Source organism: Mycobacterium sp. ACS4331 (assembly GCF_001667265.1).
Classification (GTDB): Bacteria; Actinomycetota; Actinomycetes; order Mycobacteriales; family Mycobacteriaceae; genus Mycobacterium.
The window spans coordinates 1-56,678 of record NZ_LZHW01000093.1 but is presented as its reverse complement, the minus strand read 5'-3'; the positions used below and the strand labels follow the sequence as shown (position 1 = coordinate 56,678).

Here is a 56,678-nt window from a genome sequence, read left to right as displayed (position 1 = left end):
CAGCTGATGGCCCTGGTGCTCAACCTGCTGCCCGTCCCCGGCCTCGACGGCTACGGCGCGCTGGAGCCGCACCTGAAGCCCGAGACCCAGCGCGCGCTCGACGGGTTCAAGCAGTGGGGCTTCCTGATCGTCGTTGTCCTGCTGATCGCCCCGCCGCTGAATCGGCTGTTCTTCGGCGCCGTCGGCGAGGTCTTCGAGTGGTCCGGCGTCAACGAGCAGTTCGCCTGGATGGGCAGCCAGCTCACCCGGTTCTGGTCGGCCTGGTTATGACTCTTGCGATATATGCATCAATACGCATAGATTGCCGGTATGGGCGCCGGCCACGATCACAGCCACACTGACTCTCGGGTCAGCCGCATGGTCATCGCCGCCGCGATTCTGGCGGCGTTCTTCGTGCTGGAACTGACCACGGCACTGCTGATCAATTCGATCGCGCTGCTCGCCGACGCGGGCCACATGCTCACCGACCTGGTCGCGATGTTCATGGGGCTGACCGCGGTGCTGCTGGCCCGGCACGGTTCGGCCTCGGCGGCCCGCACCTACGGATGGCACCGCGCCGAGGTGTTCACCGCCGTCGCCAACGCCGCACTGCTGCTGGGCGTGGCCGCCTTCATCCTCTTCGAGGCCTTCGAACGCCTCGGCAACGCACCCGAGGTGCCCGGCGTTCCGATGATCGTCGTCGCCCTTGCGGGTCTGGTCGCCAACGCGCTCGTGGTGGTGCTGCTGCGCTCCCACGCCGAGAAGAGCCTCGCCGTCAAGGGCGCCTACATGGAGGTCGTGGCCGACACCGTCGGCAGCATCGGCGTCCTGATCGCCGGCATCGTCACCGTGACGACGGGATGGCCCTACGCCGACGTCGTCGTCGCAGTCCTGGTCGCGCTCTGGGTGCTCCCGCGCGCGATCGCCCTTGCGCGTGCGGCGCTGCGGATCCTCTCGGAGTCCTCACCGACCCACATCGACGTCGAGGAACTGCGGACCGCGCTGCGGGCCGTGCCCGGGGTCACCGATGTGCACGACCTGCACGTGTGGACGCTGGTGCCCGGCCGCGATATGGCCACAGCCCACCTGACCAGCAGCGGCGACTCGGCTCAGGTGCTGCTCGAGGCCCGCGCCGTCCTGGCCGCACGCGGACTCGAGCACGCGACCGTGCAGGTCGAACCGCCCGGAGTCGGCGACGACTGCGGCACCGGGAAGGACTGCTGAGTCCGACCCGTCAGCTCAGCCCGAGTTCGGCACGCGCCGACGGATCGCAGTCGTCGAGCAGGTCGAGGCAGCGCGCGTACTCCTCGGTCTCGCCGATGTTCTCGGCGGCCCGGGCCAACGCGGCGACGCAGCGCAGGAAGCCGCGATTGGGCTCGTGCGCATACGGAACCGGACCGAAACCCTTCCAGCCGTTGCGCCGCAACTGGTCGAGACCTCGGTGGTACCCCGTGCGGGCGTAGGCGTAGGCCGTCACGGCCTTGTCGTCCGCGAGAGCCTCCTCGGCCAGCGTCGCCCACGCGACCGAGGCCGACGGATGGGCCGCCGCCACGATCGCGGGCTTCTCGCCGGCGTCCAATTCGGCTTCGGCTTCGCTGTCGCCAGGCAGCAGCACCGGGTCCGGTCCCAGGAGATCACCCATCCGCGTCATGGCGACCATTCTGCCGCTCCTCCCCCGAGCCGCCACACCACCCCCACGCCCGTCGATGCGAGGCGGCATCGTCGCGGCGCTAGGCTTGCGCTCGGACTACTCAGCCCGCCGCACGAAGTGGAGGACCGCAGCACCGATGTCGAATCCACCTGAGCCCGATCAGGACGGGCCTGCGCCCTCTGATCCGGACACCGCGCGCGAGCACGCGCAGTCGGAGAACGCCGAGACCGAGATCATCTCCGCACAGCAGGATCCCGACACCGACGCAAACCCGCTGCCCACCGTGGACCCCGATGAGCGCCGGTTCACCGCACCGTCGGGGATGGACGCGGGCTCGACCCAGGTGATCGACACCACCCCGGACCCCGAGACCGAGGTCTTCACCGCCCTCGGCGACACCTCGCAGGGATCCGATCACGCACCAAAAATCGCTGCGCCGCAAGCGATCCCGCCGCGCCCCGGCGCCCCTAAGCCGCCGCGGAACCGCCGCAGCTGGGGCTGGGTGCTCGCGCTCATCCTGGTGATCGCAGCCCTCGCGGCCGTCGCGGTGCTGGGCACGGTGCTGCTCACCCGCAACACCTCGATCGGGGTGTCGCAGGAGGATCGGGTCAAGGACACGATCATGAAGTACGACACCGCGATCGAGAAGGGCGACCTGGTCATGCTGCGCGGGATCACCTGCGGGCAGACGGCGGAGAGCTACAACAACTACGACCAGAGGCAGTGGGATGAGATCCACCGCCGGGTCGCCGACGCGGGCCAGTACCCCGTGATCGCCAGCGTGGATCAGGTCGTGATCAACGGCGAACACGCCGAGGCCAACGTCACCACGTTCATGGAGTCCGACCCCAGCACACGCTCGACCCGCAGCCTCGACCTGCAGTTCCGCGACGACCAGTGGAAGATCTGCCAGGACGCCGGCAACTGAGTTCGCGCCGAACGCGGCATCACTCGACGCCGAACTCCTGAGCCAGCAGCCGCATCAGCCGGACGCCACCGATGCTGTTGGCCGAGTCGTCGAGCGCTGGGCCGTAAGACATGGGAGAGAGTCGTCGGGGACACTCCCGCAGCCGCTCGCCACGGGTCAACGATAGCGAAGTGTGCCCCGGCCGATATCCCAGGAAGGTGACGGATATGCACCGGCACGGTCCGGTTTTCCGTGCATATCCGTCACGTTCGAGTCGGTGTCAGCCCGCTGAGACGGAACGGCCCGCGCTGTGCAGGTCGTTGCAGGCCTCGATGACACGCTCGGTCATGCCGGCCTCGGCCTTCTTGAGGTAGCTGCGCGGGTCGTAAACCTTCTTGTTGCCGACCTCGCCGTCAACCTTGAGCACACCGTCGTAGTTGGAGAACATGTGTCCGGCCACCGGGCGGGTGAAGGCGTACTGCGTGTCGGTGTCGACGTTCATCTTCACCACGCCATAGCGCAGCGAATCCTCGATCTCGGACTTCAGCGAGCCCGAACCTCCGTGGAAGACGAAGTCGAACGGCTGGGCGCTGTCGGCCAGACCCAGCTTGGCGGCGGCGACCTTCTGACCCTGCGCCAGGATCTCCGGCTTGAGCTTCACGTTGCCCGGCTTGTACACCCCGTGCACGTTGCCGAACGTCGCGGCCAGCAGGTACTTGCCGTTCTCGCCGGCGCCGAGGGCGTCGATGGTCTTCTCGAAGTCCTCGGGGCTGGTGTACAGCTTCTCGTTGATCTCGGCCTCGACGCCGTCCTCTTCACCACCGACCACGCCGATCTCGATCTCCAGGATGATCTTGGCTTCGGTCGACAGCTTCAACAGTTCCTGGGCGATCTGCAGGTTCTCGTCGATCGGCACCGCCGAGCCGTCCCACATGTGCGACTGGAACAGCGGATTCTGCCCCTTGGCCACACGCTCGGCCGAGATGGCCAGCAGCGGGCGGACGAAACCGTCCAGCTTGTCCTTGGGGCAGTGATCGGTGTGCAGCGCGACGGTGATGTCGTACTTGGCGGCGATGACATGGGCGAACTCCGCCAGTGCCACCGCACCCGTCACCATGTCCTTGACACCCAGACCGGAGCCGAATTCCGCCCCGCCGGTGGAGAACTGGATGATGCCGTCGCTGCCGGCGTCAGCGAAGCCCTTGATGGCCGCGTTGATGGTCTCCGAGGACGTGCAGTTGATCGCCGGGAACGCGAACGAGTGCTCCTTGGCGCGGCCCAGCATCTCGGCATAGACCTCAGGCGTGGCGATGGGCATGGGGACTTTCTCCTTCAGCGTTAAAGCCTGCAGCGGTTGTCCCTGGCAGTATCGCAGGAACCTTTTCTGTATGACCGACCGGAGTCCATGGCTGCTCAGACCGTGAGCACCATGCGGTAGCGCGCCGCACCCGAATCCATCGCCGCGTACGCCTCGGCGGCCTCGGCCAGCGGGCGCTCCTGCACCACGGCCCGCACCCCGGACTGCACCGCGAACGCCATGGTCTCCTCGACGTCGCGGGCCGTGCCCGAGGGATGCCCCGACACCGACAGGCCCGGACCGATCAGGTCCAACGGGCTGATCGGCAGCGGTTCGGGTGTGACGCCGATGATGACCAACTCGCCCTGCGGAGCCAGACCGCCCACGGTCTGACCCATGGCCGCCGAACTGGCCGCCGTCGCGAGCACCACCACGGCCCCGCCGAGTTTCTGCAGTTCGGCCGCCACGTCACTGGACGTGGAGTCGATGTAGTGGTGCGCGCCCAGTTCCCGCGCGTCGTCGGCCTTACCCGCGCCCCGCGCGATCGCGACGGTCTCGAACCCCATCGCCCGCGACCACTGCACGCCCAGATGCCCCAGACCTCCGATGCCGAGGATCGCCACCAGATCGCCGGACTTGGCGCGTGTGTTGCGCAGGCCGTTGAACGTGGTGACCCCCGCGCAGCCCATCGGCGCGGCTTCGGTGAAGGACAGCCCGTCGGGGATCCGGGCCAGTGCGGTGGCCGGCGTGATCACCGACTCGGCGTACCCGCCGGCGTAGTTGAGGCTGGGCACCTGCAGGTCCACGCACTGCATGAACTGGCCCCGGCGGCAGGGGATGCACCGAGTGCAGTTGCCGCCGAACCAGCCCACCGCGACGCGGTCCCCCACCTCGAAGCCCTCGACTCCGTCCCCGAGCTCGGCAAGCGTGCCCGCGATCTCATGCCCCGGCGTCACGGGCCAGACCAGGCCGGGGAAACCGCCGTTGACGATGCCGTGGTCAGTGCCGCAGACCCCGCATGCGGCCACCGCGATCCGGACGTGGCCCGGTGGCGGCGATTCGGTCTCGACCTGCACCAGGGCCAGCGGTTGACCTGCAGATTCGACGCGCACTGCGGTGTGGGTCGCCATCTGTCGAACCTAACGCCGGTGCACGGCGCGCGGAAGGGCTGCGGCGTCGCGTTTACCGAGACTTATCGCGGCGCCGGTATGTTGGGGCCTCATGACCAGCACCACCCTCGCGCTCATGCCGGATTTCCTGGACCCGATCAACCTGATCGGATACTTCGGCACCTGGGCGCTGCTCGGCCTGCTGCTGGTGGTCTTCATCGAGTCGGGTGTGCTGTTCCCGGTGCTGCCCGGCGATTCGCTGCTGTTCGTCGCGGGAATGCTGGCGGCGGGCACCGCCGCGGCGGCCACTGAGGGCGCCGAGCAGGCGAACTTCCAGCTGTGGCAGCTGCTGGTGTTCATCCCGATCGCGGCCGTGGCGGGCAGTCAGGTCGGCTACTGGATCGGCCGCAACGTCGGCACCGCGATGTTCAAGCCCGAGAACCGCTTCCTCAAGCAGAAGTACCTCGATGAGGCGCACGCGTTCTTCGAACAGCGCGGGCCGTTCGCGATCGTGATCGCCCGCTTCGTGCCGATCGTGCGGACGCTGGCCCCGATCACCGCGGGCGCGGCGCGGATGAACTACGGCGTGTTCACGATCTTCAACATCGTCGGCGCGGTGGTGTGGGGTGTCGGCCTGACGCTGCTGGGCTATTCGCTGGGCCAGTTCGAGATCATCCAGAAGCTGCTCGAGCCGATCTTCATCCTGATCGTCCTCGTGTCCGTCGCACCCATGTTCATCGAGTGGTACAAGCGCAGGCGCGCGGCGAAGAACGCCCCGAACGGCAGCACCGAACCGGCCGCGTAGACCGGTCTGCACACTCAGCTGAGCTTCAGCACCGTCGCGAGCTCGCGCAGTGCGGGCCGCGGGTCATCCGTCGGGGAGTTGCCCAACGCCTGGATGACGACGTGGTCGGCACCGGCGTCGAGGTGCGCCGTCACCGCCTCGGCGGCCTGCTCGGCCGAGCCCATGCCCACCAGGGCACGGGTCAGTCGCTCCGATCCGCCGCGCACCAGATCGGACTCGTCGAAACCCTGCCGAAGCCACGAGTTCCGGTAGTTGGGCAGGCCGCTGTAGACCTCCAGGTGGAGGTGGGCGCGACGCAGCTGGTCCTCGTCGTCACCGCCGATCGCGACGGCCTGCTCGGACACCACCCACTTGTCGGTGCCGAGGATCTCTCGGGTGACGCCGGTGTGCGAGGGGGTCACCAGGTACGGATGCGCACCGTCGGCGTGGCTTCCGGACAGCTCGATCATCTTGGGTCCCAGCGCGGCCAGCAGCCGCGGCGGACGTCCGACTCCGGGTTCGATCTGCTCGGGCAGCGCGGCCATCCGCTCCAGGTAGGTGCGCATGGTCGCCAACGGCTTGTCGTAGGTGCCGCCGAGGGCGCGTTCCACGAGCGGGCCGTGGCTGACACCCAGGCCCAGCACGAAGCGGCCCGGATACAGCGCGGTCAGAGTGCGAGCACCCGCCTCAGCAGCCGAGGCCAGACGCACGTGGATGTTGGCGATGCCGGTGCCGACCACCAGACGCTCGGTGGCCGCCAGGAAGGCGCCGGACTGCGTCAGGCACTCCTTGCCTGCGGTCTCGGGCAGGAACAGCGAGCCGAAGCCCAGGTCCTCGATGTCACGGGCCACCTTCTGCGCCTCGGCCATGGGCCAGGTGTCCGACGCCCACCAGACGCCGATGCGGGAGGGGAAATCGATGCGGCTGCGTTCGGTCACACCTACAGATGCTAGGTGTCGTCGTGGTGGATGCGTCCCGCGGTCTCGGCCAACGACCGGCCGTCGCCGCCCCAGCGCCGCGCGATGATCTCCGCGGCGATCGACACCGCTGTCTCCTCGGGCGTCCGTCCGCCGAGGTCCAGGCCGATCGGACTGCACAGCCGAGACAGTTCGACGTCGGTCAGTCCGGCCTCGCGCAGGCGCTGCACCCGATCCTCGTGCGTACGGCGCGATCCCATCGCGCCCACGTACGCCACGTCGGGCAGGCGCAGCGCGACCTCGAGCAGGGGGACGTCGAATTTGGGATCGTGGGTGAGCACGCAGATCACGGTCCGGGAGTCGACGGCACCGGCGGCCACCTCGGCGGCCAGATAGCGGTGAGGCCAGTCGACGATCACGTCGTCGGCGGTGGGAAACCGTGCCGCCGTGGCGAAGACGGCGCGCGCATCGCACACCGAGACTCGGTACCCCAGAAAGGAACCCTGCGCCGCGACGGCGGCGGCGAAGTCGATCGCGCCGAAGACCAGCATGCGCGGGCGCGGCGCATAACTGGCCACGAACACCTCCATGCCCTCGCCGCGGCGCTGCCCGTCGGGGCCGTAGGTGAGCACCTCGCTGCGCCCGGCCGCGAGCAGCCCACGGGCGTCGTCGGTCAGTGCGGCGTCGGCGCGCGCCGATCCCAGCGAGCCGTCCACGTCATGCGGGCCGACGATGAGCCGACACCCGACCCGGTTCGCGTCGGGGTGGGCGATCACCGTGGCCACTGCAACCGGAACGTGCGCTTCGATGTCGGCGGCGACCTGCTCGAACTGCGGGAAGCTGTGCTGCGACACGGCTTCCACAAAGATGTCGAGGATTCCGCCGCAGGTCAGCCCGACGGCGAACGCGTCGTCGTCGCTGACGCCGTAACGCTGCAGGACGGGCCCGCTGCCCGTGGCCACCTCGGTGGCCAACTCATACACCGCACCCTCGACGCAGCCGCCGGACACCGATCCCGTGACCGTCCCATCGGGAGCCACCAGCATGGCGGCGCCGGCGGGGCGCGGTGCGGACCGAAACGTTCTGACCACGGTGCCGACGCCCGCGGTCCCGCCCGAGCGCCAGACCGCTAGGAGGTCGCTCAGCACGTCGCGCACGATGCCAATCTAACCGCTGCGCGCCCGGCGTCACTGGCGACTGGCCTCCAGCGCACGGATCAGGCTCGCGGCATCCCACGGCCCCTGATGCCGCCGGCCGTTGACGAAGAACGTCGGCACCGAGTTCAGGTCCATCACCTCGGCGTCCTGGACGTCGTCCTCGACGGGATGGCGCACCCGCGGGGACCGCAGATCCTCGTCGAACGTGCGGATGTCACAGCCGATGCTGTCGGCGTAGCGATAGAGGTGCTCCCACTCCAGGTAGTCCTGGAACCGGAACAGTGTGCGACTCATCTCGAAGAACTTGCCCTGCAGCGCGGCGGCCTCACTCGCAAGCGCGGCGTCCATGGCGCGCGGATGCGGGTCGGCCAGCGGCAGATGCCGCCACACGTACAGCAGCTCGTCGCCGAAGTGTGCCCGCACCTCGTCGATGGATCCGGTCGCACGGCTGCAGAACGGGCATTCGAAGTCGCCGTACTCGACCAGCACCAGCGGTGCGTCCGGGTTCCCTCGGATGTGGTCCCGGCTCGGATCGACGGGGCGAACAAGCTTGGCGCCCACGGCTTCCGGTGGACTCATCCGGTCGGTGACCCGCAGGATGACCCACCCCAGCAGGAAGGCCGCGGCCGAGGCCACCAGCACACCGACCCGGGCCTCGTCCTGTTTGACCGGGTCGGCGATCGCCAGGTCGATGATGAACAGCGAGATGGTGAACCCGATGCCCGACAGGGCGGCACCACCGGCCACGCGGCGCAGTGTCAGACCCGGTGCGAGCTGGCCGATGCCGAGAGCACGCACCAGCGCGGTCGCACCCGTGATGCCGATCAGCTTGCCCACGACCAGACCCGCGATGATGCCCCACGTCAGAGACGAGCCCATCGCCGCGCCGATGGTCGCCTGGTCCAGGCGCACACCGGCGTTGGCCAGTGCGAACAGCGGCAGCACCACGAACGACACATACGGTCCGAAGCCCGTCTGGAGGCGCTCGTTGATAGAGATGGACTCGCGCAGCGTGCGCGCGGCGTTCCTGGCGTACTCGGAGTTCGGTGACTGCCGGAACGAGCGGATGACGTCGACGGCCTCCTCGACGCGGCGGCGCTGCGGCCGAAAGACCGGGATCAGCAGGGCCACACCGACTCCGGCCAGCGTCGGGTGCACGCCGCCGAGCAGCAGCGACAACCACAGCACGAAGGCCAGCACGCAGTACGCGGGACCGCGCCACGCCGGCAGCAGGCGAACCAGGGCGATCGCGACCAGGACCAGCCCCGCCACCACCAGCGGCCACAGCCGCAGCTCGTCGGAGTAGAACAGTGCGATCACCAACAGTGCGCCGACGTCGTCGACCACGGCCAGGGTGAGCAGGAACGTCCGCAGCCGGGCCGGGTGTTTCGGCCCGATGATGGCCAGCGCGCCCACCAGGAACGCCGTGTCGGTGGAGATGACGACACCCCAGGCCCGCGCGTCCTCACCGGAGTTGAACAGCAGGAACACCACCGCGGGCACGATGAGTCCGGCGATCGCGGCCAGCACCGGTACGACGGCCCGGGTCCGGTCGGTGAGTTCGCCGATGGTGAACTGGCTGGTCACCTCGAGGCCGACGACGAAGAAGAAGAACGCCATCAACGCGTCGTTGACGAAGTGCTTGACCGACATCTCCGCGTGCAGGGAGCCGAAGTTCACGCCGATCTCGGTGTTCCAGAACGTCGTGTAGGTGTCGGCCCACGGCGAGTTCGCCCAGACGATCGCGAGCACAGTGAACACCAGAAGCATCGCCGCCGCTGTGTTCTCACCGCTGCGAGGGGCCGTGGGGTCACGGCCGAGCCGGCTCGGCAACAGCCGGGCCAGTCTCGGCATGCCGCCGAGGCTGGACTGGCCGGTCGCCGCGTCGGTCACTTCGTCGCGTACTGAGTGAAGTCCGACAACAACTCTGGGCGATCCACCGAGGTCGGTGAGACGACGGTGGCCGGTTGGGCGCCCAGCAGGATCCGCTTGATCGGGATCTCGAGGCGCTTGCCGGTCATGGTCCGCGGGATTCCGCGCACCACCAGGATGTCGTCCGGGACATGGCGCGGTGACGCCGTGGTCCGGATCGCCGCGGTGATGCGCGCACGCAGGTCGTCGTCGAGGTCCACACCGTCGGCGAGGGCCACGAAGAGCGGCATCCAGTACCCGCCGTCGTCCTTCTCCACGCCGATCACCAGACAGTCGCCGATCTCGGGCATCCCCTCGACGGCGTTGTAGATCTCCGCGCTGCCCATGCGGATCCCACCGCGGTTGAGCGTGGCATCCGAACGGCCATGCACGACAACCGATCCCCGATCGGTGATGGTGAGCCAGTCACCGTGGCACCACACGCCGGGGTATTTGTCGAAGTAGGCCGAGCGGTAGCGCTCACCGTCCGGGTCGTTCCAGAAGAACACCGGCATCGACGGCATCGGCTTGGTCAGCACCAACTCCCCCGCCGAATCGATCACCGCGACGCCGCCGTCCTCCCATGCCTCGACGGCCGCGCCGAGCGACAGGCACGACAGTTCGCCGGCCACCACCGGAACCAGCGGTGAACCGCCGATGAAGGCCGTCACGACATCGGTTCCGCCACTGCAGGACTGCACGGGGATCCGCCGTCCGACCCCCTCCTGCACCCACCGGAAGCCCGACGCGGGCAACGGCGAACCCGTGGATCCGACCGAGCGCAGTGCGCTCAGGTCGTACCCGCCCTTGTCCGGGACACCCGGGTGCAGGCCCTCCTTGGCGCATGCCAGCAGATAGCCCGCCCCCGCACCGAACACCGTCACACGATGGTCGGACACGACCTTCCACATTCCAGCGGTGTCCGGATACGTGGGACTGCCGTCGTACAGCACGATGGTCGATCCCACGAGAAGGCCGCCGACCAGGAAATTCCACATCATCCAACTGGTGGTCGAGTACCAGCAGAAACGATCCTCGGGGCGGAGGTCGAGGTGCAGGCTCAGGTACTTCAGATGTTCGAGAACCACGCCGCCATGGCCGTGCACTATGCCCTTGGGTGTGCCCGTGGTTCCCGACGAGAACAGCACCCACAGCGGGTGATCGAACGGGACCGGCGTGGTCACCAGGTCGGCGGGTTGTGCGATCGCGTCAGCCCACGTCGTCGCGTCCTCCACCGGCAGGCCGAGCCTGGGCACCACCACACAGGACTTCAGAGTCGGCATGGCGCTGCGAATCTCGGCGATCTCCGCGCGCTTGTCGTGCCGCTTCCCGCCGTACACCGTGCCATCGGCGACCACCAGCACGGTCGGCTCGAGCTGGCCGAGGCGCGCGGTGACACCGCCGACCGCGAGGTCGGGGTTGCACACGGCCCAGGTGGCTCCGACGCTCGCGGCGGCCAGGAAGGCCACCACGGCCTCACCGATGTTGGGCAGGTAGCCGACGACCCGGTCGCCGGGTTGCACGCCGACCTCTCGCAGATGGGCCGCGAACGCGGCGGTCTCCGAACGCAGGCGCTCCCACGACCATTCGACGGCGCCGTCCTCGCCGGCGACCACCATCGCGGGCCGCTCCGGATCGGCGTGCCGGAAGACCTGATCCACGTAGTTCAGCGTGGCACCCGAAAACCACTGCACCCCAGGCATCGTCGTGCCGCTGAGGATCTTCGCCGGAGGGGTGGCGGCCGGTACGTCGAAGAACTCCCAGATCCTGTGCCAGAACCACGCGACGTCGCTGACCGAGGCCTGCCACAGCGAGGGGTAGTCGGTGTACTCACCGTGGCCCTGCTCCTCCAGCCACGCCATGAAGCGCGTGACGTTGGCGCTGGCCACCGTGTGGACATCCGGAGCCCACCCACCCGGCTCACTCATCGGCACCACCTTCCGCGGAGGGATCCAGCGCGTGCGCCGCCTCCATCAGCATCCAACCCGACAACTGCACCGACAGGTCGCGTTCGGGCGCCGACGAGGAGTTCACAGCCCCCTGCACGAACTGCGCCTCCTCGGCCGCGGCCGCGGGTGCGGACGGGATCACGGCGGTGCGATCCCAGAACGGTCCGAACAGCGGCAGGCCATCGACGGTCTGGCGGTGATCCCACGCCGAACTCGCCGAGGCCAGCACGATTCGGCGGGCGGTCTCGCGCGCGGTCTCCGAATCCTGGTCGGCGCCAGGCAGTTCGGTGGCCGCCAGGGCGAGATAGCGCGCGGTGATCCCGAAGAAGAGGCCGCCGTCCCCACCTCCGGCACCCTTGAGCACGCCGTCGGGCGCCATATGCTCGGCGATCGCGGCCACCAGGCGCGCCACCCGCTGGCCGTGCCGCTCGTCCTCGGTTCGCACCGCGAGTTCGGTCTCCAAGCCGACGACCACGCCCTGACAGTAGGTGTACTGGGCCCGGACCAGGGATCCCGCCTTGATCCCGTCGAAGACCAGATGCGTCTCGGGGTCGATCAGGGTCTCGTCGATCCAGTCGGCCATCTGCTGCGCACGCCGCAACCGGTCTCCATAACGCGCCAGGAAGATCCCGGCCGGGCCGTTGGCCGGTGCGTTGAAGAACTGGTCCTGTTTGCGCCATGGGATGCCGCCGCCGTCCTCCGGCACCCAGGACGAGACGAACTGCTCGGTCAAACGCTGCAGTGCCCGGTGCTTGTCCACGCCCACATGCCGGCCCGCCCGTTCCAGGGCGAGGCCCAGCCAGGCCATGTCGTCGTAATAGCTGTTGACCCACCGTCCGTTGTTGCGGATCTGGTGGCCCCGGATCTGCCGTCGGATCGAGTCGACGCGCTCGGGCTTCGGGTCGCGCACCTGCGCGTCTATGAGGCAGTCCAGCAGATGCGCCTGCCACCAGTAGTGCCAGGTCTTGAATCGTCTGTCGCTGCCCGTGGGCGGCCACGCGACCACCCCCAGCTGAGTTCCCGGCAGACCCCACAGCTTCTTGAGATGGCGCTTGGCGACGGCAGCCTCGGCCGAGGCCGCCCGGTTGGCCCATACCCGATCCATGCAAGGCATCCTGCCTTACCAGGCGTGGCTGAGGTCACCCCATTGGGTCAACCACGTGTGCATCGCGATCCCCGCGGCCACCGACGCGTTGATGCTGCGGGTCGAGCCGAACTGCGCGATCGAGACGATCATCGCGGCGCCCTGTGCGGCCTCGGCCGAGATGCCCGGTCCCTCCTGGCCGAACACCATCAGGCAGTCCCGCGGCAACCGGGTCTCCTCGAGTCGCACGGCGCCCTCGACGTTGTCGACGGCCACGACCGAAAGCCCGGCGCCGGCCGCGAAGTCGAGGAGCTCCACGGTGGTGTCGTGATGCCGCAACCGCTGATAGCGGTCCGTCACCATGGCGCCTCGGCGGTTCCACCGGCGGCGGCCGACGATGTGCACGGTGTCGACGGCGAACGCGTTGGCGGTGCGCACCACGCCGCCGATGTTGGCGTCGCTGCCGAAGTTCTCGATCGCGATGTGCAGTCGATGCCTGCGGGAGTCGATGTCGGCGATGATCGCCTCCCGCGTCCAGTACCGGTAGGCGTCGACGACGTTGCGGGCGTCACCGTCACGCAGGAGCTCCGGGTCGTACCGCGGGTCGTCGGGAAGCGGGGTGCCGCGCTCGTCGGCCCAGGGCCCGACCCCGTTGGTGCCCGTACCCCATTCGGTCGGCCCGGGTGCGGTCACGGGGCGCCCGTCTCGGGCGCGAGATCGTCTGGGCCGGCAGTCCACAGCGCGGCATGGGTTCCGACGACCGAGACCGTCGCGTAGAGCACCGCGGCGTTGATCTCGCCCTGTGTGCACAACGATGCGTCGACGCGGACGGAGTCCAGCGAGGAGTCCGGCAGCAGCAGCACCGAACCCCCGTAGGTCGAGCACGCCGCGCTCAACCCGGGCGGCGGCAGCGTGGGCGCGACCACGACCATCATCGGGCCACCGCGCTGCGCCGAGTCGTCGCGGTAACGCTCCGCGAGGCCGCTGATCTGCAGTCCGAGCAGCATGTATCCATTGCCCTCGAACGCCGTCGGGTCGCCGAGTGCGGCCGGGGTGAGGGGTTCGCCGTCGGCACGCCACGCCTCGGCGCTCGTGGTGCGCAGCACGAGGCCGGTGTCGGCGGGGTTGGTCTCGGGCAGACCGACCGGGAACGCCGCCGGATACGCGACCACCGTGGCGGGGATGCGGTCCCGCGGCGAGTAGACATGGACCCCGCGCACCTGCGATCTGTCCCGGATCGGGCCGAGGCAGACCGTGCCGGACACTCGGTCACCCTGCTGCACCAGAGGGGACAGATCCGAACCCTGTACGCGCTGACAACTGCCGATGCCCGTCGCCTCGATCGGGTGCAGCAGCGCCCCGTAGAGCCCGAACCGGAGGTCCTCCGGCTTGGCGCGGGGGGCGCTCGGATCGGCGGGAGCGGCATCGACGTCGACGAGCACGTAGTCGGCTGCGAACCGCAGGTTGGCCATCAAGACGTTCCATCCGAGGACCGTCTGAGATTCGCCCATCGGAGCGGTCGCGGCGCCGTAGGTCTGCGCGGTGTCGCCGTCGTCGGCCGAGCATCCGGACAGGACCAGCACGACCACCGCGATACCCAGTGCGGACGCCCGCAGTCTGGCCGCGACGCGACCCCGGAATTCCCGTATGGTTTGCACTCGCGACTCCAGCGACTTTCGTGGTCCACAGTCCATCTGCTCCGCAGCGGACTCCCGATGCACTGTAGACGCACCCCGTCCAGAGGTCGGCTGCATGCAGCCCCAGCAAACACCGAGACGGGGGCGGTTCCCGCCTGGCGCACCGCCGGTCCGGTCCCGTCGGGCACCGCGTCAGGCACGACCGGCGACCAGGGCGCCACGGTCGCCGGAAGTGTGAGCCACGCCACCGCTTCGCGTGTGGGACAGTTGTCCCACACGGCGGAACGCAGAGTGTGCCGATCGAAATCTACGCGTTCATGCAGATTTCGCAAATTTTAACGGGGTCTTGAATGGTTGCTCAAACAGCGGCACGGGTCGACATTCGACTGCCGCGATCGATTGCTCGCGTCAATTTTGGGTAACGATATGCAGACGCACCATCTGCGAATACCCCGTATTCACCTCCTGATCAGCGGTAATAGTCCGGCTTATGCCAGGAATCGCGCGATAATTGGGAGTGCTTATTAGCACGTTGGGGGGGCGCGCAAAGAAACCGTCAGCTCGACACAACTTCGTGTGGGGCTGACCCTACGACAGGAAACAAGTGAATCTTCGCCAAGTCGAATTCCCCGCACATGTTCTTCGCCTTGACGGCAGCACTCAATGGTGGGACCCCGACACTGGGTGCACCCTGCTGCTCGCCCGACCTCAAGACGAACCAGAATTATGGGACGAGTACCTCGCCGGCGCCGAGCGCAGCTATCGCAAGCACGGCGTCGAATGCGCACTCGACATCGACGAGATCCGAGATGGTTCCGACACGGTCCTGTTCTTCGTGTCGATCGATGACACCGGCCGGATCGTCTCGGGTGTCCGGGCCAAGGGACCCCTGCGGGGTGCCGACGACTCCCACGCCGTCGTGGAGTGGGACGGTCAGCCAGGACTGGCCGCCGTCCGCAAGATGATCGACGACCGCGCCCCGTTCGGAATCCTCGAGATGAAGACCGCCTGGGTCGCCGATGACCCCGACCGGGCCCGCAGCCTGACGAAGGTCATCGCGCGGTCTGGATTCCATGCCATGGCGATGATGGACATCCAGTTCTGCATGGCCACTGCCGGTGAGTACATCCTCGACCGCTGGCGGTCCTCGGGCGGTGTGGTGGCCTCGCACATCCCGCCGACGCCGTATCCCGACGAGCGGTACAACACCAAGATGATGTGGTGGGACCGCCGCACTTTCACGCAGTACGCCGAACCTGAGCAGCTTGCGAAGATCCTTCGCGAGACCGCGATGCTTCAGCAGGCGACGAACCGCGAGGGAGCCCTGGCATGACCGCGATCCTGCCCCAGCCGGTCACAACGCGCCGCGATCCCGTCGCACGCCGCGACGCATCCGTGGCCGCACCCACCGTGGAGAGGCTGCCCGAGGCTCCGCTGAACCCGCTGCCCTACCGTCAGCGGCTGGCGGCGGTGAAGTCGTATCACACGGGCACCGAACTGCTCCGCGACGCGGGCGGGCCGGTGACCAGAATCGTGTTGGGCCCGCGCTGGCTCATGCCGCCCATCGTGCTGGCGACCTCGCCTGAGGCGATCCGAGACGTGCTCACGGTGCGGGACGGCACCGTCGACAAGATGTCGCCGGTGTTCGCCGAACTGCGTGCGGTCCTCGGCGAGAATCTGGTCGATCTGCCGCACGACCGCTGGCTGCCCCGGCGTCGCACCATCCAGCCGGTGTTCACCAAGGCCCGTATCGGGGCCCTGTGCGGACACGTGACGGCCGCCGCGTCCTCGGTCGGCAGTCAGTGGGAGGACGGCTCGGAGATCGACCTCGGCCAACAGTGCCGCACGCTGACGCTGCGCACACTCGGCAAGTCGGTGTTCGGGCTGGACCTCGACGATCAGGCCGAGCGCATCGAGGAGCCCCTGCAGGTCGCGATGACGCACGCCGTGCGGCGCGCCCTGCGACCGCTGCGCGCTCCGGGCTGGCTGCCGACCCCGGCACGGCGCCGCGCCCGCCGGGCGAGCGCGGAACTGCATCGGTTGGCCGACGACATCCTGCAGGCCTGCCGCGCGGACCCCGAACGGGACGCGCCGCTGGTACAGGCGCTCTTGGCGGCGACCGACCCGGTCACCGGCCGCGGCCTCACCGACCGCGAGATCCGCGACGAGCTGATCATCTTCCTTTTCGCGGGTCATGACACCGTCGCGACCACGATCACGTACGCGCTGTGGCAGCTGGGCCGCCACCTGGCCGTCCAGGACCAGGTGGCCGCCGAGGTCTCGGCGCTGGGCGACCGCGAGCTCACCTCCGCCGACCTGCCCGCCCTCGAGTACACCTCGCAGGTCGTCAAGGAGGCGCTGCGGTTGTGCCCGCCGGCTCCGACCGGAACCCGAACCGCCACGCGCGATCTCGAAGTCGGTGGGTATCGTGTTCCCGCGGGCACCACGCTGGCGTTCGGTCGTATGGCGGTGCAACGGGATCCCGCGCTCTGGGACAACCCACTGGCATTCGACCCCAGCCGGTTCAGCAGCAGCCGATCGGCAGGGCGAGACCGGTGGCAGTACCTGCCCTTCGGCGGCGGAGCGCGCTCGTGCATCGGCGACCATTTCGCGATGATGGAGGCCACACTGGCGTTGGCAACACTTCTTCGGGAGGTCGAAATCGAGTCAACCGACGAGACGTTCCCCCTCGCGGTGCATTTCACCCTGATCGCCGACGGCCCGGTGCGGGCACGCGTGCGGCGGCGCCGATGACGGAGTCCGACGTCGTCCTGTGGCGCCCGATTGTGCTCGATGAGCATGTGGCACAGGACAGTCGACGGCTGGCCGAACTGCGGGCCGACCCATCGGTGGAGTTCGTCGATCGCACCGCGGCACAGCGAGCGGGGCTGGCGGAACTGCGCCCGGCCGTGCCCGCCGAAGTGCTCGACGAACCGATCCGCTGGGTGCACTACCCGTGGCGGCGCACCGTCGTTGCGGTGCTGGGACCACGCGGATTTCGCGCATTGCGGCTCGACCGCAACCGCAACCTGATCACCTCCGCTGAGCAGGACCGGCTGAGCACGCTCACGGTGGCGGTGGCCGGACTGTCCGTCGGGCACGTCATCGCGCACACGCTGGCCGCCCAGGGTCTGTGCGGCGTTCTGCGACTGGCCGATTTCGACGAGATGGAACTGTCCAACCTGAACCGGGTTCCCGCCACCGTGCTGGATCTCGGGGTCAACAAGGCGGTCGTCACGGCCCGACGCATCGCCGAACTCGATCCCTATCTCACGGTCGACGTGCAGCCTCTGGGCGTCACCGCGGCGACCGTCGAAGACTTCCTCGACGGTGCCGACATCGTGGTGGAAGAGTGTGATTCGCTCGACATCAAGGCCGTCGTGCGTGAGGTGGCTCGACGCCGGAGGCTTCCGGTCGTCATGGCGACCAGCGACCGCGGGCTGATCGACATCGAGCGGTTCGACCTCGATCCGCGGCGCCCCATCCTGCACGGGCTGCTGGGCGCCGTCGACTCGGAACTGCTGGCCGGGATGTCGGCCCGCGACAAGATTCCACACATGCTCGGCCACCTCGACGTCCCGCGCGCCTCCGCACGCGCCGCGGCGTCGATGGTCGAGGTCGGCCGCACCCTGACCACCTGGCCCCAGCTGGCCGGGGATGTCGTACTGGGCGCCACCACCATCGCCGAGGCCGTGCGCCGGATCGGTCTGGCCGAACCCCTGCCCTCGGGCCGCACCAGGATCGACGTGGCGGGCGCGCTCGACAACCTCGAGGATCCCCTTGCCACCGTGGAACCCACGCCGGTCGAGGGTGCGCCGACGGGCTCCGGCCCGCCGGAGTCCGAGGTCGCCGTCCTGATCGCCGAGGCCGCCAATCTGGCGCCGTCGGGAGGCAACGCCCAGCCGTGGCACATTGCGGTGCGCCCGGATTCGGTCACCGTGCGGCTCGCGCCGGAATACGCCTCGAGCATCAACGTGGACTCACGCGGCAGCGCGGTCGCGGTGGGCGCGGCGATGTTCAACGCGCGCGTCGCCGCTGCGGCGCATCACGTGCTGGGTCCGGTCACCTGGGGACGGGACGACGGCAGCCCACTGACCGCGACCCTGCGGTTGGGCGCCGAGACCGACCCCGCGTTGGCGGCGCTGTACGAGACGATGCTCGGCCGAGAGACCAACCGGCACCGCGGATCCGGCAGACCGCTCGACGAGGACACCGGCGCGGCCCTGGAGCGTGCCGCCGCCGGCGAGGGTGGCCGGCTTCGGCTCGTCACCGCCGACGACGAGACGGCGACGCTCACGGCGATCCTCGCCGCGACCGATCGGATCCGGTACCTGACGCCGGTGCTGCACGAAGAGATGATCGCCGAACTGCGCTGGCCCGGAGACCCGGATCCGCACTCGGGCATCGATGTGCTCACCCTGGGCCTCGATGAGAGCGATCTCGCGGTGCTGGAGGTGCTGCGCAGACCCGACGTGATGCACCACCTTGCGCAGTGGGAGGCCGGATCCGCGCTGGGCGACGACGTCGCCGAGCGGGTGCGGTCCAGTTCGGCCCTGGGCCTGGTGTCGGTCGACGGGCGGACGCTGCTCGACTATGCCCGTGGCGGTGCCGCCACCGAGGCGGTCTGGATCGCGGCGGCCCGCCACGGTCTCGCTGTGCAGCCCATCTCTCCGGTGTTCCTGCACGCACACACCGGCGACGAGCTGCACGCGCTCTCCCCCGCCTTCGGCTCCGATCTCGCGCTGCTGTCGAAGGAGTTCCGTGCGCTCCTCGGCGCCGGTCCCGAGGACGGGCTGGCGCTGCTGCTGCGGTTCTCGCATGCGCCGGCGACCACGCTGCGCAGCAGGCGGCGCAGACTGGCGAGATCTTCTGGGAATCAACACAATGGATGACAGGCACCGAATCGACTCAGGGGGCAACACGCTGTGACGCGAAGTCTCGACCTCGTCGTCACGGCCGTCGCCACTCAGCTGATGGCGGCAGATGCCGCCAACGCGGCCGAGGTCAGCGAGCGCATCCTTGCCGATCTGGTGGCCTACTTCGACGTGGATGTGAGCTTTCTGCGCCACAACGACCACGAGATCCGGGCCTCGATCCTGGTCGCCGAATGGCCGCCGCGGCCCTTTGTTCCCGACCCGGACCCGCTGCAGGTGATCTACTTCGCGGACGCCGACCCGGTGTTCGCGATCTCCGAGAACAGCAAGAAACCGCACGTCTTCCGACCCGAACCGGCCACTGACGAATACCAGCAGACCATCGAGGGGGGAGGCGGCGTCCCGAACAGTTCGATGGCCGCTGCCCCGCTGGTCTCGGGCGACCTCACCACCGGAGTGCTGGGTTTCGTCAAGTTCGGCGACCGCGAATGGCTCGAGGCCGAACTCAACGCCTTGGAGGCCATCGGGTCACTGTTCGCCCAGCTGCAGGCGCGCATCCTGGCCGAGGAGCAGTTGCGCTACCTCGCCGAGCACGACGACCTGACGGGGGTGTACAACAGGCGCGCCCTGGTGGCTCACCTCGAGGAGCGGTTGAGTCCCGACCAGACGGGACCGGTGACCGTGCTGTTCCTCGACCTCGACCGGCTCAAGGCCGTCAACGACTACCTCGGTCACAACGCCGGTGACCGGTTCATCCGGGTGTTCGCCGAGCGACTGCGCGCCAAGACCGCCGACGACTGCCTGATCGCGCGCCTCGGCGGCGACGAGTTCGTCGTGGTCCCCAACACCTCGATGGACACCGCCGACGCCGAAGAGCTGGGCCAGCGTCTGCAGTCCACACTGAGCGAACGCGTGTCGATCGATGGGGAGATGCTCATCCGCACCGTCAGTGTGGGTGTGGCACAGGGACATCCGGGGGTCGATTCGGTGTCGGACGTCCTGCGCAAGGCCGATCAGGCCGTACTCGAGGCCAAGGACGCCGGCGGCAACAAGATCGCGGTGTTCTCCGAGGACCTGTCCATGCGGACAGCCTTCCGCAACGACATCGAACTCCACCTGCAGGGCGTGATTGAAAGTGGCGCCCTTGTCCTGCACTATCTGCCCGAGATCGACGTGCGCACAGGCGATGTGCTGGCCACCGAGGCGTTGGTGCGCTGGCAGCACCCGACCCGGGGACTGCTGTTCCCGGATTCGTTCATCGGGGTGGCCGAATCGATCAACCTGGCGGGCGAACTCGGCCGCTGGGTGATGCGCACGGCGTGCGCGGAGTTCGGTCGCTGGCGCGCGCACGGCGTGGGACTCGATGCGGTGCTACGGGTGAACGTCTCCCCCGTGCAGTTGGTCGCCGACGGGTTCGCCAGCACGGTCGGGGAGATTCTGCGGGAGTTCGACCTCTCGGGTGATTCGGTGTGCCTGGAGATCACCGAGAGCCTCGTGGTGCAGGACATCGAGACCGCGCGCATCACGCTCGCCGCACTCAAGGCCGTCGGAGTGCAGATCGCCATCGACGACTTCGGCACCGGCTACAGCGTGCTGTCGCACCTGAAGTCGCTGCCCGTCGACACCGTCAAGATCGACAAGAGTTTTGTGCGTGATCTCGGTTCCAACGCCGGCGATCTGGCGATCGTCCGGGCCATCATCGCGCTCGCGGAGGCCTTCGGTCTCGGCGTCGTGGCCGAGGGGGTCGAGACCGTGTCCGCGGCGCAGATCCTGGCCGCCCACCGGTGCCACCGAGCGCAGGGTTACCTGCTGTCGCGGCCCCTCGAGGGTGACGCGATGGAGGCGCTGCTGGCGAAGGGCCGCATTGATCTGCCGTTCACGGTGGGCGCCGCTGTCTCGGGTTGATCAGCCGCCGCTGACCAGCAGTTCCAGCCTGGCGAACCGACTGGCCGCCATGGTCACGAACGCCAGCTCCACTGATGCGCCGTCGGGCACACCGGCGCTGGGCCAGGTCAGGTCGGCGCCGTCGTTGAGGGCCAGCACAACTCCGTATCGGGTGCGCACCGTGCGCCGCCCGCCCGGGGTGTTCAGGACGGCGCCGGTGACCCGCCCGTCGTCGAACACCAGCCCCGCCAGGGTGTCCTCAGACGTCGTGGGCGCATCGTCGTCGTGCGCCCGCTCGGTCAGCCAGTCCGCGAACGGCGGCAGGTCCGCTCCGGCGCGGACCTCACAGACCGGCAGCACCTCGGTCACCCGCCCGAACCCGGTGTACCTCGTGGTGATCCGCGGGTCGGCGACCGACGTGGACAACACCCCGCCGGGGGCGGCCATACACTTCGCCGCCCAACTTCGCAACGACGCCCCGACGAATGTCACTGCGCCAGAAGGGTTCTGATCGCCATTGCCGGCCGGACCGTCGACCTGGCGGACCGGCAGCTCCGGCCCCACACCCTCGGGTGAGGGATCTGCGAGGTCATCGGTGACCGAACCCAGGTACTCCGCGGTGTCGGCGTCGACGGTCACGGAGCGCGCCGCCCGGCGCACCCGGAGACCGAGTCGGACGGCCGCCAGTGCCGCCGCGGTCGCCACCGCGGAACCCGCACACACCACGTCGACGACATCGTCCCAGTGCCGGTCGGTGAGTTCGTGAGTCTCGATGAGACCATGACCGCGGTCCACGGGACGCGGCCCGCGCGGCGATCGTGCCCTACGCCTGGGCCTGTCAGCCATCGGCCAGTCCGAGATCAGCCAGACCGAGCACGCTGCGGTAGGGCAGCCCTTCGGCCTCGATGATCTCGGCGGCGCCGGTGGCGCGGTCGACAACGGTCGCCACCCCGACCACCTCGCCGCCACTCTCACGCACCGCGCGGACCGCGGTCAACGGTGACGCACCGGTGGTGCTGGTGTCCTCGACCACGAGTACCCGTTGCCCCGCGACGTCGAAGCCCTCGATGAGGCGTTGCATGCCATGGGCTTTCGCGGACTTGCGGACCACGAACGCGTTGATGGGCCGACCGGGTGCGTGCATGATCGCGGTGGCCACCGGGTCCGCGCCCAGGGTCAGACCGCCCGCGGCCGCGTAATCCCAGTCCGCGGTCAGTTCGCGCATGAGCGAGCCGATCAGGCGTGACGCACGGTGATGCAGCGTCGCGCGTCGCAGGTCGACGTAGTAGTCGGATTCCTTACCCGAGGACAGCACGACTTTTCCGTGAACCACGGACAGTTCGCGCACCAGGGCGGCGAGTTCGGCGCGCTCGGGCGCCGAGAGTTCAGGTGTCAATGTCACAACAGTGCCGGACTAACGCTGGTAGTGGGGGGCCTGCCTGCCGTTGCGCGGCGGCGGCATCCGACGGACCGGTTCTGCGGGCCTGCCCGGCTCGGGCCGACCGGCGGGGGCACCCGCTCGCGCGGGCGTCGACTGCTCGGAGCGTCCGGCGGGTGCGAGCGGACGACCGGGGGCCGCGGCGCGGCGTGGTGCCGCGATGGCCTTCTGCGCGGTCGGCGGCAGCACCCGGAGCAGGTCGTTGAACTGACGGACGGTGCGCAACCCCTCGTCCCACTGCGCGCGGGTGCTCGAGATCGGCATGGCGACCAGCGTCCAGTTCTCCTCGTTCCACATGATCTCCGCGCAGTCCGGCGCGGTGTGGGCGAACGTCACCATCCGACGGTCACAGGCGCGCCGGGCGGCGTCGAGGTTGGTCGAGTACACCATGCGCGGACCGATCGCGCCGAGCAGCCAGATGTCGTTCTCGCGTGGTTCCTTGATGCCTTTGAGGCGCAGGTCCATGACCACGCTGGTGCCGACCTTGCGGTGCAGGGCGATCACGGTGGCGACGTCGTCGAGGTCGAAGACGAAGACCGCCTCACCGCGGATCTGCCCGAGCACGACGTTGCGGGCCGTCACATCGCCGACGGTGGACATCACGCCGCGCGTCCAGCGCTGAACCACCTCGGTGGATTCCGGTTCGTAGTCGAAGCCGTGGGACCTGGCCCAGGACTTGCGACGGCGGCCGAGCCCACGGCGCTTATCGATGTCGACATACAGCAGCACAGCCGCACCCACGAAACAGAGTGCGGACAGCGTGAACCAGAGCGGGACCATTGCGCCTAGCCTATCTGCTGAATGCCGGAAGAGAGAATATCCGCGGGTCACAACCCCGTTAAGAACCCCGCGAGCAGACACAGAATCGCACACCCGACGCCTGATCGGGACGATTCTGTGTCTGCTCGGCGGGTGGATCAGCCCAGGATCAGGCTGTCGCCGTCCGGGCTGACGTTGACCGGAACGGTGTCCCCGTCGTGGACGTCACCCGACAGCAGCATCTTGGCCAGCTGATCGCCGATGGCCTGCTGCACCAGGCGGCGCAGCGGGCGGGCACCGTACACCGGATCGAATCCGCGCTGGGCCAGCCACTGCTTGGCCGGCAACGACACCTCGAGCGTGAGCCGGCGCTGCGCCAACCGCTTCTGCAGCTGGGCCAGCTGGATGTCGACGATCTGGACCAACTCCTCGGGGTTGAGCCCCTCGAAGATGAGCACGTCGTCCAGGCGGTTGATGAACTCGGGCTTGAACGCCGCGCGCACCGCCGCCATCACCTGCTCTTCGGTGCCCCCGGACCCCAGGTTCGAGGTCAGGATCAGGATCGTGTTGCGGAAGTCGACCGTGCGCCCCTGACCATCGGTCAGCCGGCCCTCGTCGAGCACCTGCAACAGCACGTCGAACACATCCGGGTGCGCCTTCTCGACCTCGTCGAACAGCACCACCGTGTACGGCCGGCGCCGCACCGACTCCGTGAGCTGACCGCCCTGGTCGTAGCCGATGTATCCGGGCGGAGCGCCCACCAGGCGGGCCACCGAGTGCTTCTCGCCGTACTCGCTCATGTCGATGCGGGTCATGGCGCGCTCGTCGTCGAACAGGAAGTCCGCCAGGGCCTTGGCCAGCTCGGTCTTGCCGACACCGGTCGGGCCGAGGAACAGGAACGAGCCCGTGGGCCGGTTCGGGTCGGCCACGCCGGCTCGACTGCGCCGCACCGCGTCGCTGACGGCCTCCACGGCCTTCTTCTGCCCGACGACCCGCTTGCCCAGCTCCTCCTCCATGCGCAGGAGCTTGGCCGTCTCACCCTCCATCAGGCGTCCGGCTGGGATGCCGGTCCACGCCGCCACCACATCGGCGACGTCGTCGGGTCCGACCTCCTCCTTGAGCATGACATTCTCGCGGGCCTCGGCGACCGGCAGCGCGGCGTCGAGCTTCTTCTCGGCCTCCGGGATCCGGCCGTAGCGCAGCTCGGCGGCCTTGGCCAGGTCACCGTCGCGTTCGGCACGGTCGGCCTCGCCGCGCAGCGTCTCGAGCTGCTCCTTGAGGTCGCGGACGATGTCGATCGCGTTCTTCTCGTTCTGCCAGCGCGTGGTCAGCTCCGCCAGCTGCTCCTTCTTGTCGGCCAGCTCGGAGCGCAGCTTCTCCAGCCGCTCCTTGGAGGCCTCGTCCTCCTCCTTGGCCAGCGCCATCTCCTCGATCTCGAGGCGCCGCACGACACGTTCGACCTCGTCGATCTCGACGGGCCGCGAGTCGATCTCCATCCGCAGCCGGGACGCGGCCTCGTCGACGAGGTCGATGGCCTTGTCCGGCAGGAAGCGGCTGGTGATGTAGCGGTCGCTCAGAGTCGCGGCGGCCACGAGCGCGGAGTCGGTGATCCGCACACCGTGGTGCACCTCGTAGCGCTCCTTGAGTCCGCGCAGGATGCCGACGGTGTCCTCGACCGAGGGCTCGCCGACCAGCACCTGCTGGAACCGGCGCTCCAGCGCAGCATCCTTCTCGATGTACTTGCGGTACTCGTCGAGCGTGGTGGCGCCCACCAGGCGCAGTTCACCGCGGGCCAGCATGGGCTTGATCATGTTGCCCGCATCCATCGCGCCCTCGCCGGTGGCACCGGCGCCGACGATCGTGTGCAGCTCGTCGATGAACGTGATGACCTGACCGGCGGAGTTCTTGATGTCGTCGAGGACGGCCTTGAGCCGCTCCTCGAACTCACCGCGGTACTTCGCACCGGCCACCATGGAACCGAGGTCCAGGCTGATGACGGTCTTGTCCCGCAGGCTCTCCGGCACGTCCCCGGCCACGATGCGCTGCGCCAGACCTTCGACGATGGCGGTCTTGCCGACGCCGGGTTCGCCGATGAGCACCGGGTTGTTCTTGGTGCGACGGCTCAGCACCTGGATGACGCGACGGATCTCGGTGTCGCGCCCAATCACGGGGTCGAGCTTGCCCTCCCGCGCGCGGGCGGTCAGATCCGTCGAGTACTTCTCCAGCGCCTGGTAGGCGCCCTCGGGATCGGGGCTGGTGACGCGCGCGCTGCCGCGGACCTTGACGAAGGCCTCCCGCAGCGCCTCGGGCGAGGCACCGTGGCCGGTCAGCAGCTTGGCGACCTCCCCGCTGCCGGTGGCCAGGCCGACCAGCAGATGTTCGGTGGAGACGTACTCGTCGTCCATCTCGGTGGCCAGATTGGTCGCGGCGGTGATGGCCGCGATCGCGTCGGGTGCCAACTGCGGGGTGGAGTTGGCGCCGGTGGCGCTGGGCAGCCTGTCGAGCAGACGCTGCCCCTCAGCGCGGATGGTTGCGGGCTCAACCCCGACCGCCTCGAGCAGCGGCGCGGCGATGCCGTCATTCTGGGTCAGCAACGCCATCAGCAGGTGGGCCGGGGTGATCTGCGGGTTACCGGCGGCCGTGGCCGCCTGCAACGCAGAAGTCAACGCCGCCTGGGTCTTCGTGGTCGGGTTGAACGAGTCCACGACACCTCCATTTCTTTCCTACGAAGGAGCCGGTGTGCGGCTCCGTTAAATGCTTGTCCTCTTACTCAACGCCGTCAAGGGTTGAGTCTGTTCCGCTCAACTTTAACTTTTTTTCGCCGAGAGTCCACCTCGCATCGCCGCCGTCGCGTGGTGTCCCCACGCATGCCGTCCGGCGTGCCGTCCCCGGCATGACCAGCGCGACCGGGATAACGTCGGGACATGTCCGACTCCGGCATCGGTGACTTCGAGTTCGAGCGGAAGTTCTTCGTCCGCGACTTTCCCGCCGTGGCAGCATCCGATCCCACCCCCACCCTGATCGCGCAGGCCTACCTGTTCGCGGCCGACGGCTACGCGGTGCGGGTCCGGCTGCAGGGCCCGGCGCCGGCAGAACTGGACGCCGGCCCCGCCGACCTGGTCGAGGCGCTGGGCGACGACGCGATCGGCACCATGACCGCCAAGGGACCCGCCGCGGGCGGCACCCGCTACGAGGCTGAGCGTGAACTCGATCCGCTGGTCGCCGGTCAGATCGTGTCGAGGGCCGATCACGTCGTCCTCAAGATCCGGACCTCGGTGTGGCTGGGCGAGGACGGCTGGGTCATCGACCGCTTCCTGGCCGACAACGCACCCCTGGTGCTCGCGGAGGTGGAGCGCAACTCCCCCGTCGTCGATCTCGCGATCCCGTCGTTCTGCACGACGGAGGTGTCCGAGGATGACAGGTTCCGCAACGAATACCTGGCCCACCATCCGTTCGCCACCTGGGCTGGGCACTACCGCGACGAGCTCGATCGCGTCGGACCGAGGTTCGTGAACAGTCTGGGACAGAACCAGTTCGAGGGCGCCTGAGCACCGGCGCCGGGCCGCGACGGATCGATCCGGCGTTGGTGACACCGCGCTTCGAACATATGATCGAACAATGGGTGCGTCGCCGTATCACGGGCAGCCGCTGCGCGACCCGTTCCGCGTGGTGCGTCCCCCGCTGTCGGTGCTCGTCGACCTGACGGTGCTGTTCCCGCGCGAACCGCACCGAACCGGCCGCTACCACCCCCACGGCCTGCAGATGCACAAGGTGGTCGAGGGCCGGCTCAGCTGCTGGGGGCTGTGCGAGCAGGGCGACTGGTGGGGGCTGGTGACCTATGAGATCGACTACGGAAGCTCCCGCCGGGCCGTCACCCACTGGGTTCCCGCGTGGACCCTGCGCCCGGGACGCTAAGTTCACCCGGTGGCCAACAGCCTTGGTTCGGGACTGACGGAACTGATCCCGCTCGCAGCCGTCATCGCACTGTCCCCTCTGTCGATCATTCCCGCGGTGCTCGTGCTGCACAGTCCGCGGCCCCGCCCCACCGGGTGCGCGTTCCTGGTCGGCTGGGTGGTGGGACTGTCGGCGCTGACCGCGCTGTTCATCGGGATCTCCGGCCTGCTGGGCGGCATGCATGACAAGCCCCCGGCCTGGGCGTCGTTGGCGCGCATCGTGATCGGCGCCGCACTGATCGTGTTCGGCGTGTACCGCTGGCTCACCCGCCACAGCAGGCCGCATCAGATGCCGGGTACCGCACACCTCACCAGCGCACGCCCGGGCAAGGCGCTCGCACTGGGCGCACTGTTGGCCGTGGCCAACCCGAAGGTGCTCTTCATCTGCGCCGCTGCGGGTTTCGCGATCGGAACGGCAGGCCTCGGCAACGCCGTCCCCGCGGCGGCGATCATCTTCGTCGCGGTCTCGGCCTCGACGGTGGCCCTGCCGATCCTGGCCTACACGTTCTCGGGCGAGCGCCTGGACCCGGCCCTGGAGCGACTCAAGGCGTGGATGGAGAAGCACAATTCAGCACTGATGGCCGCTATCCTCGTCGTGATCGGACTCCTGGTGCTGTACAAGGGGATTCACGGCCTGTAAGCCTCGGGCACGCCGAGATCGTCGATGTCCGCGGTAAGGTAGCGCTGCACACTGGGGGCGATCATCCGCACCACATCCTCGCTCGACACCTCCGCCAGCGGGCCCACGCGCATGACGTAGCGCAGCATCGCGGTGCCCACCAGATTGGTCGCGGCGAGCGTCGCCCGCAGGGCGGTGTCGGCCCCGCCACCCAGAGCACCCGTGACCGCCGTCAGGACGTACTCCCGCATGAACCCTCGGAACGCCTCGTGCGCATCGGCATTCGACGTCGCCGACGCAAGCATCGTGGACATGCTGGGCCCCGTCTCCGGGTCGTCCCAGATCTGCAGATAGGTCCGCACGAGGCGCGTGCCGACCTCCGCCGCCGGTCCCTCGCCGATTGCCCTGACCAATTTCTGCGGGTCGAGGATCAGCCGCATCGACTCGCGGAAGAGGCCGTCCTTGGACCCGAACAGGTACAGCACCATCGACGGGTCGACGCCGGCGTCCTCGGCCACCTGACGCAGGGTCGTCTTGGCGTAGCCCTGGTCCGCGAAGCGCCGCCTGGCCGCGCCCAGGACGTCGTCCCGCGACACCGAACCACCTTGGCGCCGACCGCGGCGACGCGACTTATCCGCAGGTGAGGCCATCCGCAACCCTAACATTTCACTGGCCGTTGAAAATATTCAGTGTCGCGACTACGCTCAGGAACATCATTTCAACATCAGATGAATTAATCGGGAGGATCTGATGATCACCCAGACCCCGGAACACCAGGACCACGCCCTGCGGCATGAACCACCCGCGGTCGCCAAGGCCGCCGGCATCGTGGTCGGCCTGACGCTTCTGCTGTCCTTGATCTTCATCGCGTTCGCGCTGCCCGCCGCCAAGTCGAAACCCAACGACGTGACGATCGGCATCGCCGGACCCCCGCCCGCCGTCGCCCAGATCCAGGGCGCGCTGGACCAGAACGCCGCGGGCGGATTCGCCGTCTCGACCTACGCCGACCAGGGCGCCCTGCGCACCGCGATCCGCAACCGGGACGTCTACGGCGGCATCTCGATCGGCCCGCAGGGCCCGACCCTGCTCACGGCCTCCGGGGCGAGCCCGACGATCGCCCAGATGCTGGGGCAGATCGGTGCAGGCATGGCGCAGCGCAGCGGAATGCCGCTGCACACCGAGGATCTCGCGCCCCTGCCCGCCGGTGACCCGCGTGGCGTCGGCCTGGCCGCCGCGGCGCTGCCGCTCGCGCTGGCCGGCCTGCTGCCCGGCATCGTGCTGGTGCTGGCGTTCCGCAACCAGACCTGGCTCCAGATCGGCACGCTGCTGGCGTTCTCCGCGGTGGCGTCCGTGACCATCACGGCCCTGCTGCAGTACGTGTTCGACGCGATCGAATCGAACTTCTGGGGTGTGACGGCCGGCCTGTTCCTCGGCACCACCGCGATTGGCCTGGTCGTGCTGGGCCTGGGCGCACTGTTCGGCCGCATCGGCATCGGCATCGCGGCCGCGGTCGCGCTGCTGCTGGGCAACCCGCTCTCGGGGATCAACAGCGCCCCCGAAATGCTGCCCAGCGGGTGGGGTGCGGTCGGCCAACTGCTGCCGCAGGGCGCCAACGCCACACTTCTGCGCTCCACCGCGTTCTTCAGCGACGTCTTCCCCGACCCCCGGGCCACAACCGCGATCGTGGTCCTCGGGTGCTGGGCCGTCGCGGGTGTTGTGCTCATCGCCGTGGCTGCGCTGAGACGACGGCGCAGCAGCGCCTAAGATCGGGCAGCGTGGGCCTGGAAGACCGTGATGCACTCGCCGTTCTGCGCGACGCTGTCATCAGGCCGGACGCCGAGGAACTGATCGGGCGGTTCTACACCTGCTGGTTCGCCATCGATCCCCCGGTGCGCGACCTGTTCCCGCCCGACATGACCGACCAGCGCAAGGTGTTCCGCCAGGTGCTGGACTGGGTGCTCGGCGAGTTCATCGCCCAGCGCGCCGAAGAGCCCGTCGCGTTCCTCGCCCAACTCGGCCGCGATCACCGCAGATACGGTGTCACGCAAGAGCATTACGAGACCATGGCACACGCGCTGTACGCCACCATGAACAGCGACCTCTACGAGCAGTGGACCGACGAGGTCGACGATGCGGCCCGGCAGGCGATCAATTTCATCGCCGGGGTCATGAGCGGGGCGGCCCAGGCCGAGCCGGGCCGGGGCTGGTGGGAGGGCACGGTCCTCGAGCACCACCGGGTCTCCCGGGACCTGGCCGTCGTCCGCCTCCAACTCGACTCGCCCCTCGACCACCACCCCGGGCAGTACGTGCAGGTCGAGGTGCCCCAGTGCCCGCGGCGATGGCGGTATCTGTCCCCGTCGATCCCGGCCCAGCCCGACGGCCGCATCGAGTTCCACGTTCGAGCGGTGTCCGGGGGCATGGTCAGCAATGCCATCGTCGCCGAGACTGCGCCGGGCGATGTGTGGCGGCTCTCGAGCCCGCATGGCGCCCTTCAGGTCGACCGCGACGACGGCGACATCCTGATGGTGGCGGGCAGCACCGGCCTGGCACCGCTTCGGGCCATCCTCATGGATCTGTCGCGCTACGGCGACAATCCGCGCGTGCACCTGTTCTTCGGCGCGCGCTACCCGTGCGAACTGTACGACCTGCAGACACTGTGGGAGATCGCCGCCAACAACCCGTGGCTGTCGGTCACGCCAGTCTCGGAATTCTCCACCGACCCGCCGTGGGCGGCGGACTATCCGGACCCGACACCGCCACGGGGTCTGCACGTTCGCCAGACCGGGCGGCTGCCCGAGGTGGTGACGCGCTACGGCGGATGGGGTGATCGCCAGATCCTGATCAGCGGCAGCCCGGGCATGATCACCGCGACCACGGCTGCGCTCATCGCCAAAGGTGCGCCGCCGGAACGCATCCAGCACGATCCGACGACCGGCTGAATCGTATGCACGTCGTCACTCTGCAGGATCCGACAGCGGCGGTGACGGCCCAGTTCGTGCCCGACGCGGGCATGATCGGCATCTCGCTGGCCGACGACGGCGACGAACTGCTCGGGCAGCGACGGGGACTCGACGCCTACCTCTCGGCCGGCAAGACCATGGGCCTGCCTCTTCTGTACCCGTGGGCGAACCGGCTCAGTTCGCGCACCTACCGAGTCGGCGACGACACCGTCGAGATCGCTGAGGACGCCGTCGGTGTGCGCACCGATGAGCACGGACTGCCCATCCACGGTCTGCTCGCCGCCCGCCCGGACTGGCGCGTGCGCTCCGAGACCGCGGATCGGCTGGTGGCCGAGTTCGACTTCGCGGCGAGTCCGGACCTGTTGGCCAGCTTCCCGTTTCCGCACACCCTTGAGATCGCCGCGACTCTGCGTGAGCGCACGCTGAGCATCCGGACCGTCGTGACCCCCACAGGCGACCGACCGGTGCCGCTGTGCTTCGGGTTCCACCCCTACCTGCAGCTGCCCGGCACGCCCCGCGCTCAGTGGATCGTGGAGATCCCACCGCTTCGCCACCTCGACGTCGACGACCGAGGCCTGCCCACGGGCGCCACGCGGCGTCAGCCCGCGACGTCAGAATCCCTGTCCGACAGGGTGTTCGACGACGGTTACGACGAGGTCACCGACGGCGCGGTGTTCGCGGTGTCCGGCGGCGGGCGACGGATCACCGTGCGCTTCGACACTGGTTACCCGGCGGCGCAGATCTTCGCCCCAGCCGGCGAGGACGTCATCTGCTTCGAGCCCATGACGGCCCCCACCGACGCGCTGACTCGAGGCGGATACAGAACTGCGCGACCGGGGAAGCCCGCGGGCGCGCAGTTCTCGATAGGGGTTTAGCGGCGGGACTGCCGGGGCTGCCACACCACGACGGCCGTCGACGTCCCCGGCTTGGCCACCTCTCGGCGCTGCGTCGCCCGCAGCGTCTCGATCTCCTCGGCCATCTCGGACAGCCGGGACTTGAGCGCCTCGACCTGGTTGGTCAACTCGATGATCCGTTTGATTCCCGCGAGGTTGACGCCCTCGTCCTGGGACAGGCGCTGCACCTCACGCAGCAGGTCGACGTCACGCTGCGAATAGCGGCGTCCGCCACCGGAACTGCGACTCGGCGACACCAGTCCCAGCCGGTCGTAGGTGCGCAGGGTCTGCGCGTGCATGCCGGCCAACTCTGCCGCGACCGAGATCAGGAACGTCCGTGCCTCATTCCCCTCTGCCTTGTCGCTCATCCGATATCACATCCGATTCCCCGCCCAGCCCGACCGCGGATCGAACCCACTGGCCCGTTCGGCGGCGGCATAGGCCTCCAGCGCCTCGAGCGCCTCGCCTTCGAGATTCGGCGGCACCGCGACCTTGACGGTGACCAGCAGGTCACCGTGGCCGCCGCTGCGTTTGGGCACACCGCGCCCGCGGACCCGGAGGATGCGGCCGTCGGCCGTGCCCTTCGGCACTCGCACGCCCACCTTGCCCTCCAGTGTCGGCACGGAAAGCGTTGTACCCAATGCCAACTCGGAAAAGCTGACGGGCACGGTGACCGTCAAGTCGTCACCGTCACGGCCGAACACCTTGTCGGGCCGGACGTGCACCGTGACGTAGAGGTCGCCCGACGGCGCACCGCGCAGTCCGGCTTCGCCCTGTCCCGCCAGCCGAATCCGCTGGCCGTCCTCGACGCCGGGAGGGATGCGGACGTTGATGGTCCGCGTCCGCGTCGTGACCCCGGTGCCCTTGCACTCATCGCAGGGGTGCTCGATGATCGACCCGCTGCCACGGCATTCCGTACAGGGCTCGGAGAACCCGAACGCACCCTGGTTGCGGTTGACCACACCGGCACCGTTGCAGTTCGCGCAGACCTTCGGGCTGGTGCCGGGCCGGGCACCGCTGCCGTGGCAGTTGGTGCACGGCGCAGGACTGGTGAGCCGCAACGGCATCGCCACGCCCTTGGTGGCCTCGAGGAAGTCGAGTTCGGTCTCGGTCTCCAGGTCGTTGCCGCGGCGCGGACGACTCGGGCGGGGCTGCGCGCCCCGGCCGAACAGTCCACCGAAGAGGTCACCGATGTTGGTGCCGCCGGTCTGTCCCGCGGCGTCGAAGAGGTCGCCGAGATTGAACTCGACGCCGTCGCCGCCGAAACCACCGCCGCCGCCGGGGAAACCGCCGCCGTTGAAGCGCCGGCCGAATCCGCCTCCGGCGAAGAGCCGACGGGTCTCGTCGTACTCCTGGCGCTTGGCGTCGTCGGTCAGGACCTCCTTCGCCTCGGATGCGGCCTTGTACCGCTCCTCGGCCTCAGCGTTGCCCGGGTTCCGGTCCGGGTGGTTGTCGGCGAGAATCTTGCGCGCGGCGCGCTTGATCTCGTCCTTGCTGGCGTCGGAGGTGACGCCCAGCTCCTTGTAGAAGTCCTTCTCAACCCATTCGCGCTGAGCCACCGAACGTCACCTCCTCACCTGTGTTCAACGTGTCCTTCTCATTCCGATTCTGGGGCCTGGGCACCCTCTGTGGCGGCGTTCTCGGCCGTGTCGGCGGGTTCTGATTCCCCGACCGAGTCGACCACGCCGACCATCGCGTGCCGCAGGACCTGTTCACCAAGGCGGTAACCCTGGCGCATAACGGTTCCGATCACCGGGTTCGAACCGTCGCCCTCATGCTGCACAGCCTCATGCAGTGCGGGGTCGAACTCGTCACCCTCGGCACCGAATGCCGACAGCCCCAACCCCTCCAGGGTGGCGATCAGCTTGTCGGCCACCGACTTCAGCGGACCGGTCTCCAGATCACCGTGGCTGCGGGCCCGGTCCAGGTCGTCCAGGACCGGCAGCAGTTGGCTGACGACCCCGGCCTTGGCGCGGTCACCCGCGGCCTGTTCCTGGCGGAGCGAGCGCTTGCGGTAGTTGTCGTACTCCGCCTTGACCCGCTGCAGCGTGCTCTTGAGATCGGCGACCTCGTCGGTGTCGGCCGCGACGACCGCCTCCGCCTCCGGCCCACTGGGGGCCGGGGCGGAGTCGGCGTCGCGAACTTCACCCGTCTCGGGATCGATGCGCCGCTTGTCCGTTACGGTCACCGGCTCCGACGAATCCCGTTCGCTCACTTCTTCTCCTGGTCATCCTCGACAACTTCGGCGTCGACGACGTTGTCGTCGGCCGGGGCGCCCGCGTCCGCGCCGCTCGCGGCCTGCTCGGCCTGAGTTGCCTCGTAGATCGCCTGGCCCAGACCCTGCGATTCGACGCCCAGCTTCTCCATCGCGGCCTTGATGGCCGAGATGTCGGTGCCCTCGAGGGCCGACTTGGCCTCGGCGATCGCGGCGTCGACCTTGGCCAAGGTGTCCTCGGGAACCTTGGAGCCGCCCTCGGCCCCACGCTGCTCGGCGACGAACTTCTCCGTCTGGTAGACCAGCGATTCGGCCTGGTTGCGGACGTCGGCCTCTTCGCGACGCTTGCGGTCCTCCTCGGCGTGCGCCTCGGCGTCCTTGATCATCCGGTCGATCTCCTCCTTGGACAGGCCGGAGCCCTCCTGGATCTTGATCGTGTTCTCCTTGCCGGTGCCCTTGTCCTTGGCCGTGACGTGCACGATGCCGTTGGCGTCGATGTCGAAGGTGACCTCGATCTGGGGCACGCCGCGCGGAGCCGGCGGGATGCCGGTCAGCTCGAAGCTGCCGAGCAGCTTGTTGTGCGCCGCGATCTCGCGCTCACCCTGATAGACCTGGATCTGCACCGACGGCTGGTTGTCGTCCGCCGTGGTGAAGGTCTCCGAACGCTTGGTCGGGATCGTGGTGTTGCGCTCGATGAGCTTGGTCATCACGCCACCCTTGGTCTCGATGCCCAGCGACAGCGGCGTGACATCAAGCAGGAGAACGTCTTTCACCTCACCCTTGAGCACACCGGCCTGCAGCGCGGCGCCCACGGCGACGACCTCATCGGGGTTGACGCCCTTGTTGGGCTCGCGGCCGCCGGTGAGTTCCTTGACCAGATCGGTGACGGCGGGCATACGGGTGGAACCACCCACCAGCACGACGTGGTCGATGTCGCCGACGGCGATGCCGGCGTCCTTGATGACCTGCTGGAACGGCTTGCGCGTGCGATCCAGCAGATCTTGGGTGATCTTCTGGAACTCCGAGCGGGTCAGCTGCTCGTCGAGGAACAGCGGGTTCTTGTCCGCGTCCACGGTGATGTAGGGCAGGTTGATCGAGGTGCTCTGCGAGCTGGACAGCTCGATCTTCGCCTTCTCAGCGGCCTCGCGGAGGCGCTGCATCGCCATCTTGTCCTTGGTCAGGTCGATGCCGCTGGTGCTCTTGAACTTGTCGACCAGCCATTCGACGATCCGGTCGTCCCAGTCGTCGCCGCCGAGGTGGTTGTCACCCGAGGTGGCGCGGACTTCGACGACACCGTCGCCGATCTCGAGCAGCGAGACGTCGAACGTGCCGCCACCGAGGTCGAAGACCAGGATGGTCTGTTCCTTGCTGCCCTTGTCCAGACCGTAGGCCAGCGCGGCCGCGGTCGGCTCGTTGACGATGCGCAGGACGTTGAGGCCGGCGATCTGGCCGGCTTCCTTGGTGGCCTGACGCTGAGCGTCGTTGAAGTACGCGGGAACGGTGATGACCGCGTCGGTGATGTCCTCACCGAGGTAGGCCTCGGCGTCGCGCTTGAGCTTCATCAGCACGCGCGCGCTGATCTCCTGCGCGGTGTAGTTCTTGTCATCGATGTTGATGGACCAGTCAGTGCCCATGTGCCGCTTGACCGACCGGATGGTCCGGTCGACGTTGGTGACGGCCTGGTTCTTGGCGGGCTGGCCGACCAGCACCTCGCCGTTGCGCGCGAACGCGACGACCGACGGCGTGGTCCGGGAGCCCTCGGAGTTGGCGACGACGACCGGATCGCCACCCTCGAGCACTGCGACGACGGAGTTGGTGGTCCCGAGGTCGATTCCGACCGCACGAGCCATAGTTACTGCCTCCTGTATAGCTTCAATAGGATCTGAGTGAACCTCGCTCAAGATTGCTCCCCTGCGGGCCCGGCTGTCAAGCCAGAGTTGAGTGTGATTCGCTCAAGTTTGTCGAATGGTCCAACGGGGTCCTCGCGGAATTTGTTCCCCCAGACCACCTCTCCCATAGTCCACCTATGTGAGATGGGTCACAATCGGAACATGAAACAGGGCCCGACACGGCGATGTCGCCGTGTCGGGCCCCGAAAAACGACGGGTTATTACCCGGCTGCCGCGCCGGCCGGACTGCGCGCCTGGGCATACCGGCGTGGCCGCAGCGCGGTCAGGGCGGCGAACGCCGCGCCGATCAGCAGCCACATCACCGCCTGGTTGACCAGCGTGTAGACGCGGAAGTCCGCCAGGACCGCTGCCGGGAAGCCGTCGAGCACCAGCGCTCCCCCGGGCTCTCGCACCGGTCCGGGCACCTCGTGGAAGCCCGGCAGCAGCGCCATCGTGCACACCATCACCGTGAGATAACCCCCGACCGCGACCCCGGCCGCACGCCAACCGCCCCACCGCCGGGCCCACGCCACGCCCGCGGCGACCGCCAGCGCGGCGGCGACGACCGAGATCGCCAGGATGGTCAGGAACGCCGAACTGCGCGCAGGCACGGTGTCGTCCAGGCCGACGCTGGGCGGGTTGGCCGGATACTTCAGTCCCGGCATCAGGGCGACCGCGACGAACATTCCCGTCGCGAGAAGCAGTGCCAGCGCCGCCGGATCGGGACTGAAGCCGCGGCGCGCCAGTCCGGCGCGCAGAAGCCCGAAGACGATCGCGAACAGCACGCCCATGACCACCGCGAACGCGATGACTCCCGTGGCCGCGCCGAAATTCTCCTGCACCGAACGGGTGAACAGCTCGTGACCGTGCTCGTGGCCCCCGCCCAGATGCGCCTCGGCATGCTCACGCTGCCCCTCGTACTCCACCGCGACCTCGATCAGCGGCGCGATCAGCACCCGGCTGAACGCGAACGACACGGCGCCGGCCACCAGACCGGGCACCAGGTACCGGACCAGGGGATGCGGCTCACTGTTCAGTGGCATGGGAATCCCAGCAGGTGGCGGGCGTCATGGAGGAACTCATGGACGTGGGTGTCGGAGCCGAACACCGACACCGCTCCCTGGTCGAATCCGATGAAGTAGTAGGCGATCAGCGCGAGCATCGTGATCGCCGTCAGCCGGGCGGGGGCGGCCAACGCGGCGGCGCGCACGTTGACGCGGGGGACGGCGACGGCGGAACTGAGGTTGGTCATACTGGGTCCTCCCTAGTGGTCGTGGTCGTGGTCGTGCGCGAGGGCGTGGTCGTTCGCATCGGTGAGCACCGGAGCGGTCAGCAGCTCGTGGCGGTCGACCAGCTGCTCAAGTGCGGCGACCCAGTGGTCGTAGTACTGCCACTGTCCCCGTTCGCTTTCCGGCGTGCCCTCCCACTCGCCGATCGTCGCGATCAGCGCCTGCTGGAACTCGCTCCACTCGTAATGCCGGAACTCCGAGAGCGCGAGCGCCAGGCCGAAGGCCCGGCGCTGCCACTCGTGGTCGAACTGCGGCGCGGCCTGGTCGGTGGTGCAGGTCTCGTGCAGCTTCATGAGGCCGGCCCCGCCACCGCGACGCCGATCATCGACTCGGTGGTCACCAGATCCATCAACATCTCGTCGGTGAAATCCTCGGTGCCGGCGGGCCGTTCGGGGATCACGAACCAGCGCGAGTGTCCGCTGGAGTCCCACACCTTGATCTCGGTGTCCTCCGGCAGCTCGAGACCCACCTCGGCGAGCACCCGGCGCGGTTCACGGGCGGCGCGCGACCGGAACACGGGGTCCTTGTACCAGTAGGGCGGCAGTCCGAGCACCGGCCACGGGAAGCACGAGCACAGCGTGCAGATCACCAGGTTGTGCACCCCCGGCGTATTGGCGACGGCCTGCAGGTGTTCACCCTCGGCGCCCGCCATCCCATCGGGGAAGTCGAGTTCGGCGATGGCCGCGGGGGTGTCGGTGACGACCTTCTCGGCGAACTCCGGGTCAGTCCACGCCTTCACCACGATCTTCTTGCCGTTCAGCGGCGTCATCTCGGTCTCGAAGTACGCCAGCACCTTGTCCACGGTCTGAGGCGTGATGACGCCCTTCTCGATCAGCAGAGACTCCAGTGCGGCAACCTTCTTCGCGCTGACGTCCTCGCGGTCGGGCGGGTAGGCGAATTGGCCGGTCATGACTCCTCCTCAATCGGTTCCAGATAGGCCTCGAACAGTTCGGCGTACAGCGTCAGAGGACCGTGTTCGGCGCGCTGACCCCAGATCTCTGCGGGGTCGAACTCGACGATGTAGATGGGCATGGGATCGCCGATGCCGTCGCCGGTCTCGCAGAAGTAGGCGTAATCGCCTTCGAAGACCCGTTCCACAATGCCGACGCGTCCGCGCAGGTAGCCGGGCAGCCGACTGTGCGCGTCGGCGGGCACGTTGGTGATCCGCACGGTCGAGCCCACCGCGAACTTCGGGTGCGCGACGTCGCGCCGGGGGCTGTCGCCGGAGCGCAGGTAGGCGATCACCTGATCGTCGATCTCGGGCGCTCCGCCGGCGTCATCGGGTGCCGCCTCCGACATCCGCTCGGCGAGCTCCTCCTCCGTCACGTAACCCTTGTCGAGGAAGAACTGGGTGATTCCGCCCAACCACTTCTCGTAGTACCGGAACTTGAAGTAGTCGAACGGATTCATCGCCTCGGCACCGGTGCGCAGGTCCGCCCACGTCCACTCGTCCTTGAACGTCGTCGGCACCTCGTCGATCGGATAGCCGGGCAACGCGGAGCCGAGGTGGCTGGACAGACCCATCATGGCGACGTGGATGCCGAAGATTCGCTTCTCCCAATCCTCAACGAAGACACGCTTTTCCAGCGACAGCGGTTCGGGCAGGCCCTCCAGGCCGCCGAGATAGTGCTGCAGTTTCATCAGGCCGGGCTTCCTTCCGGGGTTTCCGTGGTGACGGGTTTCGAGGTCATCGCGGTCGCCGCGTACTCGGAGAGAATCCCGAACGACGCCCCGAGAATGCAGGCGACCGCGGCGACCAGACCGGGGTGGGAGACGGTCGTGACGGTGACGGTGTTGCCGGTGCCGGCCACCGTCGAGACCGTGGAGGCGAAGCCGACGACGACGGCGGGCGTGGTGGACAACAACGGCACCCACGACGCCTGCACCATCAATGCGCTGCCGACACCGACGGCGATCGCGGTGACCAGCAGGCTGCCGCCCATCAGATGCGCGGCGTACAGGCTCGCCGTCGCGATGAGGACACCGACCAGGTTCGACGACACCGACCGCACCCAGCCGGCAGTGCCGCCGCCGACGAAGAAGAACGACGCCCAGGCCAGGAACACCACCCAGATGGGCACAGTGATGACTTCGGCCGTCAGTGCGACCGCCAGCCCGCCGAGGACGCCGATGCTGAGCGTCAAGGCTGTACGAGAATCCATGGACTCACCTTCTTGGGGAAGAGTTGCCGAAACACCCGTGGGCGTCGATGCCTCCGCGACACGGTGAAATCAGCCTCGCGGCAGCAGGTTTCAACCACGTAACCGGCCGATGTCGGGGCCCGTCCGGTCCGGACACGATTCGCGCAGATCCGGACCACGACCGCCTCGCAATGCGGACGTAACAGATAAGCGCTACTTTCCTGACCACGTCGTGGGTGGCCGACGCGCACGAGGGGTCACGAAGGGACAGCGACATGTCCGGTGCGAATCACATGGGCAGGGCAGGCCGTGACGTCGGCAGACAGGGGCCGAACCGGTGAAGGAACCCAGGACCGTCGTCTTCGCGCTGTATGACAAGGTGACCCTGCAGGATGTGGCGGCGCCGTTGGAGTCTTCGCGCGCGCCAACGACTTCGGCGCGCACTACCGCGTGATCCTGGCGTCGTTGACCGGCGCTGCGGTGAACACGACGTCGTTCGTCTCGCTGCAGGTGGACAGGGCGCTGGCCGAGGTGCCCGACCGCATCGACACGTTGATCGTGCCGGGCGGGGTCCCACCGGACTTCGACTTCACCCCCGGCGAGCACGACATCCCCGAGGAGCAGACGCCGGATGTGGTCGCGGCGGCGTTGGAGATGGTCGGCACGCTGGCGCCGCGGGCGCGCAGGGTGGCCTCGGTGTGCACCGGCGCGTTCGTCCTCGCCGCCCTGGGGTTGCTCAACGGGCGACGCGCAACCACGCATTGGGCGCACTGCCAGGAGTTGGCGCAGGCGTATCCGGAGATCGAGGTCGATCCGGATTCGCTGTTCGTACAGGACGGTCCGTTCGTCACCGGCGCGGGAATCAGCGCGGGCATCGATCTCGGGCTGGCGATGGTGGAAAGCGATTACGGCCCCGACGTGGCTCGCCGGGTCGCGCGCTGGATGGTGGTGTTCCTGCAGCGCCCGGGCGGGCAGGCGCAGTTCAGCGTCTGGACCGAGTCGGCGGCGCCGGTGTCACGCGGGCTGCGCGAGATCCTCGACGCGGTGGTCACCGACCCGTCCGCCGACCATTCACTCTCGGCCATGGCCGCCCGGGCAGCGGTCAGCGAGCGGCACCTGGTGCGAATGTTCCGGGTGCAGGTGGGGATGACCCCGGCACGTTTCGTCGAACAGGCGCGGCTGGAGGCGGCGAAAGTGCTTCTGGCGACCGGCGATCAGGGCCAGGAGTCGGTGGCTCGACGGGCCGGTTTCGGGTCGGCGGACACCATGCGGCGCACGTTCCGCCGTGCGCTTGGGGTGTCACCGAGCGTGTACCGCAGTCGATTCCGGACGACGGGGATCGCGGCGCACCACTAGTGGCGCCCACGACCGGGTGAATACCGCCGTCGGCGTGACGCCGGTAGTTTGCGATGGATGGGGATGTCGCTCGGCCATGTACGCATGCCGGGCGGCCCGGCCGAATGACATGGGGCGGAATTTGACGGACACAGACCTTGATTGGGGCCGAGCCGTGCTCGTCGGCGCGGCCGTGGGAGGCGCCTTCTGGGCGCTGGCCGTCTTCGCGGTCGCCAAGACCCACGCTGCACCGTCGGCGATGATCATCGGCGCAGCGGTCGCCGTCGCGGTGATGATCATCGGCGCGGTCGTGCTGCGACGGGCAACCGGGGCGCGCGTGCGCAGTCTTGCCCTCGGCGCGATCCTGGCACCGCTCACCGGGGTGATGGCGGTGGTGCCGTTCTGCGTCGTCGCGCTGCTGGTCGGGCTCGTCACCCGGGTCGGGCCATGACGGGGCCCGCGCGGAATACGAAGCTGCTGCTGGCCGGGTTCGTCACCGGGTTCGCCTCCGTGGGCATGACGATGGGCTTCTACTGGATCTTCGCCCCGGTCTTCCCCGCCCTGGTCGCGGGCATCGCCGCCGTCGTCCCGTTCAAGGGGCATCTGGAGTTCGCCAAGGGCGCTCTCAACGCCCTGGTCGGCGTGGCGGTGTTCGTGGCCCTGTTCTCCGCCCTGACGCTGCTGTTCCTTTAGCGCCCACTGCTCAGTTCGACTACTCGGCAGGCTTGGGCCGCACACCGCCGGGACCGGCGGGTTCCCAGGAGTGCATGGCGGCGTCGATCTCGTCGTCGTCGAGTGCCTCCACCGGCAGTGGCTCCTGGCCGTCGCGCTGGCGCATCCCATCCAGCAGAAGCGCGACGTAACGGCGCCACAGGTCACTGCCGACATGGCCGGCGAATTCACTGACGGTTCCCGACAGCAGACCGAACAGAGGCATGTCCGTCGACGACATCTCGGGACGGAGGTGACCGTCGGCCTGCGCGCGCTGCACGAGCCGGCGCAGTACGGGCTTGAGGCGGTCCTGCGCCTCCCGCACCCGCGGACCGCCGTATGCCTTGCTGAACGCGATCTCCCGCACGCCACGGTCGGTCGCCGTCATCTCGCACATCTTCTGCATGTACCAGGCGAACCCCTCCCAGGAGTCCTCGAACCGCAGCGCCTCCTCCGCGCGCTCCGCGAGCTCATGCAGCCCCTCCGCGAAGAGCGCCTCGAGCAGATCCTCCTTGGTCGCGAAGCGCCGGTAGACCGTGCCGACCCCCACTCCGGCGTGGTGGGCGATGTCATTGAGATGCGGTTCGAGGCCCCTGGTCGCGAACAGGTCCCGCGCAGCCTCGAGGATGCGCTGCCGATTGCGTTCGGCGTCCTTGCGCAGTGGGCGCGCGGTCGCGTCCGGGGTCTCCATGTCGCCGAGTGTAATGAGCGCGACACTGAACCGGATTGAATCTATCCACTTAATTCGTTAGCTTCTCTCACTAGAAAAGTGTCGGTTCCGCCCGGGGCCGTCTCGTCGGCTTAAGGGGCACCGCATTGATGGGCGTCATCGACCGCTGGGCTGTCGGCATCCGCGAGGCGGGCGTATGACCAGAGTGCTGCGCCGGTTCTGGCTGCCCATCCTCATCGCGTGCGCCGTCGCGGCCGGCGCCTACACGGTGAGCAACCTGCGTCTGGTGTTCGGCGCCAATCCGGTGGTCGTCACGCCCGTCGGGGCGGGCACCGCCGAGGACACCGACCCCAAGATCGTCACCTACGAGGTGTTCGGGACCGGCGGCACCGCCGTCATCAACTACCTGGACCTCGACGGAAAACCTCAGCGCGCGGTCGACGCGGCGCTGCCCTGGTCGATCACCCTGACCACCACGGCGGCGGCGGCCACCGTCAACATGCTGGCGCAGAGCCACGGCGACAGCATCACCTGCCGGATCACGGTCGACGGCGAGGTCAAAGATGAGAGGACCGCAACCGGCGTGAACGCCCAAACGTACTGTCTGGTGAAGTCGGCATGAGCGCGACCGTCGACGACGAGACCGAGGCCGACACCAACCCGATCCCAGCGGCCCGGCACCGGGCCGAGCAGCCCGCATCCCGCATCCCGCGGTTCCTGCGAACCTTTGCGATCCCGATCATCCTGGCCTGGGTGGCCATCATCGCGGTGCTCAACACCGCCGTGCCGCAACTCGACGTGGTCGGCAAGATGCGGGCGGTCTCGATGAGTCCCGCCGACGCCCCCTCCAAGATCGCCACCCAGCGCGTCGGCGAGGTGTTCGGCGAGTACCGCACCTCGAGTTCGGTGATGATCGTGCTGGAGGGCGAGGAACCCCTTGGCGCAGAGGCGCATCAGTTCTACGACGACATGGTCGCCCGACTGAAGGCCGACACCAAGCACATCGAACATGTGCAGGACTTCTGGGGCGACTCGCTGACCACCACCGGCGCGCAGAGCGTCGACAACAAGGCCGCCTACGTACAGGTCTACATCGCCGGCGAGCAGGGCGAGGCGCTGGCCAACGAATCGGTGCACACCGTACGTGAAATCGCCTCGGACAGAAACGCTCCCGACGGACTGCACGTCTACGTGACCGGTCCGTCGGCGCTGAGCGCAGATCAGACCGTCGTGGGCGACGCGAGCATGAAGACCATCGAACTGGCCACCTTCGCCGTCATCATCGTCATGCTGCTGATCGTCTACCGCTCCGTGGTGACGACGGGCATCGTGATGGTGCTGGTGATCGCCGGCCTGCTGTCGTCTCGCGGCATCGTGGCCGTCCTGGGCTATCACCACGTCTTCGGCCTCACCACGTTCGCGATCAACCTGCTGGTGACGCTGGCCATCGCCGCGGCCACCGACTACGCGATCTTCCTGATCGGTCGCTATCACGAGGCGCGCCGCAAGGGTAAGGACCGCGAAAGCGCCTACTACGACATGTTCCACGGCACCGCGCACGTGGTGCTGGCCTCGGGCTTGACCATCGCCGGCGCGGCCCTGTGCCTGTATTTCACCCGTCTCCCCTACTTCCAGACCATGGGCATTCCGCTGGCAGTGGGCATGGTGATGGTGATCGCCTCGGCCCTGACGCTGGGGCCCGCGCTGATCTCGGTGTGCAGTCGCTTCGGCAACGTGCTCGAGCCCAAGCGGATGGGACAGTCACGCCTGTGGCACAAGGTCGGCACGACGACCGTCCGATGGCCGGGCGCGGTCCTGGTGAGCGCCGTCGTCGTCACCCTCGTAGGGCTGCTCGCCCTGCCCGGCTACCACACCACGTACAACGACCGGATCTATCTGCCGGACTCCGTGCCGGCCAACGTCGGATATGCCGCCTCCGACCGGCATTTCACGCAGGCCAAGATGAATCCTGACCTGATGCTCATCGAGACCGATCACGATCTGCGCAACCCGGCGGACTTCCTGGTGATCGACAAGATCGCCAAAGCCCTTGTGCGCGTTCATGGTATCGCTCAGGTGCAGACCATCACCCGTCCCGATGGCAAACCCATCGAGCACTCGACGATCCCGTACACGATCAGCCAGAGCGGCACCACGCAGATCATGAGCAACGACTACACCCAGAACAATCTGGAGAACATGCTCGCCCAAGCCGACGATCTGCAGGTCAGCATCGACGCGATGACCGAGATGATGAACATCCAGGGCGATCTGGCGGCCGTCTCACAGACAATGGCCGACAAGATGGCCACGACCTCGGACGACATGTCCGACGTGCGGGACCATCTCGCGGACTTCGACGACATGATGCGGCCCATCCGCAACTACCTGTACTGGGAACCGCACTGCTTCAACATCCCGGTCTGCTGGTCCATGCGCTCGGTGTTCGACGCGCTGGACGGGTTGGACACCATGTCCGGCGACTTCCAGGACCTGGTGCCGGAGATGCAGCGCATGGCCGAGCTGATGCCGCGAATGGTTGCCGTGATGCCCGCTCAGATCCAGTCGATGAAGAACCAGAAGCAGATCCTGCTGAACCAGTATGCCTCGCAGAAGGCGCAGCAGGATCTGGCGATCTCCCTGCAGGAGGACATGACCGCGATGGGCGACGCGTTCGACGCGGCGCTCAACGACGATTCGTTCTACCTTCCGCCGGAGGCCTTCACCAACGCCGACTTCATCAACGGCATGGACAACTTCATCTCCCCCGACGGCAAGGCCGTGCGATTCACGATCACCCATCAGGGCGATCCGCTGACGCCGGAAGGGATCTCGCGCATCGAACCCCTGAAGATCGCGGCGGCCGACGCCATCAAGGGCACGCCGTGGGAGGGTTCGGCCATCTACCTGGGCGGCAGCGCGGCCACCTACGCCGACCTGCAGCAGGGCGCCGACTACGATCTGCTCATCGTTGCGGTCTCGGCGCTGATCCTGATCTTCATCATCATGATGGTGCTGACCCGCGCCGTCGCCGCCGCGGCCGTCATCGTCGGCACCGTGGTGCTGAGCCTGGCGGCGTCGTTCGGTCTGTCAGTCCTGTTGTGGCAGCACATCGTCGGCATTCCGCTGCACTGGATGGTGCTGCCCATGGCCGTCATCGTGCTGCTCGCGGTGGGCGCGGACTACAACCTGCTGCTGGTCTCCCGGATGAAGGAGGAGGTCCACGCCGGAATCAACACCGGCATCCTGCGGTCGATGGTCGGCACCGGTTCGGTGGTCACAGCCGCGGGCCTGGTGTTCGCGTTCACGATGATGTCGATGTCCGTCAGCAAGTTGATCATCATCGGTCAGGTCGGCACCACGATCGGTCTGGGCCTGCTGTTCGACACGCTGGTGGTGCGGTCACTGATGACGCCGTCCATCGCCGCGCTTCTCGGCCGGTGGTTCTGGTGGCCGCAGCGGGTGCGCCCGCGCCCGGTCCCCAGCCCGTGGCCCAAGCCCGTGGACCGAACCTCCGAGAACGCGCTCGCCTGATTAGGGTGGAAGGCAGTGCAATCACCAGTCATCGGGAGGACACCGTGAGGAAGTCGTTGCAACGCCTGGCCATTGGTGCCGTCGCAGCGGTCACGCCGTTGATGTTCACCGCCGTGGTGAGCCCCGCCGTCAGTTCGGCGTGCGCACCCGGGGAGTGGTGGGACCCGGTCGCCAGCCGCTGCCAGGGCCCACTGGTGCCGAACTGCGAGAACGGGTGGTGGGATCCCGTCGCCAACACGTGCCGGCCGCCGGTCTCGACGACCCCGCTGGGCTGCGACAACGGCTGGTGGTGGGATCCGGTGGCCAACGTCTGCCGGCCGCCGCTGCTGCCGGGCTGACCACGCTTCTGGCGCCGGGCGAAGCGCACCTGCCCGTCACATCCAGCCCACCCAGCGCCGGGTGAGTGCACACAGGGTCGTGTGCTCCCGCGGATCACAGCCCTGGGTGGCAATGTCGCCGTCACAAAGGCTGATCCGGCTGGGGTGAATTGCAGGACCCGCGGCCGTTTTGGCCGCTACCGCCGAGAGCAGCGTGGTGGTCGTGGAAATCGGCGAAACCCGCGAAAGCACAGCCACAACGTCCGTCTGAGCTGGAGCGCGCAGGACGGGGTAGTCCCCGCTGACGAAATTGCACACAGGGTGGTGCGCCGGCCCGGGCCACAGCCCTGGGTGCAATCTTGGCGCTACGACTGCGCCGCACACTTGAACCTCACAGCTTCATAAACATCACGGGCCACGTGTTCAACTCCTGCAACACCGCGGGTAGTTTGGCCGCATGGCCTCAAAGCTGGCCCTGATGGGCACGGCGGTGGTGGCGGCCTTGAGCGCGGCAGCTCTGGTCAGCTGCAGCAGCTCCACCGACGGAAGACCGGTCTGCCCGGGTTGCGGCACCAACGCCGAACCCACCATGCCGACGGCGAGGCCGCCGGTGAACACTCCGACGGCTCTGCCCCCCACTCCCGGACCCAGCACGCCGAAGACTCCGGGCGGCGAGACGCTGCCCACCGATGCGCAGGGCTACGTCTTCGTCGAGACCAAGTCCGGCAAGACGCGCTGCCAGCTCAACACCGAGTCGGTGGGCTGCGAATCCCAGTTCGAGAACTCGCCCGAGGTCGATGGCGCACCTGCCAACGGCGTGCGGGTGAACTCCAGTGGGGATCTGCAGTGGATCCTCGGCAACCTGGGTGACATTCCGGCGGTCACCCTCGACTACCGCACCTACAACGCCGCGGGGTGGACGATCGCCGCCGACCCCAGCGGTACCCGATTCACCAACGAGGCCACCGGCCACGGCATGTTCGTCGCGGTCGAAGGCGTGAGGGCGTTCTGATGTCTGACGATCCCGAGTACTACAACGAACCCACCCAGCGCTTCGAACCCGCCGAACCGGAGCCGGAGCAGCCCTGGTACCGCAAGCCGATCGTCCCGATCGTCGTCGGCGCGGTCGCGACGCTGGTCCTCATCGGCGCGATCTACGGGATCGTCCAGGCCATGAGCAACGAATCCCCAAGCACCGCAACAACGACCACCACGACCACACCCACGACGACGACCACGACGTCACCGACCACGACGACCACGACGTCACCGACCACGACGACCACGACCACGTCGCCGTCGGCCACCACGGTCACCGAGACCGAGACCGTCACCGAGACCACCGTCGTCCCTCAGGGGGCGCCGCCCGCCGAGTCACCCTGACCATGTGCGCCTAAGCTGGCGATCGTGGACTTCCGGGTATTCGTCGAACCTCAGCAGGGCGCTTCGTACGCCGACCAGCTCGCCGTCGCCAAAGCCGCGGAATCACTCGGCTATTCGGCGTTCTTCCGGTCCGACCACTATCTGGCGATGAGCGGGGACGGCCTGCCCGGCCCCACCGACTCCTGGGTAACGCTGGGCGCACTGGCCCGCGAGACCAGCACGATCCGACTGGGCACCATGGTCACCTCGGCCACCTTCCGGCACCCCGGACCGCTGGCCATCTCGGTGGCTCAAGTCGACGAGATGAGCAACGGGCGAGTCGATTTCGGCGTTGGTGCGGGCTGGTTCGAAGCGGAGCACCAGGCCTACGCGATCCCGTTCCCACCGCTGGGTGAGCGCTTCGACCGCCTCACCGAGCAGCTTGAGATTCTCACCGGGCTGTGGACCACGCCGGTCGGGCAGACCTTCGACTACAGCGGTGAGCACTACAACGTCGTCAATTCCCCCGGACTGCCCAAACCCGCCCAGGATCCGCACCCGCCGATCGTCATCGGCGGCAAGGGCGCCAAGAGGACGCCTGCGCTGGCGGCGCGGTTCGCCTCGGAGTTCAACGTCCCGTTCGACTCGCTCGACGTCATCAAGACGCAGTTCGGCCGGGTCGCCGACACCGACACCGCGGCGAACCGCCCCGCCGACTCGATGACCTACTCGGCCTGCTTCGTGGTGGCCGCCGGCCGCGACGACGCCGAGGTGGCCCGCCGCGCCGCCGCGATCAACCGCGAACTCGACGAACTGCGGACCAACACTCCCCTGGTCGGGCCGCCCAACGAAATCGTGGACCGGTTGGGGCCGTTCATCGAGGCCGGAGTGCAGCGCGTCTACCTGCAGGTGCTCGATCTGGCCGACCTGGACCACCTCGAGTTGTTCGCCGACGGGGTCGTCGCTCAACTGCGCAGACAGTGATGCGCGTTACTATCGGTGCCCGTGGCGCGCAACGACAACCCTGACGACGACTTCTACAGCGAACCCACGCAGTACGCCAACTACGGCGGCAGCGGCGGTCAGGCCTACAGCGAGGTCCCGGACCCCACGGGTTACCAGCAGACGCCCGACTACCGGTACGAGACCGCGGCCGCCCCGGTCCCGCCGCAGCCGCCCACCCCGTGGCACCGCAAGCCTGCCGCGTTGGTGCTGATCGGCGCGCTCGCCGCCCTAGTCATCGCCCTGGCTGTCTACGCCGTCGTGCAGTTGGCCGGCGGTTCATCGAGCACCACCGAGACCACGACCACCACCACCACGCCGACGACGGCCGCCACGGAGGCGCCGACGCAGGGCCAGAACACCCAGGCTCCGCCGCCACCTCCGCCCCCGGTCACCGAGACCGTCACCGAGACGCCGACCACGACGACCACCACGCAGGCACCGACCACCACGACCGAGGCGCCCACGACGACGACGACGGCACCGCCGACCGAGACGGTCACCGAGACCGAGACCGTCACGCCGACCCGGACCTGGCCCACGCTGCCGACGCTGTTCCCGCGCCCCGGTCAGGGCGAGTAGCCGCGGCCTCTCCCTGTCCTTTCCCGCGAGCGTGCGTGTCTGTACGCCGACACGCCGTGATCTGCGTACAAGGACGGCCGCTCGCGGGCCAGATAACGGCCGCTCGCAGGCCAGATGACCCTGTCCAGAAGACGTCAGTAGCCGCGTGAGGCGAACAGCGCCACCAGCGCCTCGGCGCTGCGCACCGCGGCGCGGCAGGCCCGGGTGGTGAACGGGTCGTTGAGGGGATGCTCGGCGCGCCGCCGCCAGCGCTGCGCGGCAGCGAACGCGGCCCGCGGCCCGTCGTAGGGCTCGTCGGGGGTCAGCCCCAGGCGACTGGCGGCATCGGTGCCCGAGCCGCCGATGATCCGCCGCAGCGACGCGATCTCGTCCTCGTTCAATGTCGTTGGCCGAGAACGCAACTGGCTCAGAAGCCGCAGCTCCTCGAAGGCGTGAGTGTCGGCCAGCAGCGGGTCGATGTCGGCGATGATGTACGGCGTCGCCCGGATCGGATGAACCTCGACGAAGCGGCGCAGCGCAAGCATCGCGGTGTGCGCCTTGAGCAGTTCGGAACGCTGGGCGAACTGCTGATCGATGACGTCACGCAACGCCACCAGACCGCTGCGCTCCAGAAGTTCGTCGGCCAACGTCACCGAGTCACTGACGCCGGAGCGCAGCACCGCGATCGAAATCCGGATGCCGAACATGCCGAACCGGTCCAGCAGTGCTGCCCGCGTCTGCGCATCCACCGGCAGCGCGCTGTCCTCGCGCACGAAGCGGTCCACGCTGAGCATGGCCTTGTTCAATTCAGCGGCGTCCGTTCCCGCCAGCTTCTCCAACGCCACGAACTCGCTCTGCCGCAGCGTGCGCGCGGTCAGCGCGAGCAGTCCCGACACCGGCACCACGGCCTGACAGATGCCGGTCTTGTCCATCTCGGTGGTGAACCGCTGCGCCACGTCGTTGGCGGACAGCATGGCGTCGATGCGGCCCGCCCCGATCTCGTCGGCCCTGGACGCCACACCGATCACGCCCAGCGCGCCCGCCGAACCGCCGACCAGTTCGCCGATCTGTTTGAGCAGCGCGATGTCGGCGGCGTTCAGTGTGCGCAGCAGGAACACCACGGCATCCACGCGCGGCACGCCGTCGTCGGGCACGAGCAGCCGAAGCGTGCGCTCGGAGACGTCGCGAGACAGCGACGAGGTGCCCGGGGTGTCGATGATCGTGGTGTCGATCAGTTCTGCGGCCGGCCACTCCACGTCAAGGTCGGCCACCTCACCGGGATCAAGCGTCGCCATCTCGAACGTCAGGCCATCCGGGCCGCGACTGATCGGGACGTTCGTCCGCCTGCCGCTGTAGTGGTTGGCCGTGACCTTCGGCGTGGGCCCGTGCCGAAACCACGTCACGATGCGCGTGGCCTCGGTCGCGTCGGTGGGTGCGATGTTCTCTCCCACCAGGGCGTTGACCAGCGTGGACTTACCCGCCTTGAGGGTTCCGGCCAGGGCGATCCGGATGGGCTGGTTCAACTGCCAGCCGATGCGGTCGAGTTCGTTGAACACATCGGCGCGCTGGCGGTACGCCGGTTCGCCCTGGTAGGCGCGGATGGTGCCGCCCAGGATCGCGCGGACCTGATCGCTCGTGCTCATTGAATCCTTGAGTTTACGGCCCGAGCCCGGTCGAGATTTGAACGCTAGGATCGGCGCCCGTGGCAGCTGACGACCAGAACGACGAGACACCCTGGAATCACAACCCGACGGTGGTGTTCTGGGCCGGCGGTGTCGCTGCCGTGCTTCTGGGTGTGCTGGTCTACCTGGTTGTCACGATGTCCGACGAGTGGAGTCGGCCCGCCGAGACCGTACGGACCACGACGACGGCGGTCACCCGGGATACGACGACGCGCGAGAAGACGACCATGATCATCACGCCGTCCAGCACGTCGACGACCTTCACCACCAGCGTCCCGCTGTCGACCACCGACATCGGCATCCCGCCGCCGGGTGAAACCAGCGGTACGGAGACCACGTCCCCGACCACCACGTCGCCGTCGGAGGAGGAAGAGGTCACCCCGACCGAAGAGACCGAGGAGACGACCACCACCACGCGCAAGCGGCCCAGGCTCAACGAGACTCGGACGCTGACCCCGCGCACCTTCGACTAGCGGACGGGCGACCGCAGCTTCTCCACGTTGTCGCTGACCTGGGTGAGGATGTTGAGCTGCCGCTGCAGTTCACGCACCCGGGTGGTGCGCTCGCTCTCCTGCATCTGCGCGGAGGCGATCGTGGCCTGCAGGGACTCGTTGAGCGACCGCGTCGTCTGATTGGCGATGTCACGGTAGTGGTCGCGCAGTTGACGCTGAATCCCCTTGAGTCGGTCGCGGGACTCCTTGCCGACGACGAAGGACACATCATCGACGAACCGGCGCAGATTGGTCTTGGCCTCGTTGCGCACCCGCATCATGCGGTTCTCCATGTCCTCCTTATAGGACTTGCGTCCCAGCAGCAGGCCCGCACCCAGTGAGATCGGGTTGAACATGCCCAGTCCCGCGACCGAGGTCAGCATGCCGAACATCAGCACTCCGCCGTAGGAGCCCCGCATGCTGGTGATCGCCTTGTGCCCCATGCCGATCGGCTTGGCCTCAAGCCGGGCCAGCGACTTGAGTCCGTCGAAGCCCGCGCCCATCTCCCGGGCGCTGACGTGCGGCATCTTGACCGCGTCCAGGCCGGCCTCGACGAAGGTGCGGGCCACCTCGGCGGCGAGCGCCTCGGCGCGCTGGTAGGCCCAGACGAAGTTGTCGCCGACCGCCGTCGCCACGGCGTTCTCCACATCCGCGCCGATCTCGGCCCAGTGCTGGGTGGGGTCGCAGGAGTCGATGACGCTCTCGTTGTGCGCCACGATGGCACGGAACCGTGCCCGCAGATCATGGTCGACATCCGCGGTCAGATCGGCGATCCCGTCATTGAGCACCTGCTGCCACAGCGCGGTGTGCTGCAACGCCTCCTGGGCCTCCTGCTTGCGCCGCTCGAGGTCCTCGGTGAGCTGCCGAACATCGTCGGGATCGTTGATCGCGGACAGCTCCGCGTTCACAGCCAGGGCGAGATGCTCTGCGGCGGCGCCGATCTCGGCGATCACCTGATCACGGACGCGATCGTTCTCGCGGGAGAGCACCCGTTCGGACAGGAACTTCACGATGGCCGGGAAGTTGGACTCCTCGTTGAGCTCCTTGTCGTTCATCTGCACCGCATGACTGCGCAGCAGCGACGACGCCGGAATCATCGGAATCGACACACCCGCCCGCTGCAGATGTGCGGTGTTGGTCTCGACGATCTGCCGCCAGTACGGGTAGAGGTCGGTCTTCGTCGCGATCACCGCACCGACCGGACACACCTCGTGTGCCTGGCGGATGAATCGCATCTCTGGCTCGGTGAACTCCTGGCTGGTGTCGCTGACCATGAGCATGGCGTCGGCGTCGGGCAGCAACCCGAGCGTCGCCGACAGGTGCGGTTGGCCGTGGCCGCCCACGCCCGGGGTGTCGACGAACGCCAGGCCGCCCTTGAGCAGCGGGCTCGGCGCGCTGACCTCGACCCGCATGACCTCGCGCCCCTGCGCCTGCGGCGCGCGCCGCAGGTCGTGCTTGATGTCGTCGATCGGGATCTCGACCACCTCCGGTGCCACCTGCCCCGGCGGCGGTGCGATCACGAGTCGCGCCGAAGGCTGCTCGCCGTAACTGACGATGGTGACCAGTGCGGTGGTCTCGTCGTCCCCGACGCGCGCGACCGGCATGTTCAGCAGCGAGTTCAACAGCTGACTCTTGCCCTGTTTGAGCTGGCCGGCGATGACCACCCGGATCTGCGGATCCTTGATGCGCGTGCGGGCCACGTCGAGGCGCTGTTTGAGATCGCCGCGGTCGTTGAGTTCGGCGATCGCGGCGGTGTGGTCGATCAGTTCGACGATCACCTTCACGCGTCGCGGGTCATCCGGCTGTGTCACAGCTGCTCCTTGGTTCGGGTCCACCGTAGGCCGAGAACGCGGCGGGAACCGGAAGGTTCCCCCCGCGTCCTGCGTGACCGGCTCAGAACAGGTCGTTGCCCGATCCCAGCGAGGCCGAGTGGCCGGTGTCGACAGCGCTCGCGACGGCCGACGTGTCGTGGCTGTTGTCGAACAGCGACGCGCTGTGCTGCGACGAGTTGTCGTACACCTCGGTCTGCGAGTGGTCCGAGTAGTCGCTGACGGTGGTGGTGGTCTGCGTCTCGGTCTGGCTGTAGGCCGAGGTCGAGTTGCCGCTGCCCACGTTCGTCGCGCTGTCGCCGCCGACCTGCGACTGGTTGCCGCCGACGGTGTTGGTGGCCGTCTCGTTGCTGACGATGACGATGCCGCCCCCGCCGCCGTTGCCGCCCTGGGTGTGGTCACCGCCGAGGCCGACGTCGATCAGGCCGCCGCTGTTGCCGCCGGCGTGACCGCCGCTGCCGCCGCTGGCGTCGACATCCTGGAAGACTGGGCCGTCGTTGTCCTTGATCACCGATCCGCTGCCGGTGTTGGTGGTCCCGTTGTCTTCGATGTCGCCATGTCCGACAGTGACATTGGAGCCGGTCCCGGCCCACACGTCGCCGTTGTTGACGTCGTTGTTGTTGCCCAGAACCGCACCGTCGCCGCTGACGATGTCACCGCGGTTCTCGCCGCCGACCACGACGCCGCCGTTGGTCGCGGTGTTGGAGGTCTTGTCGCCGAGGGTGATGTCACCGAAGCCGAGGTTGAAGGCACCCTGCTGCGCGTTCGCGCCCGCGTCCTGGTTGGGGCTCATGATCGGCGTGCTGTTGTGGCTCGCCAGGTCGGTGTTGTTGTGGCTGGCCAGGTCGGTGTTGGTGTTCGGCGCGAACACCGGCGACGGGGACAGCAGATTGGTCGACGGCGAGTAGTCGTAGGCCGGGGCGAACCCGTAGTGGTTGGACACCGCGCGCTGCAGGCCGACGACCGGGTCGCCACCGCCGAGCACCAGGCTCGGCACCGCGGTCGCGGCCACGGACGACAACTGCGCCGCGGACACTCCGGCCAGGCCGGCATCGCGCAGGGTCGCCTCGGGGGATGCGACGAACGCGCGGGCCGCATGCTCATCGCGGAACAGGTTCAGGAGCCAATCGATCAGGTTGATCATGGTCGTGCCTTTCGGTCATCCGCCGGGGTTCCGGCTGTCTGGAGACCACGTTATGGGCGCGCAACACCCCTCGAAACGGGGCGACCGCCCGTCGTCCCCAACCCCCGACTAGGGGTGGTGCGGGGGGATCCGTTAGGGGATTAGGGGGTTTGATGCTCAGCCCCCAACGAGACGTCAGAATATGCAGGTACACGCCACACCAGTCATCGAAATGTCCCCCAGGGCTGTGAAACGAGCCCATCAACGACCAATCGCGACAACTCGAGGCCGGCCGCCGCGCAAAAGAAACCGCCGGCAGGCGCAGTGCGCTGCCGGCGGTTCCGCGGGGCCCTTGTCAGAACAGGTCGAACGACGCATCTCCCCCGTCGTCGGGGAGGTGGTGCGTCGCCTCGATGACGCCGTCGTCCCAACCCACCGCATCCTCGTGCCCCACCGTCGCAGTGTCGGTGACGTCGTCGAAGCGCACCGGATCGTCGAGCACCGGCATATCGATGCCGACGTCCGTGGACACCTCGGGCACCACTCCGGGGTCGATGACGCCGCCGAGATCGTGCAGGTCGGTGAACCCGGTGTGCGGCACCTGCGGTTCGAAGGCATCGAATGCCGCGGTGGCGGCACCGCTGGTCCACACATTGGTCCCGGCGTCGGCGCCGAATGTCGGAGCGGCCATCGACAGCGAATCGGAGACCATCGGGATCAGGTTGTTGACATCGGCGCTGGTGACGTTGGTCAGATGCGCGTCGGCAATGGCACCGGCCGGGTCCGCGGCATAGCGTGCGGCGACGTCAGGGTCGCGCACGAGCGACATCACGAAGTCGAGCAGTTCGTTCGCCATGACACGTCTTCTCCCGTTGGGCCGATACACAGACTGTTGCAGTTCGGAGCCTATAGCGATCTGCGGCGCCCGGGATCGGTGCGAAGCCCAACTGCCACCCCACCGGATTAGGGGATCACCCCATAGGGGATTCGCGACATTAGGGGGATTTCGCGTCGGTAGCGCCTCTGGAGCCTCCCGGGCCGCTATCGTGGGGATTCTTATGAGGTGTGGACATGAGTGACGTGCTGGGGCTGTCCATCGGCCAGACCAATCTCGGGGCGGCCCGGACCGGGCGCTCGACGGTGTTGCGCCGGTCGGTGCTGACGCTGTTCGGGCACCGCCCGGCCGAGGTGGGCCTGCCCAGTGAGAACCCCAATCTCACCGAACCCGGCGTGGTCATGTGGGGTTTCGTCGAACGAGTGGGCGACCCGGTTCCCCTGGTGGCATCGGACGGCTCGTCGCATCGCGGCGACGCGTTGATGGCTGAAGCCCTCGAGGCCCTGGCCCGGACGCAGGACTCCGGCAGACGACCGGACAAGATCACCATCGCGGTGCCCGCGCACTGGGGGCCTGCGGTGGTCGGTTCGCTGCGGGCGGCGCTGCGCAACAGGCCCGCGCTGTTCTCCGATGGTGCGCCGCCGGATCTCGTGTCCGACGCCGCGACCGCACTGGCGGCCCTGCAGACCGGACCCGGCCTGCCCGACGGCGGCGTGGTGGCCCTGTGTGACTTCGGCGGCACCGGCACCACCGTCGCACTGGCCGACGCCGGCGCGGGCCTGTCCCCCATCGGCGAGGCCGTGCGGTTCACCGAGTTCTCCGGCGAGCAGATCGATCAGGCCCTGCTCAACCATGTTCTGGCCACCGTTCAGGAGGGGCGTGACGCCGACCCGGCGGGCACGGCGGCCGTGGGGTCCCTGGCACAGTTGCGCGGCGAATGCCGTCAGGCCAAGGAACGCCTGTCCGCCGAGACCTCCACCGTCATCCCGGTCCAGCTGCCGGGGTCGACGCTCGACGTCCGACTGACCCGGGCCGAACTTGAGAACCTGATCGCCGAACCACTGCAGGGTTTCCTGGACACCCTCGGTGACACCTTGGAGCGCAACAGGATTCCAGCAGCCCAGTTGTCCGCGGTGGCGACGGTGGGTGGCGGCGCGGCGATCCCGCTGCTGACCCAGCGGCTCTCGGAACTGCTGCGGGTGCCCGTCATCACGCTGCCTCAACCGGCGTTGGCGGCCGCCACGGGTGCCGGTGTCATCGCCGAGCGCGGCCCGTCCCCGGATGCTCCGACAGGCATGGCGCAGGCCCCGGACGCCGCGGATCTCCCGACCGGACTGGCGCCGGCGGCCTGGGCGGCCGGCGCCGCAGGAGCGGCCGCCACCCAGTCGGCCTCCGACGGGTCGCCGTCGGCCACCTTCCGGGCCCTGGCCTGGTCGCAGGACGACGAGACCGGCGGCAGCGCGGAGCCGGTGCCGTACTCGGGTGAGGACTACACGTTCGAGCACGCCACCAGCGCCCGGCCGCCCGTCGAATTCGAGCGCGAGACAGAGGTTTTCGGCAGCAGTGAGACCGAGCCGCCGCCGCTGCCGTGGTATCGCCGCCCCGCCGTGCTGTTCGGTGCCGCAGCGGCCGCCCTGCTGACCGTCAGCGGTGTCGCCGTCACGCTGACGAGCAGTTCGTCCAGCAGCGAACCCGTCACCGAGACCATCACACTGCCCAATGGCGAGGTCCGGACCACGGTCTTCGATGAGCCGACGAGCGCCACCATGACCTACACCGGCACCAACGGTGTCGTCACCTCGTCGGTGGTGCCGCCGCCGGTCACCACGACGACCACCCCTCCCACCACCACCACCACGCAACCAACGACGACCACCCCAACCACGACAACCAACACCAAAACGACTCCCACACCCACCACTACGACGAC

At 68.3% G+C, this 56,678-nt stretch carries 56 protein-coding genes and 1 pseudogene (1 of these 57 running past the window's edge); 26 read left to right on the top strand and 31 right to left on the bottom strand.

Annotation, left to right across the window (positions count from 1 at the left end):
* A protein-coding gene (locus tag A5727_RS21715) for a site-2 protease family protein (protein WP_068254879.1) crosses the window boundary here: on the top strand, positions 1-270 show its final stretch. It extends 510 nt beyond the left edge of the window; only the last 270 of its 780 coding nucleotides appear in the window; the start codon falls outside the window, past its left edge; it ends in the stop codon at positions 268-270.
* A gap of 39 nt (positions 271-309) precedes the next feature.
* The gene (locus A5727_RS21710) at positions 310-1,203 is read left to right on the top strand and encodes a cation diffusion facilitator family transporter (RefSeq protein ID WP_068254873.1); all 894 of its coding nucleotides are present in this window, start codon (positions 310-312) and stop codon (positions 1,201-1,203) included.
* A gap of 10 nt (positions 1,204-1,213) precedes the next feature.
* Here the strand turns inward: A5727_RS21710 and A5727_RS21705 are convergent, their stop codons facing one another.
* Entirely contained in the window at positions 1,214-1,630 is a 417-nt protein-coding gene (locus A5727_RS21705; RefSeq protein ID WP_068254870.1) for a DUF3151 domain-containing protein, read from the bottom strand.
* Between the two features lie 136 nt (positions 1,631-1,766).
* Here A5727_RS21705 and A5727_RS21700 point away from each other — a divergent pair, with 136 nt between their 5' ends.
* Positions 1,767-2,558, top strand: a complete 792-nt coding sequence (locus A5727_RS21700; protein ID WP_068254868.1) for an Rv0361 family membrane protein — start codon at positions 1,767-1,769, stop codon at positions 2,556-2,558.
* A 19-nt stretch (positions 2,559-2,577) separates the two neighbouring features.
* On the opposite strand, the gene A5727_RS27920 is transcribed toward A5727_RS21700, so the two are convergent.
* From A5727_RS27920 to A5727_RS21690, 3 genes are all read right to left on the bottom strand, one after another.
* Positions 2,578-2,670, bottom strand: coding sequence for a glutaminase (locus A5727_RS27920; protein WP_197507722.1), 93 nt, complete (start codon positions 2,668-2,670; stop codon positions 2,578-2,580).
* Positions 2,671-2,817: 147 nt separating this feature from the next.
* Positions 2,818-3,873: a class II fructose-bisphosphate aldolase gene (fbaA, locus tag A5727_RS21695; protein ID WP_286150233.1), complete on the bottom strand. Its 1,056-nt coding sequence runs from the start codon at positions 3,871-3,873 to the stop codon at positions 2,818-2,820.
* Positions 3,874-3,950: 77 nt separating this feature from the next.
* A complete protein-coding gene (locus A5727_RS21690; protein ID WP_068254862.1) occupies positions 3,951-4,964 on the bottom strand; it encodes an alcohol dehydrogenase catalytic domain-containing protein in 1,014 nt (337 codons plus the stop codon).
* Between the two features lie 91 nt (positions 4,965-5,055).
* Between A5727_RS21690 and A5727_RS21685 the strand changes: the two genes are divergently transcribed.
* Positions 5,056-5,748 (top strand): DedA family protein, encoded by a 693-nt coding sequence (locus A5727_RS21685; RefSeq protein ID WP_068254859.1) that lies wholly within the window; start codon positions 5,056-5,058, stop codon positions 5,746-5,748.
* Positions 5,749-5,762: 14 nt separating this feature from the next.
* On the opposite strand, the gene A5727_RS21680 is transcribed toward A5727_RS21685, so the two are convergent.
* The 7 genes from A5727_RS21680 to A5727_RS21650 are packed head-to-tail and all read right to left on the bottom strand — an operon-like array spanning position 5,763 to position 14,361.
* Positions 5,763-6,665: an LLM class F420-dependent oxidoreductase gene (locus A5727_RS21680; protein ID WP_068254856.1), complete on the bottom strand. Its 903-nt coding sequence runs from the start codon at positions 6,663-6,665 to the stop codon at positions 5,763-5,765.
* Positions 6,666-6,676: 11 nt separating this feature from the next.
* On the bottom strand, positions 6,677-7,801 hold the full coding sequence (locus tag A5727_RS21675) for an XdhC family protein (protein ID WP_068254853.1): 1,125 nt from the start codon (positions 7,799-7,801) through the stop codon (positions 6,677-6,679).
* A 30-nt stretch (positions 7,802-7,831) separates the two neighbouring features.
* Positions 7,832-9,655, bottom strand: a complete 1,824-nt coding sequence (gene nhaA, locus A5727_RS21670; protein WP_068255017.1) for a Na+/H+ antiporter NhaA — start codon at positions 9,653-9,655, stop codon at positions 7,832-7,834.
* Positions 9,656-9,690: 35 nt separating this feature from the next.
* A complete protein-coding gene (locus tag A5727_RS21665) occupies positions 9,691-11,640 on the bottom strand; it encodes an acetoacetate--CoA ligase (RefSeq protein WP_068254850.1) in 1,950 nt (649 codons plus the stop codon).
* Positions 11,633-12,766, bottom strand: coding sequence for a glycoside hydrolase family 76 protein (locus A5727_RS21660; RefSeq protein WP_068254846.1), 1,134 nt, complete (start codon positions 12,764-12,766; stop codon positions 11,633-11,635). Before A5727_RS21660 ends, A5727_RS21665 begins: the two co-directional genes overlap by 8 nt.
* 15 nt (positions 12,767-12,781) lie before the next feature.
* Entirely contained in the window at positions 12,782-13,438 is a 657-nt protein-coding gene (locus A5727_RS21655) for a TrmH family RNA methyltransferase (protein WP_068254843.1), read from the bottom strand.
* On the bottom strand, positions 13,435-14,361 hold the full coding sequence (locus A5727_RS21650) for a hypothetical protein (RefSeq protein ID WP_068255015.1): 927 nt from the start codon (positions 14,359-14,361) through the stop codon (positions 13,435-13,437). The genes A5727_RS21655 and A5727_RS21650 overlap by 4 nt, the downstream gene beginning before the upstream one ends.
* Positions 14,362-14,986: 625 nt before the next feature.
* Here A5727_RS21650 and A5727_RS21645 point away from each other — a divergent pair.
* The 4 genes from A5727_RS21645 to A5727_RS21630 all read left to right on the top strand — a co-directional run bounded on the left by A5727_RS21645 (position 14,987) and on the right by A5727_RS21630 (position 21,161).
* Entirely contained in the window at positions 14,987-15,715 is a 729-nt protein-coding gene (locus A5727_RS21645) for a hypothetical protein (RefSeq protein ID WP_068254840.1), read from the top strand.
* Positions 15,712-17,136: a cytochrome P450 gene (locus A5727_RS21640; protein ID WP_082949951.1), complete on the top strand. Its 1,425-nt coding sequence runs from the start codon at positions 15,712-15,714 to the stop codon at positions 17,134-17,136. Before A5727_RS21645 ends, A5727_RS21640 begins: the two co-directional genes overlap by 4 nt.
* On the top strand, positions 17,133-19,274 hold the full coding sequence (locus A5727_RS21635; RefSeq protein WP_068254837.1) for an Rv1355c family protein: 2,142 nt from the start codon (positions 17,133-17,135) through the stop codon (positions 19,272-19,274). The genes A5727_RS21640 and A5727_RS21635 overlap by 4 nt, the downstream gene beginning before the upstream one ends.
* 81 nt (positions 19,275-19,355) lie before the next feature.
* Positions 19,356-21,161, top strand: coding sequence for a bifunctional diguanylate cyclase/phosphodiesterase (locus A5727_RS21630; RefSeq protein WP_286150232.1), 1,806 nt, complete (start codon positions 19,356-19,358; stop codon positions 21,159-21,161).
* Here A5727_RS21630 and A5727_RS21625 read toward each other — a convergent pair whose 3' ends face one another.
* The 4 genes from A5727_RS21625 to clpB form a co-directional block, all read right to left on the bottom strand.
* Positions 21,162-21,935 (bottom strand): hypothetical protein, encoded by a 774-nt coding sequence (locus A5727_RS21625; protein ID WP_068254830.1) that lies wholly within the window; start codon positions 21,933-21,935, stop codon positions 21,162-21,164.
* A 43-nt stretch (positions 21,936-21,978) separates the two neighbouring features.
* Complete coding sequence (gene pyrE / locus A5727_RS21620; RefSeq protein WP_157521498.1) at positions 21,979-22,536, bottom strand: orotate phosphoribosyltransferase; 558 nt, start codon at positions 22,534-22,536, stop codon at positions 21,979-21,981.
* 18 nt (positions 22,537-22,554) lie between these two features.
* On the bottom strand, positions 22,555-23,358 hold the full coding sequence (ttfA, locus tag A5727_RS21615; RefSeq protein WP_068254826.1) for a trehalose monomycolate transport factor TtfA: 804 nt from the start codon (positions 23,356-23,358) through the stop codon (positions 22,555-22,557).
* Positions 23,359-23,495: 137 nt separating this feature from the next.
* The gene (gene clpB / locus A5727_RS21610) at positions 23,496-26,042 is read right to left on the bottom strand and encodes an ATP-dependent chaperone ClpB (protein WP_068254825.1); all 2,547 of its coding nucleotides are present in this window, start codon (positions 26,040-26,042) and stop codon (positions 23,496-23,498) included.
* A 219-nt stretch (positions 26,043-26,261) separates the two neighbouring features.
* Here clpB and A5727_RS21605 point away from each other — a divergent pair, with 219 nt between their 5' ends.
* From A5727_RS21605 to A5727_RS21595, 3 genes are all read left to right on the top strand, one after another.
* Entirely contained in the window at positions 26,262-26,885 is a 624-nt protein-coding gene (locus A5727_RS21605; RefSeq protein WP_068254819.1) for a CYTH domain-containing protein, read from the top strand.
* Positions 26,886-26,955: 70 nt separating this feature from the next.
* The gene (locus tag A5727_RS21600; RefSeq protein ID WP_068254816.1) at positions 26,956-27,252 is read left to right on the top strand and encodes a hypothetical protein; all 297 of its coding nucleotides are present in this window, start codon (positions 26,956-26,958) and stop codon (positions 27,250-27,252) included.
* A gap of 9 nt (positions 27,253-27,261) precedes the next feature.
* Entirely contained in the window at positions 27,262-27,930 is a 669-nt protein-coding gene (locus A5727_RS21595; protein ID WP_068254813.1) for a GAP family protein, read from the top strand.
* On the opposite strand, the gene A5727_RS21590 is transcribed toward A5727_RS21595, so the two are convergent.
* Positions 27,918-28,559: a TetR/AcrR family transcriptional regulator gene (locus A5727_RS21590; protein WP_082949950.1), complete on the bottom strand. Its 642-nt coding sequence runs from the start codon at positions 28,557-28,559 to the stop codon at positions 27,918-27,920. The genes A5727_RS21595 and A5727_RS21590 overlap by 13 nt on opposite strands.
* A 100-nt stretch (positions 28,560-28,659) precedes the next feature.
* Between A5727_RS21590 and A5727_RS21585 the strand changes: the two genes are divergently transcribed.
* The 3 genes from A5727_RS21585 to A5727_RS21575 are packed head-to-tail and all read left to right on the top strand — an operon-like array spanning position 28,660 to position 31,744.
* Entirely contained in the window at positions 28,660-29,673 is a 1,014-nt protein-coding gene (locus A5727_RS21585) for a hypothetical protein (protein WP_068254803.1), read from the top strand.
* A gap of 11 nt (positions 29,674-29,684) precedes the next feature.
* Positions 29,685-30,848: an FAD-binding oxidoreductase gene (locus A5727_RS21580; protein ID WP_068254802.1), complete on the top strand. Its 1,164-nt coding sequence runs from the start codon at positions 29,685-29,687 to the stop codon at positions 30,846-30,848.
* 5 nt (positions 30,849-30,853) lie between these two features.
* Positions 30,854-31,744 carry an aldose 1-epimerase gene (locus A5727_RS21575; RefSeq protein ID WP_068254801.1) on the top strand — a complete coding sequence of 297 codons (891 nt, stop codon included), beginning with the start codon at positions 30,854-30,856 and terminating at the stop codon, positions 31,742-31,744.
* Here A5727_RS21575 and A5727_RS21570 read toward each other — a convergent pair.
* The 10 genes from A5727_RS21570 to A5727_RS21525 all read right to left on the bottom strand — a co-directional run bounded on the left by A5727_RS21570 (position 31,741) and on the right by A5727_RS21525 (position 39,317).
* On the bottom strand, positions 31,741-32,130 hold the full coding sequence (locus A5727_RS21570; protein ID WP_068254798.1) for a heat shock protein transcriptional repressor HspR: 390 nt from the start codon (positions 32,128-32,130) through the stop codon (positions 31,741-31,743). The genes A5727_RS21575 and A5727_RS21570 overlap by 4 nt on opposite strands.
* Before the next feature lie 6 nt (positions 32,131-32,136).
* A complete protein-coding gene (gene dnaJ, locus A5727_RS21565; RefSeq protein ID WP_068254795.1) occupies positions 32,137-33,321 on the bottom strand; it encodes a molecular chaperone DnaJ in 1,185 nt (394 codons plus the stop codon).
* Positions 33,322-33,359: 38 nt separating this feature from the next.
* Positions 33,360-33,977, bottom strand: a complete 618-nt coding sequence (gene grpE, locus A5727_RS21560; RefSeq protein WP_068254792.1) for a nucleotide exchange factor GrpE — start codon at positions 33,975-33,977, stop codon at positions 33,360-33,362.
* Entirely contained in the window at positions 33,974-35,827 is a 1,854-nt protein-coding gene (gene dnaK, locus A5727_RS21555) for a molecular chaperone DnaK (protein WP_068254789.1), read from the bottom strand. Before dnaK ends, grpE begins: the two co-directional genes overlap by 4 nt.
* Before the next feature lie 260 nt (positions 35,828-36,087).
* A complete protein-coding gene (locus A5727_RS21550; RefSeq protein WP_068254785.1) occupies positions 36,088-36,909 on the bottom strand; it encodes a CbtA family protein in 822 nt (273 codons plus the stop codon).
* Positions 36,900-37,118, bottom strand: coding sequence for a CbtB domain-containing protein (locus tag A5727_RS21545; RefSeq protein ID WP_068254782.1), 219 nt, complete (start codon positions 37,116-37,118; stop codon positions 36,900-36,902). The genes A5727_RS21550 and A5727_RS21545 overlap by 10 nt, the downstream gene beginning before the upstream one ends.
* Before the next feature lie 12 nt (positions 37,119-37,130).
* Positions 37,131-37,448 (bottom strand): nitrile hydratase accessory protein, encoded by a 318-nt coding sequence (locus A5727_RS21540; RefSeq protein ID WP_068254779.1) that lies wholly within the window; start codon positions 37,446-37,448, stop codon positions 37,131-37,133.
* Complete coding sequence (gene nthA, locus A5727_RS21535; RefSeq protein WP_068254776.1) at positions 37,445-38,065, bottom strand: nitrile hydratase subunit alpha; 621 nt, start codon at positions 38,063-38,065, stop codon at positions 37,445-37,447. Before nthA ends, A5727_RS21540 begins: the two co-directional genes overlap by 4 nt.
* Positions 38,062-38,796, bottom strand: a complete 735-nt coding sequence (gene nthB, locus A5727_RS21530) for a nitrile hydratase subunit beta (protein WP_068254772.1) — start codon at positions 38,794-38,796, stop codon at positions 38,062-38,064. Before nthB ends, nthA begins: the two co-directional genes overlap by 4 nt.
* The gene (locus A5727_RS21525) at positions 38,796-39,317 is read right to left on the bottom strand and encodes a DUF1097 domain-containing protein (protein WP_068254769.1); all 522 of its coding nucleotides are present in this window, start codon (positions 39,315-39,317) and stop codon (positions 38,796-38,798) included. The genes nthB and A5727_RS21525 overlap by 1 nt, the downstream gene beginning before the upstream one ends.
* A 316-nt stretch (positions 39,318-39,633) precedes the next feature.
* Here A5727_RS21525 and A5727_RS21520 point away from each other — a divergent pair.
* From A5727_RS21520 to A5727_RS21510, 3 genes and pseudogenes are all read left to right on the top strand, one after another.
* Positions 39,634-40,652 (top strand): annotated as a pseudogene (locus A5727_RS21520) (GlxA family transcriptional regulator).
* Positions 40,653-40,773: 121 nt separating this feature from the next.
* The gene (locus A5727_RS21515; protein ID WP_157521497.1) at positions 40,774-41,082 is read left to right on the top strand and encodes a hypothetical protein; all 309 of its coding nucleotides are present in this window, start codon (positions 40,774-40,776) and stop codon (positions 41,080-41,082) included.
* Positions 41,079-41,324 (top strand): hypothetical protein, encoded by a 246-nt coding sequence (locus A5727_RS21510; protein WP_068254763.1) that lies wholly within the window; start codon positions 41,079-41,081, stop codon positions 41,322-41,324. The genes A5727_RS21515 and A5727_RS21510 overlap by 4 nt, the downstream gene beginning before the upstream one ends.
* 19 nt (positions 41,325-41,343) lie before the next feature.
* On the opposite strand, the gene A5727_RS21505 is transcribed toward A5727_RS21510, so the two are convergent.
* Entirely contained in the window at positions 41,344-42,033 is a 690-nt protein-coding gene (locus tag A5727_RS21505) for a TetR/AcrR family transcriptional regulator (RefSeq protein ID WP_068254760.1), read from the bottom strand.
* A gap of 175 nt (positions 42,034-42,208) precedes the next feature.
* On the opposite strand from A5727_RS21505, the gene A5727_RS21500 reads away from it, so the two are divergent.
* The 7 genes from A5727_RS21500 to A5727_RS21470 all read left to right on the top strand — a co-directional run bounded on the left by A5727_RS21500 (position 42,209) and on the right by A5727_RS21470 (position 48,809).
* Entirely contained in the window at positions 42,209-42,634 is a 426-nt protein-coding gene (locus tag A5727_RS21500; RefSeq protein WP_068254753.1) for an MmpS family transport accessory protein, read from the top strand.
* Positions 42,631-45,546, top strand: coding sequence for an MMPL/RND family transporter (locus A5727_RS21495; protein WP_068254750.1), 2,916 nt, complete (start codon positions 42,631-42,633; stop codon positions 45,544-45,546). The genes A5727_RS21500 and A5727_RS21495 overlap by 4 nt, the downstream gene beginning before the upstream one ends.
* A 101-nt stretch (positions 45,547-45,647) precedes the next feature.
* A complete protein-coding gene (locus A5727_RS21490; RefSeq protein ID WP_082949958.1) occupies positions 45,648-45,884 on the top strand; it encodes a hypothetical protein in 237 nt (78 codons plus the stop codon).
* A 436-nt stretch (positions 45,885-46,320) separates the two neighbouring features.
* The gene (locus A5727_RS21485; protein WP_068254747.1) at positions 46,321-46,875 is read left to right on the top strand and encodes a hypothetical protein; all 555 of its coding nucleotides are present in this window, start codon (positions 46,321-46,323) and stop codon (positions 46,873-46,875) included.
* A complete protein-coding gene (locus A5727_RS21480) occupies positions 46,875-47,246 on the top strand; it encodes a hypothetical protein (protein ID WP_068254745.1) in 372 nt (123 codons plus the stop codon). The genes A5727_RS21485 and A5727_RS21480 overlap by 1 nt, the downstream gene beginning before the upstream one ends.
* A gap of 24 nt (positions 47,247-47,270) precedes the next feature.
* Positions 47,271-48,209 carry an LLM class F420-dependent oxidoreductase gene (locus tag A5727_RS21475; protein ID WP_082949948.1) on the top strand — a complete coding sequence of 313 codons (939 nt, stop codon included), beginning with the start codon at positions 47,271-47,273 and terminating at the stop codon, positions 48,207-48,209.
* A gap of 21 nt (positions 48,210-48,230) precedes the next feature.
* A complete protein-coding gene (locus A5727_RS21470; RefSeq protein WP_082949957.1) occupies positions 48,231-48,809 on the top strand; it encodes a hypothetical protein in 579 nt (192 codons plus the stop codon).
* Between the two features lie 134 nt (positions 48,810-48,943).
* On the opposite strand, the gene A5727_RS21465 is transcribed toward A5727_RS21470, so the two are convergent.
* On the bottom strand, positions 48,944-50,431 hold the full coding sequence (locus tag A5727_RS21465; RefSeq protein WP_068254733.1) for a dynamin family protein: 1,488 nt from the start codon (positions 50,429-50,431) through the stop codon (positions 48,944-48,946).
* Between the two features lie 59 nt (positions 50,432-50,490).
* On the opposite strand from A5727_RS21465, the gene A5727_RS21460 reads away from it, so the two are divergent.
* Positions 50,491-50,943, top strand: a complete 453-nt coding sequence (locus A5727_RS21460; RefSeq protein WP_068254730.1) for a hypothetical protein — start codon at positions 50,491-50,493, stop codon at positions 50,941-50,943.
* On the opposite strand, the gene A5727_RS21455 is transcribed toward A5727_RS21460, so the two are convergent.
* The 3 genes from A5727_RS21455 to A5727_RS21445 all read right to left on the bottom strand — a co-directional run bounded on the left by A5727_RS21455 (position 50,940) and on the right by A5727_RS21445 (position 54,769).
* The gene (locus A5727_RS21455; protein ID WP_068254728.1) at positions 50,940-52,772 is read right to left on the bottom strand and encodes a dynamin family protein; all 1,833 of its coding nucleotides are present in this window, start codon (positions 52,770-52,772) and stop codon (positions 50,940-50,942) included. The two genes, A5727_RS21460 and A5727_RS21455, sit on opposite strands and share 4 nt — an antisense overlap.
* A gap of 82 nt (positions 52,773-52,854) precedes the next feature.
* The gene (locus A5727_RS21450) at positions 52,855-53,934 is read right to left on the bottom strand and encodes an IniB N-terminal domain-containing protein (RefSeq protein ID WP_068254725.1); all 1,080 of its coding nucleotides are present in this window, start codon (positions 53,932-53,934) and stop codon (positions 52,855-52,857) included.
* Positions 53,935-54,268: 334 nt separating this feature from the next.
* Positions 54,269-54,769 carry an Rv0340 family IniB-related protein gene (locus tag A5727_RS21445; protein WP_068254723.1) on the bottom strand — a complete coding sequence of 167 codons (501 nt, stop codon included), beginning with the start codon at positions 54,767-54,769 and terminating at the stop codon, positions 54,269-54,271.
* 215 nt (positions 54,770-54,984) lie between these two features.
* Here A5727_RS21445 and A5727_RS21440 point away from each other — a divergent pair.
* On the top strand, positions 54,985-56,678 hold a 1,694-nt coding region (locus A5727_RS21440), incomplete at its 3' end, for an Hsp70 family protein (RefSeq protein ID WP_068254720.1).

Excerpts from the sequence above, each read along its gene's own strand:
- A5727_RS21710 (WP_068254873.1), top strand. The coding sequence starts at position 310 with ATGGGCGCCGGCCACGATCACAGCCACACTGACTCTCGGGTCAGCCGC.
- A5727_RS21705 (WP_068254870.1), bottom strand. The coding sequence starts at position 1,630 with ATGACGCGGATGGGTGATCTCCTGGGACCGGACCCGGTGCTGCTGCCT.
- A5727_RS21700 (WP_068254868.1), top strand. The coding sequence starts at position 1,767 with ATGTCGAATCCACCTGAGCCCGATCAGGACGGGCCTGCGCCCTCTGAT.
- A5727_RS27920 (WP_197507722.1), bottom strand. The coding sequence starts at position 2,670 with ATGTCTTACGGCCCAGCGCTCGACGACTCGGCCAACAGCATCGGTGGC.
- A5727_RS21690 (WP_068254862.1), bottom strand. The coding sequence starts at position 4,964 with ATGGCGACCCACACCGCAGTGCGCGTCGAATCTGCAGGTCAACCGCTG.
- A5727_RS21685 (WP_068254859.1), top strand. The coding sequence starts at position 5,056 with ATGACCAGCACCACCCTCGCGCTCATGCCGGATTTCCTGGACCCGATC.
- nhaA (WP_068255017.1), bottom strand. The coding sequence starts at position 9,655 with ATGCCGAGACTGGCCCGGCTGTTGCCGAGCCGGCTCGGCCGTGACCCC.
- A5727_RS21665 (WP_068254850.1), bottom strand. The coding sequence starts at position 11,640 with ATGAGTGAGCCGGGTGGGTGGGCTCCGGATGTCCACACGGTGGCCAGC.
- A5727_RS21660 (WP_068254846.1), bottom strand. The coding sequence starts at position 12,766 with ATGGATCGGGTATGGGCCAACCGGGCGGCCTCGGCCGAGGCTGCCGTC.
- A5727_RS21640 (WP_082949951.1), top strand. The coding sequence starts at position 15,712 with ATGACCGCGATCCTGCCCCAGCCGGTCACAACGCGCCGCGATCCCGTC.
- A5727_RS21635 (WP_068254837.1), top strand. The coding sequence starts at position 17,133 with ATGACGGAGTCCGACGTCGTCCTGTGGCGCCCGATTGTGCTCGATGAG.
- A5727_RS21630 (WP_286150232.1), top strand. The coding sequence starts at position 19,356 with ATGGCGGCAGATGCCGCCAACGCGGCCGAGGTCAGCGAGCGCATCCTT.
- ttfA (WP_068254826.1), bottom strand. The coding sequence starts at position 23,358 with ATGGTCCCGCTCTGGTTCACGCTGTCCGCACTCTGTTTCGTGGGTGCG.
- A5727_RS21605 (WP_068254819.1), top strand. The coding sequence starts at position 26,262 with ATGTCCGACTCCGGCATCGGTGACTTCGAGTTCGAGCGGAAGTTCTTC.
- A5727_RS21600 (WP_068254816.1), top strand. The coding sequence starts at position 26,956 with ATGGGTGCGTCGCCGTATCACGGGCAGCCGCTGCGCGACCCGTTCCGC.
- A5727_RS21590 (WP_082949950.1), bottom strand. The coding sequence starts at position 28,559 with ATGGCCTCACCTGCGGATAAGTCGCGTCGCCGCGGTCGGCGCCAAGGT.
- A5727_RS21585 (WP_068254803.1), top strand. The coding sequence starts at position 28,660 with ATGATCACCCAGACCCCGGAACACCAGGACCACGCCCTGCGGCATGAA.
- A5727_RS21575 (WP_068254801.1), top strand. The coding sequence starts at position 30,854 with ATGCACGTCGTCACTCTGCAGGATCCGACAGCGGCGGTGACGGCCCAG.
- A5727_RS21570 (WP_068254798.1), bottom strand. The coding sequence starts at position 32,130 with ATGAGCGACAAGGCAGAGGGGAATGAGGCACGGACGTTCCTGATCTCG.
- dnaK (WP_068254789.1), bottom strand. The coding sequence starts at position 35,827 with ATGGCTCGTGCGGTCGGAATCGACCTCGGGACCACCAACTCCGTCGTC.
- A5727_RS21550 (WP_068254785.1), bottom strand. The coding sequence starts at position 36,909 with ATGCCACTGAACAGTGAGCCGCATCCCCTGGTCCGGTACCTGGTGCCC.
- A5727_RS21545 (WP_068254782.1), bottom strand. The coding sequence starts at position 37,118 with ATGACCAACCTCAGTTCCGCCGTCGCCGTCCCCCGCGTCAACGTGCGC.
- A5727_RS21540 (WP_068254779.1), bottom strand. The coding sequence starts at position 37,448 with ATGAAGCTGCACGAGACCTGCACCACCGACCAGGCCGCGCCGCAGTTC.
- nthA (WP_068254776.1), bottom strand. The coding sequence starts at position 38,065 with ATGACCGGCCAATTCGCCTACCCGCCCGACCGCGAGGACGTCAGCGCG.
- nthB (WP_068254772.1), bottom strand. The coding sequence starts at position 38,796 with ATGAAACTGCAGCACTATCTCGGCGGCCTGGAGGGCCTGCCCGAACCG.
- A5727_RS21525 (WP_068254769.1), bottom strand. The coding sequence starts at position 39,317 with ATGGATTCTCGTACAGCCTTGACGCTCAGCATCGGCGTCCTCGGCGGG.
- A5727_RS21510 (WP_068254763.1), top strand. The coding sequence starts at position 41,079 with ATGACGGGGCCCGCGCGGAATACGAAGCTGCTGCTGGCCGGGTTCGTC.
- A5727_RS21505 (WP_068254760.1), bottom strand. The coding sequence starts at position 42,033 with ATGGAGACCCCGGACGCGACCGCGCGCCCACTGCGCAAGGACGCCGAA.
- A5727_RS21500 (WP_068254753.1), top strand. The coding sequence starts at position 42,209 with ATGACCAGAGTGCTGCGCCGGTTCTGGCTGCCCATCCTCATCGCGTGC.
- A5727_RS21495 (WP_068254750.1), top strand. The coding sequence starts at position 42,631 with ATGAGCGCGACCGTCGACGACGAGACCGAGGCCGACACCAACCCGATC.
- A5727_RS21490 (WP_082949958.1), top strand. The coding sequence starts at position 45,648 with ATGTTCACCGCCGTGGTGAGCCCCGCCGTCAGTTCGGCGTGCGCACCC.
- A5727_RS21485 (WP_068254747.1), top strand. The coding sequence starts at position 46,321 with ATGGCCTCAAAGCTGGCCCTGATGGGCACGGCGGTGGTGGCGGCCTTG.
- A5727_RS21480 (WP_068254745.1), top strand. The coding sequence starts at position 46,875 with ATGTCTGACGATCCCGAGTACTACAACGAACCCACCCAGCGCTTCGAA.
- A5727_RS21465 (WP_068254733.1), bottom strand. The coding sequence starts at position 50,431 with ATGAGCACGAGCGATCAGGTCCGCGCGATCCTGGGCGGCACCATCCGC.
- A5727_RS21450 (WP_068254725.1), bottom strand. The coding sequence starts at position 53,934 with ATGATCAACCTGATCGATTGGCTCCTGAACCTGTTCCGCGATGAGCAT.
- A5727_RS21445 (WP_068254723.1), bottom strand. The coding sequence starts at position 54,769 with ATGGCGAACGAACTGCTCGACTTCGTGATGTCGCTCGTGCGCGACCCT.